This is a genomic window from Arthrobacter sp. 05T444 (assembly GCF_056395905.1).
The window spans coordinates 57,473-101,069 of sequence record NZ_JBFTKK010000015.1; the positions used below are offsets into that span (position 1 = coordinate 57,473).

Annotated in this window: 40 protein-coding genes and 1 pseudogene (1 of these 41 only partly in view); 33 read left to right on the top strand and 8 right to left on the bottom strand. The window is 64.9% G+C overall.

What is annotated here, in order from left to right:
* The 23 genes from dinB to dnaE all read left to right on the top strand — a co-directional run.
* Positions 1-752, top strand: partial view of a DNA polymerase IV gene (gene dinB, locus AC1DD3_RS15155; protein ID WP_230117683.1) — the 3' portion only. The gene continues 496 nt to the left of window position 1, outside the view; 752 of the gene's 1,248 nt are visible here — the last part of the coding sequence; its start codon lies off the left edge, out of view; its stop codon occupies positions 750-752.
* A 301-nt stretch (positions 753-1,053) separates the two neighbouring features.
* On the top strand, positions 1,054-1,425 hold the full coding sequence (locus tag AC1DD3_RS15160; protein WP_230117682.1) for a DUF3040 domain-containing protein: 372 nt from the start codon (positions 1,054-1,056) through the stop codon (positions 1,423-1,425).
* Positions 1,426-1,888: 463 nt separating this feature from the next.
* Positions 1,889-2,317: a division/cell wall cluster transcriptional repressor MraZ gene (mraZ, locus tag AC1DD3_RS15165; RefSeq protein WP_230117681.1), complete on the top strand. Its 429-nt coding sequence runs from the start codon at positions 1,889-1,891 to the stop codon at positions 2,315-2,317.
* 163 nt (positions 2,318-2,480) lie between these two features.
* Entirely contained in the window at positions 2,481-3,476 is a 996-nt protein-coding gene (gene rsmH / locus AC1DD3_RS15170; protein ID WP_230117680.1) for a 16S rRNA (cytosine(1402)-N(4))-methyltransferase RsmH, read from the top strand.
* Positions 3,473-4,117, top strand: a complete 645-nt coding sequence (gene ftsL, locus AC1DD3_RS15175) for a cell division protein FtsL (RefSeq protein WP_230117679.1) — start codon at positions 3,473-3,475, stop codon at positions 4,115-4,117. The genes rsmH and ftsL overlap by 4 nt, the downstream gene beginning before the upstream one ends.
* Before the next feature lie 47 nt (positions 4,118-4,164).
* On the top strand, positions 4,165-5,967 hold the full coding sequence (locus AC1DD3_RS15180) for a peptidoglycan D,D-transpeptidase FtsI family protein (RefSeq protein WP_230117678.1): 1,803 nt from the start codon (positions 4,165-4,167) through the stop codon (positions 5,965-5,967).
* Between the two features lie 84 nt (positions 5,968-6,051).
* Positions 6,052-7,719 carry a UDP-N-acetylmuramoyl-L-alanyl-D-glutamate--2,6-diaminopimelate ligase gene (locus AC1DD3_RS15185; protein ID WP_476882024.1) on the top strand — a complete coding sequence of 556 codons (1,668 nt, stop codon included), beginning with the start codon at positions 6,052-6,054 and terminating at the stop codon, positions 7,717-7,719.
* 6 nt (positions 7,720-7,725) lie between these two features.
* Positions 7,726-9,195: a UDP-N-acetylmuramoyl-tripeptide--D-alanyl-D-alanine ligase gene (locus AC1DD3_RS15190; RefSeq protein ID WP_476882025.1), complete on the top strand. Its 1,470-nt coding sequence runs from the start codon at positions 7,726-7,728 to the stop codon at positions 9,193-9,195.
* On the top strand, positions 9,192-10,301 hold the full coding sequence (mraY, locus tag AC1DD3_RS15195) for a phospho-N-acetylmuramoyl-pentapeptide-transferase (protein WP_230117675.1): 1,110 nt from the start codon (positions 9,192-9,194) through the stop codon (positions 10,299-10,301). Before AC1DD3_RS15190 ends, mraY begins: the two co-directional genes overlap by 4 nt.
* Positions 10,283-11,872, top strand: a complete 1,590-nt coding sequence (gene murD / locus AC1DD3_RS15200) for a UDP-N-acetylmuramoyl-L-alanine--D-glutamate ligase (protein ID WP_230117674.1) — start codon at positions 10,283-10,285, stop codon at positions 11,870-11,872. Before mraY ends, murD begins: the two co-directional genes overlap by 19 nt.
* A 2-nt stretch (positions 11,873-11,874) precedes the next feature.
* Positions 11,875-13,302 carry a putative lipid II flippase FtsW gene (gene ftsW, locus AC1DD3_RS15205; protein ID WP_230117673.1) on the top strand — a complete coding sequence of 476 codons (1,428 nt, stop codon included), beginning with the start codon at positions 11,875-11,877 and terminating at the stop codon, positions 13,300-13,302.
* A gap of 10 nt (positions 13,303-13,312) precedes the next feature.
* On the top strand, positions 13,313-14,413 hold the full coding sequence (gene murG, locus AC1DD3_RS15210; protein WP_230117672.1) for an undecaprenyldiphospho-muramoylpentapeptide beta-N-acetylglucosaminyltransferase: 1,101 nt from the start codon (positions 13,313-13,315) through the stop codon (positions 14,411-14,413).
* The gene (murC, locus tag AC1DD3_RS15215; protein WP_230117671.1) at positions 14,410-15,789 is read left to right on the top strand and encodes a UDP-N-acetylmuramate--L-alanine ligase; all 1,380 of its coding nucleotides are present in this window, start codon (positions 14,410-14,412) and stop codon (positions 15,787-15,789) included. The genes murG and murC overlap by 4 nt, the downstream gene beginning before the upstream one ends.
* Positions 15,782-16,858 carry a cell division protein FtsQ/DivIB gene (locus AC1DD3_RS15220; protein ID WP_476882026.1) on the top strand — a complete coding sequence of 359 codons (1,077 nt, stop codon included), beginning with the start codon at positions 15,782-15,784 and terminating at the stop codon, positions 16,856-16,858. The genes murC and AC1DD3_RS15220 overlap by 8 nt, the downstream gene beginning before the upstream one ends.
* Positions 16,859-17,047: 189 nt before the next feature.
* A complete protein-coding gene (gene ftsZ / locus AC1DD3_RS15225) occupies positions 17,048-18,274 on the top strand; it encodes a cell division protein FtsZ (RefSeq protein ID WP_230117670.1) in 1,227 nt (408 codons plus the stop codon).
* Positions 18,275-18,362: 88 nt separating this feature from the next.
* Positions 18,363-19,055, top strand: coding sequence for a purine nucleoside phosphorylase YfiH/LACC1 family protein (locus AC1DD3_RS15230; RefSeq protein ID WP_476882027.1), 693 nt, complete (start codon positions 18,363-18,365; stop codon positions 19,053-19,055).
* Positions 19,048-19,785: a YggS family pyridoxal phosphate-dependent enzyme gene (locus AC1DD3_RS15235; protein WP_230117668.1), complete on the top strand. Its 738-nt coding sequence runs from the start codon at positions 19,048-19,050 to the stop codon at positions 19,783-19,785. Before AC1DD3_RS15230 ends, AC1DD3_RS15235 begins: the two co-directional genes overlap by 8 nt.
* 89 nt (positions 19,786-19,874) lie before the next feature.
* On the top strand, positions 19,875-20,405 hold the full coding sequence (locus AC1DD3_RS15240; protein WP_230117667.1) for a cell division protein SepF: 531 nt from the start codon (positions 19,875-19,877) through the stop codon (positions 20,403-20,405).
* 145 nt (positions 20,406-20,550) lie between these two features.
* Positions 20,551-20,838, top strand: coding sequence for a YggT family protein (locus tag AC1DD3_RS15245; protein WP_230117666.1), 288 nt, complete (start codon positions 20,551-20,553; stop codon positions 20,836-20,838).
* 171 nt (positions 20,839-21,009) lie between these two features.
* Positions 21,010-21,699 carry a DivIVA domain-containing protein gene (locus AC1DD3_RS15250; RefSeq protein WP_230117665.1) on the top strand — a complete coding sequence of 230 codons (690 nt, stop codon included), beginning with the start codon at positions 21,010-21,012 and terminating at the stop codon, positions 21,697-21,699.
* 81 nt (positions 21,700-21,780) lie between these two features.
* Positions 21,781-22,353, top strand: a complete 573-nt coding sequence (gene lspA / locus AC1DD3_RS15255; protein ID WP_476882028.1) for a signal peptidase II — start codon at positions 21,781-21,783, stop codon at positions 22,351-22,353.
* Entirely contained in the window at positions 22,346-23,272 is a 927-nt protein-coding gene (locus AC1DD3_RS15260) for an RluA family pseudouridine synthase (protein ID WP_230117663.1), read from the top strand. Before lspA ends, AC1DD3_RS15260 begins: the two co-directional genes overlap by 8 nt.
* Positions 23,273-23,346: 74 nt before the next feature.
* A complete protein-coding gene (dnaE, locus tag AC1DD3_RS15265; protein WP_230117662.1) occupies positions 23,347-26,904 on the top strand; it encodes a DNA polymerase III subunit alpha in 3,558 nt (1,185 codons plus the stop codon).
* Positions 26,905-26,940: 36 nt separating this feature from the next.
* Here dnaE and AC1DD3_RS15270 read toward each other — a convergent pair whose 3' ends face one another.
* Positions 26,941-27,399 (bottom strand): flavin reductase family protein, encoded by a 459-nt coding sequence (locus tag AC1DD3_RS15270; RefSeq protein WP_476876610.1) that lies wholly within the window; start codon positions 27,397-27,399, stop codon positions 26,941-26,943.
* A gap of 182 nt (positions 27,400-27,581) precedes the next feature.
* On the opposite strand from AC1DD3_RS15270, the gene AC1DD3_RS15275 reads away from it, so the two are divergent.
* The 3 genes from AC1DD3_RS15275 to nrdR all read left to right on the top strand — a co-directional run bounded on the left by AC1DD3_RS15275 (position 27,582) and on the right by nrdR (position 30,122).
* Positions 27,582-28,133, top strand: a complete 552-nt coding sequence (locus AC1DD3_RS15275) for a hypothetical protein (protein WP_230117660.1) — start codon at positions 27,582-27,584, stop codon at positions 28,131-28,133.
* Positions 28,130-29,506, top strand: coding sequence for a histidinol dehydrogenase (gene hisD, locus AC1DD3_RS15280; RefSeq protein WP_476882029.1), 1,377 nt, complete (start codon positions 28,130-28,132; stop codon positions 29,504-29,506). The genes AC1DD3_RS15275 and hisD overlap by 4 nt, the downstream gene beginning before the upstream one ends.
* 118 nt (positions 29,507-29,624) lie before the next feature.
* Positions 29,625-30,122, top strand: coding sequence for a transcriptional regulator NrdR (gene nrdR, locus AC1DD3_RS15285; RefSeq protein WP_230117658.1), 498 nt, complete (start codon positions 29,625-29,627; stop codon positions 30,120-30,122).
* A 129-nt stretch (positions 30,123-30,251) separates the two neighbouring features.
* On the opposite strand, the gene ppgK is transcribed toward nrdR, so the two are convergent.
* A complete protein-coding gene (ppgK, locus tag AC1DD3_RS15290; protein WP_230117657.1) occupies positions 30,252-31,055 on the bottom strand; it encodes a polyphosphate--glucose phosphotransferase in 804 nt (267 codons plus the stop codon).
* An 84-nt stretch (positions 31,056-31,139) separates the two neighbouring features.
* A complete protein-coding gene (gene map, locus AC1DD3_RS15295; RefSeq protein WP_230117656.1) occupies positions 31,140-32,018 on the bottom strand; it encodes a type I methionyl aminopeptidase in 879 nt (292 codons plus the stop codon).
* A 126-nt stretch (positions 32,019-32,144) separates the two neighbouring features.
* Between map and AC1DD3_RS15300 the strand changes: the two genes are divergently transcribed.
* Complete coding sequence (locus AC1DD3_RS15300; protein ID WP_230117655.1) at positions 32,145-32,309, top strand: SPOR domain-containing protein; 165 nt, start codon at positions 32,145-32,147, stop codon at positions 32,307-32,309.
* Between the two features lie 37 nt (positions 32,310-32,346).
* On the opposite strand, the gene panB is transcribed toward AC1DD3_RS15300, so the two are convergent.
* Positions 32,347-33,252, bottom strand: coding sequence for a 3-methyl-2-oxobutanoate hydroxymethyltransferase (gene panB / locus AC1DD3_RS15305; RefSeq protein ID WP_230117654.1), 906 nt, complete (start codon positions 33,250-33,252; stop codon positions 32,347-32,349).
* 262 nt (positions 33,253-33,514) lie between these two features.
* Between panB and glnA (AC1DD3_RS15310) the strand changes: the two genes are divergently transcribed.
* The 5 genes from glnA (AC1DD3_RS15310) to AC1DD3_RS15330 all read left to right on the top strand — a co-directional run bounded on the left by glnA (AC1DD3_RS15310) (position 33,515) and on the right by AC1DD3_RS15330 (position 39,715).
* Positions 33,515-34,855 carry a type I glutamate--ammonia ligase gene (gene glnA, locus AC1DD3_RS15310; RefSeq protein WP_230117653.1) on the top strand — a complete coding sequence of 447 codons (1,341 nt, stop codon included), beginning with the start codon at positions 33,515-33,517 and terminating at the stop codon, positions 34,853-34,855.
* Between the two features lie 9 nt (positions 34,856-34,864).
* Positions 34,865-37,876 (top strand): bifunctional [glutamine synthetase] adenylyltransferase/[glutamine synthetase]-adenylyl-L-tyrosine phosphorylase, encoded by a 3,012-nt coding sequence (locus AC1DD3_RS15315; protein ID WP_230117652.1) that lies wholly within the window; start codon positions 34,865-34,867, stop codon positions 37,874-37,876.
* Positions 37,877-37,949: 73 nt separating this feature from the next.
* The gene (locus AC1DD3_RS15320) at positions 37,950-38,381 is read left to right on the top strand and encodes a VOC family protein (protein WP_230117651.1); all 432 of its coding nucleotides are present in this window, start codon (positions 37,950-37,952) and stop codon (positions 38,379-38,381) included.
* Between the two features lie 74 nt (positions 38,382-38,455).
* A complete protein-coding gene (locus tag AC1DD3_RS15325; protein WP_230117650.1) occupies positions 38,456-38,971 on the top strand; it encodes a GNAT family N-acetyltransferase in 516 nt (171 codons plus the stop codon).
* A gap of 126 nt (positions 38,972-39,097) precedes the next feature.
* Positions 39,098-39,715, top strand: coding sequence for a hypothetical protein (locus AC1DD3_RS15330; RefSeq protein WP_476882030.1), 618 nt, complete (start codon positions 39,098-39,100; stop codon positions 39,713-39,715).
* A gap of 144 nt (positions 39,716-39,859) precedes the next feature.
* Here the strand turns inward: AC1DD3_RS15330 and glnA (AC1DD3_RS15335) are convergent, their stop codons facing one another.
* Positions 39,860-41,284 carry a type I glutamate--ammonia ligase gene (glnA, locus tag AC1DD3_RS15335; RefSeq protein ID WP_230117648.1) on the bottom strand — a complete coding sequence of 475 codons (1,425 nt, stop codon included), beginning with the start codon at positions 41,282-41,284 and terminating at the stop codon, positions 39,860-39,862.
* Between the two features lie 290 nt (positions 41,285-41,574).
* Here glnA (AC1DD3_RS15335) and AC1DD3_RS15340 point away from each other — a divergent pair, with 290 nt between their 5' ends.
* Positions 41,575-42,012, top strand: a complete 438-nt coding sequence (locus tag AC1DD3_RS15340) for an RDD family protein (RefSeq protein WP_476882031.1) — start codon at positions 41,575-41,577, stop codon at positions 42,010-42,012.
* Positions 42,013-42,027: 15 nt separating this feature from the next.
* On the opposite strand, the gene AC1DD3_RS15345 is transcribed toward AC1DD3_RS15340, so the two are convergent.
* The 3 genes and pseudogenes from AC1DD3_RS15345 to AC1DD3_RS15355 all read right to left on the bottom strand — a co-directional run.
* Positions 42,028-42,408: a DUF3817 domain-containing protein gene (locus AC1DD3_RS15345; RefSeq protein WP_230117646.1), complete on the bottom strand. Its 381-nt coding sequence runs from the start codon at positions 42,406-42,408 to the stop codon at positions 42,028-42,030.
* 99 nt (positions 42,409-42,507) lie between these two features.
* Complete coding sequence (locus AC1DD3_RS15350) at positions 42,508-43,257, bottom strand: DUF4191 domain-containing protein (RefSeq protein ID WP_230117645.1); 750 nt, start codon at positions 43,255-43,257, stop codon at positions 42,508-42,510.
* Positions 43,258-43,345: 88 nt separating this feature from the next.
* Positions 43,346-43,597 (bottom strand): annotated as a pseudogene (locus AC1DD3_RS15355) (lipoyl synthase); the annotation flags it as partial.

Below are 43,597 nucleotides of genomic sequence, written 5' to 3' on the forward strand. Positions count from 1 at the left end.
CAAAGATCGCCTCGACGCGCTGCAAGCCCGATGGCCTGCTGCTGATCCGGCCCGAGCAGACGGTGCCGTACCTCCATAGTCTCCCGGTCAACGCTCTGTGGGGCGTCGGTGCCAAGACCGCGGACGTGCTTGCGCGGATGGGAATCCGGACTGTCGCTGACGTTGCCGCCACTCCTGTCGCGTCGCTCAAGAAAGCGCTGGGCGCCACGGGCGAACACGTCCACCGGCTGTCGTGGGGCATTGACCCGAGGGCCGTGACCCCCGTCCGGCTGGAGAAGAGCATTGGGGCAGAGGAAACATTTGCCGTGGACACCGCAGACGCCGCCCTGCTCCATAGGGAACTGCTGCGGCTCTCCCACCGGACCGCCGAACGCTTGCGGGCGTCCGGCATGGTTGCGCGGACAGTTGCGCTTAAGCTGCGGTACGCCGATTTCTCCACGGTGACCCGGAGCCGAACGGTGCATGCTCCGGTTGACAGCGCCCAGCTGATCTACGCCGTGGCAGTCCAGCTGCTGGAGTCCCTGGGAAACCGCCCCATGACGGTCCGGCTGGTGGGTGTGCGTGCCGAGCAACTGGAGGCCGCAGCACAGACGTCGCTGCAGCTGAGCTTCGACCGGCGTGATGACAACTGGCGGGCCGCAGAGCAGGCGCTGGACAGGGTGACGGAGAAATTCGGCAGCAAATCCGTGCTTCCGGCGAGGCTGCTGGACCCCGGGGGAGCCTCCGCCAAGATGCCTCCCGGCCGGCCCTGAACGCCGGCTGTACACAGCCGGACCGGGTCCGGAGATTTCGCCGGGTTTTCAGGGGTTATCAAGGTTGCGGTCCGTGAATAGCGTCTTTCACAACACCGCTCAACAAACTATCCTTAGAGATACAAAGATTTCGAACGTCTGGACATGTGTGGATCACCTGACCCGCCAGCGTCCGTATGCTTGGATCCTAGGACCTGCCAACGAAGGACGGCCGGGAACCTGTAAAGCATGCCGGTCGTTGACGTGGCAGGAACAGCTGGTCCCGACCAGTCCGGACGTTGGCCTACTTAAGGAGGTCGTGATGCCGCTCTCGGAGCACGAACAGAAGCTGCTCGAGCAACTCGAGAGGCAACTGCATGAGGACGATCCCAAGTTCGCCAATTCCATGGGCTCGGATGCTGGCCGCACATGGTCCACCCGGCACATCGTGATTGGCGTACTGGCGACCCTGGCAGGAGTCCTGCTCCTCTTGGTGGGGGTTTCCCTGCAGAACATCTTCGTTGGTGTCCTCGGATTTATCGTCATGGGCGCGGGGGTGTACTTCGCCACGATGCGCAGCGCCTCGGCCGGCAAAGCAAAAACCGGCGGGCGCGGAAAGAAGTCCAAAGGCAAAAGCTCATTCATGAACAGCCTTGAAGAGCGCTGGGACGAAAGGCGCCGCGGCGAGTCCTGACCTCCGCGTCCTCCACTTCGCACCACCCGAACTTCCAGCGACCTCCACGTCGCACCACACGACCTCCTCGGTGCACTTGAAACGATGACCCGCTCCGGCGGGTCATTGTTGTTTAATGCTCCCACCGCCTGGCCGGGAACTGCTGGGTGAGGCGTTTTCCCCGGAAGACCGCGGATTGGCAGCCCTTCCGCCCACCTCGCTGGGCCCGGCACCGCGGTGGGGAAGCGACCCTCGGATTGTGCTTCCGCATTTCCCGGTGGGTGGCGTGTACCGCCCCCCGATTTCCCCTCCACTTCCCACCCCGGGCCAGACCCCTGAAAAGACGCGGGAAATGTTTATCCAAGCGGCGGAGAATTCTCCGTGTTGCGTTGACTGTGGGGAGAAGTGGAGTAAAGTGGAGGACGTAAGAGGGTAGTGGCAGCGCGGGGTTGTTCGGCTTCTGACGGCAGACGGGCGGTGGGATGTGTTCCTGGGGACACACTCGCCGCGTCTGGACGAAAAGGGGCGGATCATTCTTCCCGCCAAGTTCCGTGAGGAACTTGCCGGCGGACTTGTTCTCACGCGAGGCCAGGAGCGCTGCATCTATGTCTTTAGCGAGCAGGAATTCGCGAAGGTTCATGAGCAGATCCGGGAGGCTCCCATCTCCAACAAGCAGGCTCGTGACTACATTCGTGTTTTTCTCTCCGGAGCCTCGGACGAGGTACCTGACAAGCAAGGGCGGGTGACTATCCCTCCTGCCCTTCGGGAGTACGCAGGCCTTGGCAGGGAGTTGGCAGTGATTGGTGCCGGCACCCGCGCTGAGATTTGGGACGCCGAGGCCTGGAATGTGTACCTGGCGGAAAAGGAAACCTCCTTCTCCGAAACCGACAACCCCATCGCCGGAATTCTCTGAGTGCCGGCACGAAACATCTGACCTGTTTCTTGGACGAGATCTCCAGCCGCCCATCCAACCGTCCTCCTGGCTCACTTCCCCGGAGCCAGGCGGTCACCAGGATAGGCGCGGATGGGGATCTGGCTTAAGAAACAACCCGAGGCAAGCTAGGAAGGACGAAGGTATGAACGAACACGACCCCAAACCGACGTCCGAACGCCATGTGCCGGTCCTGAAGGACCGGTGCATCAATTTGTTGGCCCCGGGATTCGAGGCGGCACGCCTGCGCGGCGAGACTCCGGTGGCAATCGACGCCACTCTGGGAATGGGCGGCCATTCGGAAGCCATGCTCCAGCGCTTCCCCGACCTCCACCTGGTGGGGATCGACCGCGACGAAGAGGCTCTGGCCCTCGCCGGTGAGCGGCTGAAGCCGTTCGCCCAGCGCACCGACCTTGTCCACGCTGTCTACGACGAAATTGCCGAGGTCCTCGAAGACCTGGGCATTTCCGAGGTCCACGGCATCTTGATGGACCTGGGCGTATCTTCCCTGCAGCTGGACGAGCGGGAACGCGGGTTTGCCTACTCGTTTGATGCTCCGTTGGACATGCGGATGGACACCAGCCGCGGACAGACGGCGGCCGACGTCGTGAACAATTACAGCGAAGAAGACCTGGTGAGGATCATCCGCAAGTGGGGTGAGGAGAAGTTCGCAGGCCGCATCGCCAACCGGATTGTCGCGGCCCGCGCCATGAAGCCGTTTGCCACCACCGGCGAACTCGTGGAGCAGATCCGGGCTGTTGTCCCCTCCTCTGCCGCCAAGTCAGGGGGGCACCCGGCCAAGCGGACGTTCCAGGCCCTGCGGATAGAGGTCAATGAGGAACTGGACGTGCTCGAACGTGCCGTCCCCGCGGCGGTGGACGCCGTTGCCCTGGGCGGACGGATTGTCGTGATGTCCTACCACTCGCTTGAGGACAAGATCGTGAAAAGCGTCTTCCAAGCGGGTTCCAAGTCGTCGGCTCCGCTGGGATTCCCGGTTGAACTCGAAGAACACAAGGCCGAACTCAAGACCCTTACCAAAGGCACCGAGGTGCCTACCGCCGTCGAGATCGCGGAGAATCCGCGCGCAGCTTCTGCCCGGCTGCGCGCAGTGGAACGCATCAGAGCCAGGAGAGCCGCATGAGCGCCGCAGCTGTCAAGAACTTCACCGTCTCCTCCGGCCGGACCGCCGGGGACGTGGACACCGGGCTGTCCGGAGCCCGCAAGGCACGTACGCCGCTGTCGGTGGTCCGGTCCCTTCCCAGGAAACGCCGGGCCCCCTTCGTGGTTCTGTGCTTTGGCATGCTGGCCGTCGCCCTGATGGCCGTGCTCGTCCTCAATATCTCTGTGTCCACTGCCCAGTATCAGCTGGTGAAGCTCCGCAGTGAACAGACTGCGCTCACCAAGCAGAACCAGGATCTGACACAGCAGGTCCAAAACTTCGAAGCTCCGCAGAATCTGGCGGCCAAGGCCACACAATTGGGAATGGTTGCTTCCACCGGCAAGGGCCAGATTGATCTGTCCACGTTGACTGTCAGCGGAACGGCCAAGCCGGCCGTCAAGGGCGACTCCGCGGGAGCAGTCATTGCTGCACCTGCCGTCCCCGGCCAGCTCAACGTCGTGCCGCCGGCCAGCACCAACGAACCATTGGAAAGCCGGCGACCTGCAGCAGACGAGGGCGGCGCGGCACCGGCTGCAGCGGCACCCGTGGCCGCGGCGAAACCGGCGGCGGTCCTCAACGGAGGAACCATCCCGGCACCGGCACAAAAGGCGCCGGGGCAGTAACTGGCAGGGCGGACGTGGCTAGCAGCCAGCAAGGCAAGCAGTAAGGGATGATCGTGGCGCAAGGCAAGGCAAGCAGGCAGAAAGTCCCGAACGCTACCAAGCGGCTGCGCCTCGGACTCAGCATCATGCTGGCATTGCTCGTGGTGGTGGGCGGAAAACTCTTCCTGGTCCAGGGACTCGACGTCGGTGGCATGGCAGAGGCTGCACTGGACAACCGCCTGCGGCCGACGGTGCTGCCCGCGGAACGCGGCAGCATTGTGGACGCAAACGGCACGGTGCTGGCCAACAGCGTGATCCGCTACAACATCACGGTTGACCAAGCCGTCAATACCAAGACGGAATCCTTCAAACGGCTTGAGAATGTCAACGGTGAAGAGGAACTCGTCACGATTTCCCGCGACCAGGGGATCTCTGAGCTTGCCGCCGTCCTGGGCATGAATGCCGATGACGTGCGGAACGCCGTCACAGGCAAGAAGACGTACTACATCGTGGCCAAAGACCTTAAGCCCGACGTTGAAGACCGCGTATCCAAGCTGCAGATTCCGGGCATATTCTCGGAGGGAACCAGCAAACGCGTCTACCCGAACGGCTCGGTGGCCGGCGGCATCGTCGGCTTCCTGGAGAACGGCGATAAAGGGCAGGCCGGACTCGAGCAGACCCAGGACGGGATCCTCAGGGGGACTCCCGGCAAGCGCCTGTTCGAGATCGGCGCGGACGGCCTCCGGATCCCCGTGGGCGTGGACCAGCTGACGCCGGCGCAGGACGGCAAGGACGTCAAGCTCACCCTCAATTCCGACATCCAGTACTTCGCGCAGCAGGCCATCCAGAGCCAGGCTGACAAGCTGAGTGCCGAATGGGGCGTCATCATCGTCTCGGACATCAAGACCGGCAACCTCATTGCCATGGCAGACACCAACGCACCCGACCCCAACGATCCTGGCAAAGTGGCGGCCAAGGACCGCGGCGTCCGGGCCGTGACCGCAGCCTACGAGCCCGGATCCGTGGAGAAACCGCTTGTTGCCTCCGCGCTGATCCAGGAAGGCAAGTCCAGCCCGCTGGACACCTTCACGATCCCGCCCTCCCTGGTGATCGACGGCCAGCAGTTCGATGACGCGTTTTCCCATGGCACGGAGCGAAGGACTCTCGCCGGTATCATCGGCTACTCCATGAACACGGGAACCGTGATGGCGGGCAGCCGCATGACCAAGGATCAGCGGCACGACTGGCTGCAGAAGTTCGGCATCGGGGAGACGCCGGAGATCGGACTTCCAGCCGAAGCGAAAGGCATTTTGACTCCGGCGGCGCAATGGGACGATCGGCAGCAATACACTGTGCTATTCGGCCAGGGCGTGTCTCAGTCGACGCTGCAGACCGTGCGTGCCTACCAGACTATTGCAAATGACGGCGTCATGCTGCAGCCCCGGCTGATAGACAGCTACATCAGTCCCGACGGCAGCGAAGAGAAGGTGCCGGCCAAGCCCTCCCGCCAGGTCGTCTCCAAGAACACTGCCAAGCAGGTCCGGGACATGCTGGAAAGCGCCGTCACCGAGGGCGAAATCAAGGAAGCGGCCCTCGACGGTTACCGCGTCGGAGCCAAGACAGGAACATCCGAATCGCCGTGCGATGACGGAACGGCCGGGTTCTGCGGCTACACCGCTTCTATCCTGGGAATGGCGCCGATGGACGATCCGCGGTTTATTGTTGAGGTGGTCCTGCAGCGGCCCAAGGGTTCCATTTACGGCATCACCAACGGGCCTGTGTTCCGTTCGGTCATGAGCCAGGTATTGCGGACGTACAACGTTCCGCCGTCCAAGGGCGCACCGGTCAGACTGCCGCAGTACGCCAAGTAACACGCCGCTTAATCACGACCGCGGTACACGTGAACGCTTCGTTCTGCCGTGTCCGTTGGTCCACTAAAACCAACGGAGATCCACTTGTCAGAGCACAATGCCCCCGGCGCTGCCGATGCCACGGACGGGCAGACGGCCCGCAGCGGTTTCCGGCCCACGGCCGTCGCCGCAGTCGAGCTGGGTGTCATCGGCCAGTCGGTCGGCGTCACGGTGGCCGGAGCCTCGGCCTCCGTCCAGGTCACCGGGATCTCCCTCAATTCGCGTACGGTGGAGCGCGGCGATCTCTACGTGGCGCTGCCGGGTTCCACCCGGCACGGCGCGGACTTCGCCGCGACCGCCATTGAGTCCGGCGCGGTCGCCGTGCTGACGGACGACGCCGGAGCGCGGCTCCTTGCGCTGTCACCCGACGTTTCCGTACCGGTACTTGTGGTGGACGGGCCGCGCGCCGTGGTGGGCCTCCTGTCCGCGCTGATTTACCGGAGCCAGGCCGGGGACGGCTCTCGGCCGTCGCTTTTCGGCGTCACGGGCACCAACGGCAAGACCACCACTACATACTTCGTCAACTCGCTGCTGCAGGCCCTGGGTAAGAAGACCGGCCTGATCGGCACCATCGAGATCTTGGCCGGCGGCGAACCGATTCCCAGCCTTCTGACGACGCCGGAATCCACCGACGTCCATGCCCTGCTCGCACTGATGCGCGAACGGGGACTCGATGCGGCGTCTATGGAAGTGTCCTCACACGCGGTCGAGTTCCGCCGGGTTGATGGTGTGGTGTTCGACGTCGTCGGCTTCACGAACCTCACCCAGGACCACCTTGACCTGCACGGAACCATGGACGAGTACTTCCGCACAAAAGCGGAGCTTTTTACGCCGGAGCGCGCCCGCGCCGCCGTCGTAACGGTCGACGACGATTGGGGGCGCCGCCTCGCCGCGGAGACCAAGCTCCCGGTCACCACGCTTTCCACGCTGCCGCTAGTCGGAACGAAGGATTCCTCCCCTTCCGCTGAGCGCTCCGACTGGACCGTCACCGACCCGCGGCCCCGCGGCCTCGGGACCGAATTTACCCTTCGGGGCCGCACGGGCGTGGAGCTGAGGGTTCACACCGGGCTGCCCGGAAGCTTCAACGTCTCCAATGCCGCGCTTGCGTTGGCCATGGTCCTGTCGGCCGGAGCGGACGCGGCCGACGTGCAGGCTGCCCTCGACGCCGCCGACCCGTTCACCGTCGCGGTGCCCGGCAGGATGCAACTCGTTTCCGCCAAGCCTGCCGCCGTGGTTGACTTTGCGCACAATCCCGATGCGCTGGCCCGTGCGCTGGAGGCCGTCAGGTCAACCGAACCTTCGTCCCGGGTCATTGTCGTCTTCGGCGCCACCGGGCAGCGGGACCAGGGCAAACGGCCTGCCATGGGGGCCATCGCGGCGCGGCTTGCCGACGTTGTGATAATTAGCGACGACGACCCGCATGACGAGGACGCCGCTTCCATCCGGGCTGATGTGCTGGTCGGAGCCACGGACGCGAAGGAGACCGAACAGCTCGACTGCCGGATCCTGGAGGTCTTCCCCCGCGACGAGGCCATCCGCAAGGCTGTTGAACTGGCAGCCCCGGAGGACACAATCCTCGTTGCCGGGCGGGGACACGAAGTGTGGCAGGAGGTCAAGGGAGTGAACCTTGCCCTTGACGACAGGGTGGAGCTCCGGAAAGCCTTGACGGCACAAGGATTCACCGTTCTTGAAGACGACCGGATAGAGTCCTAGACCGACATGATTGCATTTACTGCGGCGGAAATCGCCGAAATCACCAGCGGCCGACTCCTCGCCGAACCCGGCATAACTCCTGGCTCGGTGGTCACCGACTCCCGCGAAGCCATTAACGGTTCGCTGTACGTGGCAAAGCCGGGCGAAAATGCCGACGGGCACAGTTTCATGGGAGCGGCCTTTGACCGCGGCGCCGTGCTGGCACTTGCCGAACGCGACGTCACCGACGCCGCCGGGCGAAGCTATCCGGCCGTGGTGGTCGAAGACGCCGTGCTGGCCATGGGTGCCCTCGCGGCCGAGAGCGTCCGCCGGATCAGGACACGCCGCGAGGCTGCAGGCGAACAGCTCACGGTCATCGGCATTACAGGTTCGGCCGGCAAGACCACCACCAAGGACCTCCTGTCCGGCATCCTTTCCACCGAGGGCAACACCGTGGCGCCCCAGGGGTCCTACAACGGGGAAGTGGGCGTGCCCCTCACGGTATTCCAGGCCGGCTTTGACACCCGGTTCCTCGTCATCGAGATGGGTGCTACGAGCATCGGCCACATCACCTACCTGAGCCAGATGGTCCAACCGGAAATCGGCGTGGTCCTGGGTGTGGGAACGGCCCACGCCGGCGAATTCGGTGGGGTGGACAACATCGCGACCGCCAAGGGGGAACTCGTAGAAGCACTGCCTGCAGCCGGCACCGCCGTCCTGAACCTGGACGATCCCCGCGTGGCGCCCATGTCCGGACGCACACGAGCCGCGGTGTTCGGTTTCTCCTCCCGGAACGCCGCTGCAGACGGACCGGTCGCCAGAGCCCTGAACCTGGACACCAACGCCTCCGGCCATCCCGAGTTTGACCTTGAACTGCCGGGGGAGGAGCCCGTCGGCGTCACCAGCAGGCTCATCGGCGAGCACCATGTCGCCAACCTGCTCGCGGCGGCAGCTGCTGCCCACGCCGCCGGCATCCCCGCGGCCCGCATCGCGGCGTCCCTCAGCTCCCAGTCGGCCGCCAGCCGCTGGCGCATGGAACGGACCGAACGCGCCGACGGAGTGACCGTTATCAACGACGCCTACAACGCCAACCCGGAATCCATGCGGGCAGCACTGCGGACGCTGGCCGACCTTGGCCGCGGCCGCCGCACCTGGGCAGTACTCGGAGCCATGCTCGAACTGGGCGACGAGTCCATTCGTGAACACACCGTCGTCGGCACCCAAGTGGTGCGGCTGAACATCTCACGCCTGCTGGTGGTGGGACGGGAGGCACGGTCGCTGTACGTCTCCGCCATCCAGGAAGGCTCGTGGGGAGAGGAATGCATCTTCGCTGAGACCGTGGATGAGGCCTTTGACGTGCTGCAAGCGCAGCTGGAACCCGGCGACCTGGTGCTGTTCAAGTCCTCGAACAGCGTGGGACTCCGCCATTTGGGCGATCGGATAGCATTACCCCCACAAACCCGCGCAACCGCCAACGAAGGGAGCGAGCAGCTGTGATTGCACTATTGATCGGCGCTGGCCTGGCCCTGCTGATGGCATTGGTGGGAACACCGCTGTTCATCCGCCTGTTGGTCCACAAGAGCTATGGCCAGTTCATCCGGGACGACGGTCCAACCTCGCACCATACCAAGCGCGGCACGCCCACCATGGGCGGAACTGTGGTGGTGGCGGCGGTCCTGCTCAGCTACGGACTGACGCACCTCATCATGTGGATGCTGAATCCGCGGTCCGCGGGCCCATCTGCCTCGGCCCTGCTCCTGCTGTTCCTGATGGTGGGCATGGGCCTGGTGGGTTTCCTGGACGACTTCATCAAGATTTCGCGGCAGCGAAGCCTTGGCCTGGACGCCAAGGCCAAGCTGATTCTGCAGGGCGCAGTGGGCATTATCTTCGCCGTGATGGCACTAAACTTTCCCGACCCGGACGGACTTACCCCGGCGTCCACAAAGATTTCACTGGTCCGTGACATCCCGTGGCTTGACCTCGCCTTCGGCGGGACGGTGATCGGGGCGATTCTCTTCGTTCTGTGGTCAAACCTGATCGTCACCGCTGCCACCAACGGCGTCAACCTGACTGACGGGCTGGACGGCCTGGCGGCGGGTGCTGCGGTGATGGTCTTCGGCGCCTATACACTCATGGGCATCTGGCAGAGTAACCAGGCCTGCGGTTCGCCACGGCAGGCCGGAAGCGGCTGCTATTCCGTCAGGGATCCCCTTGACCTTGCTCTCCTGGCCGCCATCATGAGCGCGGCGCTCGTGGGCTTCCTCTGGTGGAACACCTCACCTGCCAAGATCTTCATGGGTGACACCGGATCCCTCGCGATCGGAGGCGCCATCGCCGGCTTTGCCATCCTGTCGCGGACCGAGCTGCTGCTCGCGTTCATCGGTGGTCTGTTCGTACTCATCACCCTTTCAGTCATTATCCAGGTGGGTTACTTCAAGGTGACCAAGGGAAAGCGGTTCTTCAAGATGGCTCCGCTTCAGCACCACTTCGAGCTGAAAGGCTGGGCCGAAGTCACCGTGGTCGTCCGCTTCTGGATCCTGGCCGGCTTGTTTGTCGCCGCGGGTCTGGGCATCTTCTACGCAGAATGGGTGGTCCTGCTGTGAGCGGCACCGCAACCGGAGCGGACAGGCTGAAGGACCTCGTCAGCTGGGACTCCGACTGGGCCGGGCTTCGCGTCGTGGTCACGGGCATCGGCGTTTCAGGCTTCTCGGCCGCCGACACGCTGATCGAATTGGGGGCCCGCGTTGTCGTGGTGGATGCTGCCACGTCCGAAACGGCCAGTGCAAAGGCGGACACCCTCAGGATCGTCGGGGCCGCCGACGTCCTCCTGGGGGATGACGCCGTCACGTCGGTACCGAAAATCGACGGCATGAAGCCGGACCTGATCGTGACGTCGCCAGGCTGGCGGCCGGACCAGGCCCTGCTCGCCGCTGCCGCCCGCGCGCACATTCCAGTGTGGGGCGACGTCGAACTCGCCTGGCGCCTGCGGATCCGCGAAGGGCGCAAGACGCCGGACTGGCTGACCATCACCGGAACAAACGGGAAGACGACGACGGTCGGCCTGACCGAGTCAATGCTGCGGGCAGCGGGACTCAAGGCAGTCGCTGTCGGCAATGTCGGCACACCAATCCTTGACGCCCTCCGGGATCCCGTGGAGTACGACGTTTTCGCGGTGGAGCTGTCCAGTTTCCAGCTGCACTGGTGCGAGTCAGTTTCGGCAGTCGCGAGCGTTTGCCTCAACGTGGCCGAGGACCACGTGGACTGGCACGGTTCCTACACGTCCTACCTTGCGGACAAAGCCAAGATCTACGAGCACACGCAGAAGGCCTGCATCTACAACGCCGAACAAATCGAAACCGAACGCATGGTGGAGGACGCGGACGTCGTGGAGGGCTGCCGGGCCGTCGGCTTCACCACCGTCACACCAGCCATCAGCATGGTGGGCGTCGTGGAGGGCCTGCTCGTGGACCGCGCGTTCATTGCTGAGCGCAGGGACAGCGCGGCCGAGCTTGCCTCGATGGCTGATCTCGGCCCCGTGGCCCCCCGGCACATGGTGGCCAATGCGCTGGCCGCGGCTGCCCTGGTGCGGGCGTACGGGCTCAGCCCCGAAAACGTGCGGCAGGGGCTGAAATCCTACATTCCCGGGAACCACCGCATCCAGCCCGTGGCCAAGCATAACGGTGTACTCTGGATCAACGACTCCAAAGCCACCAACCCCCATGCTGCCGCCGCATCGCTGTCGGCCTTCGACCCCGTTGTCTGGATCGCCGGCGGCCTCTCCAAGGGCGTCAGCTACGACGAACTGGTCCGCGGCCACTCCCGCCGGCTCAAGGCCGTAGTGCTCATCGGCAGGGACACCGCGGCGCTCGAGGAGTCGCTGCAGCGACACGCTCCGGATGTACCGGTCATCCGGCCGGTCACGGGCGACACTGAAAATGTGCAGTCTGCCGGAACGGGCCATGACGCCGCGCAGCTTTCGTCAGAATCCGGCGAGGCGGTGATGGCACTGGCCGTCGCGTCGGCGGCACAGCTCGCCACCTCAGGCGACACTGTGCTCATGGCCCCGGCGGCTGCCTCCATGGATCAGTTCTCTTCCTACGCTCACCGTGGCGACGCCTTCATTGAAGCAGTCCGCGAGCTCGTGGAAGGGCAGGCTCAGACCGGCAAGGAGTAAGAATGGTCAGCACGCCCACACGTCCCGCGGCAGCCAAGCCGCGGACGGCGGATACAGTCCGCGGGGCTGCCCCCCAGCCCTCCCGCACACCGGCCGCCCGCACCAAACAGCGTTCCGGGCAGACCAAACCTGCCGGACGAAGCAGGCCTGCCGGACAATCGCGGCCCGCCGGCAGCACAGCGCTGCAGCGGCCGCCGGCACTGGCCAGGCTCCTGCGCTGGTACCGCCGCTTCTGGTCCGCCCTGGAGGGAACCGGGAAATCACGGAACGGCTCGACCTACTACCTCATCCTGGGGGCTACCCTCGCACTGACGGCGATCGGCATCATGATGGTGCTCTCCGCGTCCAGCGTGGAGGCCATCGCGGCAGGGGAGTCGCCCTACACGGCGGCCCTGAAGCAGGGGCTGTTCGCGGGGATCGGCATCTTCTTCATGTTCATGCTGTCGCGGATCAACGTGGTCTGGCTGAAGCGGCTGGCGTGGCCGGGCATCATCCTCGCCTACGGCCTCCTGGGGCTGGTGCTGCTAATCGGTACTACTGTTAACGGCAACAAGAACTGGATCGAAGTAGGCTCGTTCTTCACACTGCAGCCGTCCGAGGCGGCCAAGCTAGCCTTGGCCCTGTGGATGGCCACCGTGCTGGCCAAGAAATCCAAACTGATCCACCGCTGGCAGCATGCCGTGGTTCCGGTAGTGCCGCTGGCACTCGGCATCATCGGACTCGTCCTCGCCGGAAACGACCTCGGTACGGGCATGATCATCATGATGATCATGGCCGCAGCGCTGTTTTTCGCGGGGGTGCGCCTCTACCTCTTCGGCTTTGCAGCGGTCGCCGGCATACTGGCCACGGCCGTCATGGCCATGACGAGCTCAAACCGCATGTGCCGCATCACTTCGTGGTGGACGGGACAGTCCTGCGGAGACGGCACGGACGCCAACTACCAGTCAACCAACGGCCTGTACGGGCTGGCCTCCGGCGGCTGGTTCGGTGTCGGGCTGGGCCAGAGCCGGCAAAAGTACAGCTGGATACCAGAAGCGCACAACGACTTCATTTTCGCCATCATCGGTGAGGAACTCGGGCTGGTGGGGACCGTCGTCGTACTGATCCTCTTTGCCATCCTCGGTGCCGCGATCTACCGTGTGGTGGTGGCCCAGGAGGACCTGTTCCACCGGGTCCTCGCGGGCACCATCATGGTCTGGCTTCTGGGCCAGGCCACGGTGAACATGGCAGTGGTCACCGGCCTCGTCCCGGTGATCGGCGTTCCGTTGCCTTTCATTTCCTACGGCGGGTCGGCCCTGCTCATGTCGCTCTGCGCAATCGGCGTAGTGTTGTCCCTGGCCCGGGTCCAGATGGCGCCCAACCTCCGGCCCAGGAAACTGCTGGGCCCGCTCCGCAAGCCCGGACGCAAGAAATCCCGTACGAAAGCGTAAACAGCACCTGATGAAAACCGAGTCTTTGTCCGTGGTCCTCGCCGGCGGTGGAACGGCGGGGCATGTCAATCCGCTGCTCGCCATCGCGTCCGCCATCCGTGAGGCGCGTCCGGACGCCCGGCTGCTCGCTGTCGGAACATCCGCGGGCATGGAGACCAGACTGGTTCCTGCCGCGGGGATCGAGCTTGCCACCATTGACCGCGTTCCGTTCCCGCGCCGGCCCTCTCCGGATTTGCTGCGTCTGCCTGCCCGCCTGGCCGGTGCCGTGAAGCAGGCCGGCCGCATCCTTGATGACGCCCGGGCTGATGTCCTGGTGGGGGTGGGCGGCTACGTCTGCACGCCCATGTACCTCGCGGCCTGGCGGCGCAGCATTCCGATTGTCATCCACGAAGCCAACGCCCGTCCCGGACTGGCAAACAGGGTGGGTGCGCGGCTGAGCAGGCACGTGGCCGTGGCCTTCGCCGGCACGCCGCTGCGGAATGCCCGTCATGTCGGCATGCCCATGCGCCGGGAAGTTTCTGCCCTGGTCAGGGAATCGGCCCGCGGTGCAGCCCTTGCCGCCCTTGGACTGCAGCCCGAAAAGCCCGTGCTCATCGTGACGGGCGGCTCGTCCGGCGCCCAGAGCATCAACCGGACGGTAGCCGCGTCGCTCGGTGCCCTGGCAGAGGCCGGGATCCAGACGCTCCACATCACCGGCCGGGGCAAGTCAATCGAGGACAGCGAAGGCAACGCCCTCCAGGCCGACGGCTACCGGCAGCTCGAATACGTTGACGGCATGGAGTCGGTCTACGCCGCAGCGGACCTTCTGCTGGCCCGTGCGGGTGCAGCCACGGTGAGCGAAGTCGCCGCCGTGGGGGTTCCCGCTGTGTTCGTTCCGCTGCCCATCGGCAACGGCGAGCAAGCCCTCAATGCTGACGGGCTGGTGCAGGCCGGGGGCGCACTGCTGGTGGCGGACCGTGACTTCACGCCGGAATGGGTCCGGAGCCGGCTCATTCCCCTCCTGACCGACCGGGCGAGGCTCGATTCCATGGCAGCGAACTCCGAAAACCTAGGCATCAGGGATGCCGACCGGCTCATGGCCGGTCTTGTACTGGAAGCGGTATCCAAATGACCAGCAACGGCACACTGAGCCAGGACTCGCTTGGCCGCGTGCACTTCATCGGCATCGGCGGCGTCGGCATGTCCGCCGTGGCCCGGATCATGGTGGCCAGGGGCGTGCCGGTGAGCGGTTCGGACGCGAAAGACCTGCCGGTCATGGCAGACCTTGCCGCGGCCGGAGCCAGGATTTCCGTGGGATACGCCGCCGCCAACCTCGGCGACGCCGAGACCGTGGTGGCGGGGTCGGCCATCCGGGCTGACAATCCCGAGCTGGCCGCCGCCCAAGCTGCCGGGTTGCCGGTCCTCCACCGTTCGGAGGCCCTGGCGGCCACGATGGCCGACGACCTCGTGGTCGCCGTGGCCGGCACGCACGGGAAGTCCACCACCACGTCCATGATCGCCGTTCTTCTCCAGGGTGCGGGCCTGGATCCGTCCTTCGCCATCGGGGCCAACGTCCCGTCGCTCGGAGTTAACGCGGCCCACGGCAGCACCAGTGTGTTCGTGGCCGAAGCGGACGAATCCGACGGGTCCTTTCTCAACTACCGCCCGCAGATCGCCGTGGTCACGAACGTCGAACCGGACCACCTGGACCATTACGGCACCGCCGAGGCGGTCTATGAATCGTTCGACCGTTTCACGGAGCTGCTGCCCGCTGACGGCGTGCTCGTGGCATGCGCGGACGACGCCGGGGCGCTGGCTCTGGCGCGGCGCACGAGACAGCGGGGCAACACCCGGGTGGTGCTGTACGGCACCTCCGACGACGCCGACTTGCGCCTCTTCGACGGTGGCCCCGGCAATGTCAGCATCGCGACGGCGGCAGGACAGGTTCCGCTTGCGCTCCAAGTCCCCGGACGCCACAACGCGCTCAATGCCGCCGCGGCAATGGCGGTGGCGCTCGAGCTGGGGGTAGGGGCGGCGAAGGCGGCCTCCGCCCTGGCAGGGTTCTCCGGCGCGTCACGCCGGTTCGAGTTCAAGGGTGAAGGCAGGGGAGTGCGGGTCTACGATGACTACGCCCACCATCCCACCGAGGTCCGCGCGGCCCTGGCCGCGGCGCGCTCCGTCGCCGGGGGCCACAAGGTGCACGTCCTCTTCCAGCCGCACCTGTTCTCCAGGACGAGGGAATTTGCCGAGGAGTTCGCCGATGCCCTCAACGCGGCTGACACCGCCCTGGTGCTGGACATCTATCCCGCGCGGGAGGATCCCATCCCCGGCGTGACCAGCGAACTCATCGCCACACACCTTGGGGCCGGAGGACGCCGGGTCGCAGGCGGTGCAGCAGCAGTCGAAGCCATGGACGCAGCCGCGCAGCCGGGCGACATCATCCTGACAGCGGGCGCCGGAGACGTGACCGCGTACGGGCCCCTCATCGTGGAGTCGCTCAGTGGCTAGCACGCGCCGGCCCACCTACCGGCCCGTCAGCTCCGGAAACCGGGACAAAACGCCGGAAGCCAGTGGGGAGCAGCGGCCGGGCGTCATCTCCGCGTCCAAGAGCGCACCCGCTGACCCGTCGCATGACCACGGCCAGGAACGCCGCCCGGAGCCAGCGAAGCGGCAGCAGGGCACCAAAAAGCAGGGCACTAAACGGCAGGGCACCAAGCCCGGGCATGAGGCGTCCGGGAAGGGCACGGCAGCACCGCTGGCGGCTGCAAAGCGGCCGTGGGGAATGCGCACGCTTAGGCAGGCGGCTCCGGACGGCGCGGCGTCCGCGACAACCGGATCCGGCAGCGCCGAGGCTGACAACGTGCTTGCGTTCCCCGAGCCCAAGGGCAAACGGATCAGGCGGAACATCATTGTGGCCGCCTGCGTGGCGGCTGCACTTGTGGCGGGCCTGCTCCTGGCGGCCGTCTACTCCCCGGTGCTCGCGGTCAAGTCAGTGACGGTGAGCGGCACCAAGCTGCTCAAGGCCAAGCAGGTCCAGGCCGCCCTCAAGCCGCTTGAAGGCAAACCCCTGCCGCAAGTGAGCGATGAGGAAGTCAGCAGACTGCTGAAACCACTCGTCCAGATCAAGTCGGTAACCACGCAGGCGCACCCTCCTTCAGTCCTCGTGGTCCAGGTGCAGGAGCGCGTCCCCGTAGCGCTGGTGAAGCGGGGCCAGGAATACCTCCTGGTGGATGTGGACGGCGTGCGCCTCAGCACCACGGCCGATCCCGAAGCGGTGCAGCTGCCGGTGATTGACGGCGGAGCAGGCACCATCGGCAAGGACCTCTTCCAGGCCACCACAGCGGTCCTCGGTGCCCTGCCGCCAAGCGTGCTGGGCAGGCTGTCCAACGCTTCTGCAAAGTCCGTGGACGCGGTGGAGCTGAAGCTGGTAGACGGCCAGACGATCATCTGGGGCAACGCGGGGGAGCGGGAACTGAAGGCGCGGGTGCTGGAAGCCCTTCTCAAGGTTCCTGCAGACCCGGCCAATCCGGTCAATACTTACGACATCAGTGTGCCGCGGCACCCGGTGACGCGCTGATCCGCTCTATTTCGCGGTGATTAGTACGACACGCGGTGGTGGTCATTGAATGTACGAAGCATAGGAAATAGCGTCACAGACATGAGTTACTTGACATAACTATAACCTTCAACTCGAAGGTTAAGGTTCAAAGCTTCAAGCTCGACTCCATCAGTTTTCGCAATAGGACACGAACAAGGGACACGTAACGTGGCAGCTCCGCAGAATTACTTGGCCGTCATCAAGGTCGTCGGCATCGGCGGCGGTGGCGTGAACGCAGTCAACCGCATGATTGATGTGGGTCTCCGCGGTGTTGAATTCATCGCAATAAACACCGATGCCCAGGCCCTGCTGATGAGCGATGCCGACGTCAAACTCGACGTCGGACGCGAACTGACGCGCGGGCTTGGCGCAGGCGCCAACCCGGAGGTCGGCAAGCAGGCTGCCGAGGACCACGCCGACGAGATCGAGGAAGTGCTCCGTGGGGCCGACATGGTCTTCGTTACTGCGGGCGAAGGCGGCGGCACCGGAACGGGTGGCGCGCCCGTCGTGGCCCGTATCGCCCGCTCCCTCGGTGCACTGACCATCGGCGTCGTGACCCGTCCGTTCACGTTTGAAGGCCGGCGCCGCGCGGGTTCCGCCGAGGCCGGCATTGACGCCCTGCGCGACGAAGTCGACACCTTGATCGTCATCCCGAACGACCGCCTGCTGTCCATCAGTGACCGCAACGTCTCGGTGCTGGATGCGTTCCGCTCCGCCGACCAGGTCCTGCTGTCCGGTGTCCAGGGCATCACCGACCTGATCACCACCCCCGGCCTGATCAACCTGGACTTCGCCGACGTGAAGTCTGTCATGCAGGGTGCCGGATCCGCCCTCATGGGTATCGGCTCGGCGCGCGGCGAGGACAGGGCCGTCAAGGCCGCCGAACTGGCCATTGCGTCGCCACTCCTTGAGGCCTCCATTGACGGCGCCCACGGCGTTCTGCTCTCGATCCAGGGCGGTTCGGACCTCGGCCTGTTCGAGATCAACGAGGCTGCCCGCCTGGTCCAGGAAGTGGCGCACCCCGAAGCCAACATCATCTTCGGCGCGGTGATCGACGACGCCCTCGGCGACGAAGCCCGCGTCACGGTGATTGCCGCCGGCTTCGACGACGTCAAGGCCACCTCTCCTTCCATGGACCAGCCGCAGTCCGCGCCCCAGCGCCCGGCGGTTCCGGCCACCGCGCCGTCGAACCAGGCGCCGTCGAACAACCATCAGGTCCACGTCCAGCCGGTGCACGCCGGAGTCGGAGCAGCAGGTCTGAGCAACTGGGGCCAGCAGCGTCCCTCTGCCGTTCCCGCTGACTCGGGGTTCGACGTCGACCTTCCGTCGGTTGTTGAGCCGGACCTCTCGGGCAGCCGCTCAGACGACCTGGATGTTCCGGACTTCCTGAAGTAGGCGCTGCCCGGACGGCAGTGCCGTCCGGGAGGTTCCTTGCTGTCGCTCTCCTGATTGTCGGTGTTTTTGATTGTTGTCGGTGTTCTGATTGTTTCTGTGGCGTGCTGAAGTCTTCCCCGGTGTGTCGGTGGCATTCACTGACACAGGTGCGGGCAACCTCGCACTGCATGTTGGCGATCATGGACCGTCGGTGATGCGGCGCCGGGAGGAACTGGATAAGGCGGCGGGCATCGCGCCCCGCCGGTTCCAGTACATGAACCAGGTTCATGGAAACGACGTGGCCGTCCTGGAGTCCGCCACCGCGGCACCCACGGCGGATGCCATGGTTTCCCGCAGGCTGCCGATGGCGGTCATGGTAGCCGACTGCATTCCCTTGGTGCTGGTTGGCGACTCCGGCGGCGCCGGCCCTGTGCTTGGCGTGGTTCACGCCGGGCGCCCGGGGCTGGCCTCGGGGGTCATTCCCGCTGCCGTGGACCAGCTTCGCGCCGCGGGGGCCAGGAACATCCGCGCCTGGCTCGGACCGTCAATCTGCGGGCGGTGCTACGAAGTGCCGGCCGAACTGCGCGAGGAGGTCGCCGCCGTCGCGCCTGCCGCCTGGTCGGCCACCACGTGGGGAACTCCCGCTCTGGATTTGCCCGCCGGCGCGGTGAGCCAACTCGAATCAGAGGGTGTGCTGGTTGAATACCGGGGACCCTGCACCTTGGAAACCGAAACGCTTTACTCCTATCGGAGGGACAGGAACTCGGGACGGTTCGCCGGCCTGGTGTGGACCCATGAGTGAGATGACGCCGGAAACGGACCCTCGGACAGCCCAGCTGGGGCAACGACTGACAGCCGTCAGGCAGCGGATCGCGGCGGCGGTGGCCGCCGCAGAGCGCACCGACGACCCGCCACGCCTCATTGTGGTCTCCAAATTCCACCCCGCCGAGGACATCGCCCGGCTGGCCGGGCTTGGCGTGGCGGACTTCGGGGAGAACCGCGACCAGGAAGCGTCGGAAAAGGCGGCGTTGCTGAGCGGACTCGATGTCAGGTGGCATTTCGTGGGCCAGCTCCAAAGCAAAAAAGCCAAAACCGTGGTCCGGTACGCGCACGCCGTGCATTCCGTGGACCGTTCCCAGCTGGTGGAAGCGCTTGGCCGTGCGATGGCCGTGGAACAGGAGCGTTCAGGCCGGGGCAGCCTTGACTGCTTCATCCAGGTCAGCCTCGACGACGACGCCGAGGCGCACAGGGGCGGCGCCGCCCCCGCCGACGTGCCCCTCCTGGCCGATCAGCTGGAGGGAGCCGCCGGACTCCGGCTGGCAGGTGTGATGGCCGTGGCGCCGCTGGGGGCCGACCCGGACCGGGCCTTCGCGAAACTGTCCGGGATTTCAGCCCGGCTGAGGGCCGACCACCCGCATGCCACCGGGGTTTCTGCAGGCATGAGCCAGGACCTCGAAGCCGCCATCAGGTGCGGAGCGACACACCTCAGAATTGGTTCGGATATTCTCGGTTCGCGCCCGGCGGTGCGGTAGCGTCTGAGTATTGGAAGTGAATGGCGGGGATTCCAATGCTGTCGAGACTTTTTGGGCGGCCCGCTTACGGACACGATTAGGAGTCGACCATGGCCGGCGCTCTGCGCAAGACAATGATCTATCTTGGGCTCGCCGATGGCGAAGAACACTACGAGTCTGAGCTTTCCACCCAGCAAAAGGATGAGGACCACTCAATGGAGCCTGACCGCGAGGAACGCCGTGCTCCGGCACCCGTCCGCGAGGTCGTCCGTGAGGCGCCACCCGCCGCCGAAGAGGAATACCGCGCACCCGTGACACCTATTAAACGTGCGGCGTCGAGCCGCGAAGAGACCACCGGACTGCGGCAGATCACCACGATCCACCCGCGGTCCTACAATGACGCCAAGCTGATTGGTGAAAGCTTCCGGGACGGCATCCCCGTCATCATGAATGTCACCGACATGGGTGAGGCCGACGCGAAGCGCCTGGTGGATTTCTCTGCAGGACTCGTGTTTGGCCTGCGCGGAAGCATTGAGCGGGTCACCAACAAGGTCTTCCTGCTCTCGCCGTCATACATTGAGGTCATCGGCGATGACAAGAAGGCCAGCGAGACCACCGCCAGCTTCTTCAACCAAAGCTAAGCAGGCTATCCGGATGCCAGGCAGGGACACCTGCCTGGCATCCGTGCTGAAGTAGTATTTGTGCTGGAATAGCGGACAGCATCAACAGCCAAGACCTACAGGACGCCACGGCATCCGGAACGAACATGGAGATATGGGTTAGCTCATGGGATTAGTTTTCGGGCTTGTCTATATTGTCCTGCTGTTCGTCTTCGTCGCCCTGATCGTGCGGCTGGTGTTTGACTGGGTCCAGATGTTCGCGCGGGACTGGCGCCCGCGGGGCATGGCCCTCGTGGCGGCCCACGCCGTGTACTCGGTCACGGACCCTCCGCTGAAAGTCCTCCGCCGCGTCATCCCGCCTCTGAGGCTCGGCGGAGTCTCGCTTGACCTTGGCTTTCTGGTTTTGTTCATTGCCCTCAGCGTGGCAATGGCGATCACCAGGGGCCTCGCATAATTTCACAATAGCTTGCAGCGCAGCGGCGGTTCCTGACCCGATCGCCGTCCGCGCGGAAGAATCTCCGGTTTGACATCACAGTGTTGAATTAGAGGAACCAGACCATATTTAGGTACCGTAGTTTTGACGGCCGGAAGGCCTACTGACTAACTAGACCAACGAGGTGACCAGATGGCTTTGACGCCAGAAGACGTTGTCAACAAGCGCTTTCAGCCGACCAAGTTCCGCGAAGGCTACGACCAGGATGAAGTTGATGACTTCCTGGACGAAATCGTCGTTGAACTGCGCCGCCTGAACCAGGAAAACGACGAACTTCGCAAGAAGCTGTCCGAGGGCGGCACTGGAACTCCTGCCGCTTCCGCAGCTGTGGCACCTGTCGTCGAAAAGGTTCCCGCCCCCGCGAAGTCCGACAAGGACGAATCGCGTGCGAAGGCCGAGGCGGAAGCCAAGGCTGCCGAAGCTGCCAAGAAGAAGGAAGCCGAGCAGCCTGCAACCGTTGCGGCACAGGCTCCGGCCGCTGGTGGCAACGTCTCCGAATCGGCCGCAGGCCTGCTCGCCATGGCGCAGCAGATGCACGACCGCCACATTGCTGACGGCCAGGACCAGCGCGACAAGATCATTGCCGAAGCGCAGATCGAGGCCAGCAGCCTCGTCAACGATGCCCAGGAGAAGTCCCGCAAGATTCTCGGTGCCCTGGAGCAGCAGCGGTCGGTCCTCGAGCGCAAGGTGGAGCAGCTCCGCGGCTTCGAGCGCGACTACCGCTCACGCCTGAAGTCCTACATCGAAGGCCAGCTTCGTGACCTGGATGCCCGCGGCTCGGTCGCTGCGCCTGAGGTCGGCGAAAGCAGCGCTGCCGTTTAGCACGTATTCTGAAAGCCGGTGGCTGAGGATTCCTCGGCCACCGGCTTTTGTGATTAACAACGGTTCCCGAATGAAAGCACCATGACTGACGAACTTGCCGCTGACGCAGCGCACCCAGCCTCATTGCCACCGCGGCCCCGGCGCGCCGTGCTGCTCGCCCTGTTCGCCGGGCTTGCCCTCTTCGCGTACTTCTTCGATCAGCTCACCAAGCTGTGGGTCACCAGCACCATGGTCGAAGGCGAACGGATCCCGGTGCTGCCTCCGTTGCTGCACTGGTACTACATCCGGAATTCCGGTGCCGCCTTCTCCATCGGGGAGAACGTGACGTGGGTCTTCACCATCGTCATGGTGAGCGTCGCCGTCGCCATTTTGGTCCAGCTGCGCAGGCTCGGTTCGGCGTGGTGGGCCGTGGCACTTGGCCTCCTGTTCGGCGGGGCCCTGGGCAACCTGACGGACCGTCTGTTCCGCGAGCCGTCCTTCGCCATGGGCCACGTGGTCGACTTCATCCAGCTGCCTAATTTCGCGATCTTCAACATTGCCGACTCGGCCGTTGTGTCGTCGGTGGTCATCATCTGCCTGCTCACGCTGCGGGGCATCGCCCTGGACGGATCGCGCCACACTGCCGCTAAGCGGGACGGGGGCACGGATGTCTGAACGCGTGGTGGTGCCCGAAGAGCTTGACGGCAGCCGGGTGGACGCCGGACTGGCCAAGCTGATCGGTGTATCACGGTCGCTCGCGGCCACATTGATCGCCGAGGGCAACGTCCTCAGCGGCGGCAAACCGGTGGGAAAGTCCGCCAAACTCGCGTCCGGCACCGTGCTGCACGTGACGGTCCCGGAGCGGCGGGATCCCCTGGAAGTCGTGGAGGAAGTTGTGGAAGGCCTGAAGATTCTGCTGGACGACGACGACTTTGTGGTCGTCGACAAGCCGGTAGGGGTCGCCGCCCACCCGTCTCCCGGCTGGGTGGGACCGACCGTCGTCGGTGGCCTGGCCGGTGCCGGCTACCGCATCTCCACCTCCGGTTCCGCCGAACGGGCCGGCATCGTCCACCGTCTCGACGTCGGAACGTCCGGCGTGATGGTGGTGGCCAAGACGGAGCCCGCCTACACCGCCCTCAAACGGGCTTTTAAGGAACGCACGGTGGACAAGGTCTACCATGCCGTGGTCCAGGGCCTTCCGGACCCGCTGCAGGGCACCATCGACGCGCCGATCGGCCGCCACCCCGGCCATGACTGGCGGTTCGCCGTCATCGAGGACGGCAGGCCGTCTGTCACGCACTACGAGGTCCTTGAGGCCTACGGGAAAGCCACCCTCGTGGAGGTGCACCTGGAAACGGGCAGGACGCACCAGATCCGGGTCCATTTCGCCGCGCTTCGGCACCCGTGCGCGGGCGACCTCACCTACGGCGCAGACCCGCGGCTTGCCGCGACGCTTGGGCTGACCCGGCAGTGGCTCCACGCCCGGCAGCTTGGCTTCGACCACCCCCGGACCGGGGAGCGCGTGACCGTGACCAGCGAATACCCCGAAGACCTGACCTATGCACTGCAGGTGCTGGAGTCCGGCGACGCCTGAGCCTTACCTCACAGCCACCGGCCGGCGCGGCCGGTCCGCGCGATTGTGTCGCTGCTCGGCACTAGAATGGTCCGGTGACTTCCAGCAACGACTCGTTTGTCCATCTCCACAACCACACCGAGTACTCGATGCTGGACGGTGCCGCCCGGCTCGGAGAGCTCTTTGATGAAACCGAGCGGCTTGGCATGCCCGCCCTGGCCACCACTGACCATGGCTATCTCTTCGGCGCCTTCGATTTCTGGAAGAGGGCCACGGACAAGGGCATTAGGCCCATTATCGGTGTCGAAGCTTATGTGACGCCCGGGACCGCCCGCGGTGACAAGAGCCGGGTCCGCTGGGGCGAGGAAAGCCAGCGCAAGGACGACGTCTCCGGCGGTGGTTCCTACACCCACATGACCCTGCTGAGCTACAACAACGTGGGCATGCGGAACCTGTTCCGTGCCTCGTCGATCGCCTCATTGGACTCGGTCTTCGGCAAATGGCCCCGGCTCGACCGTGAGTTGCTGAACACCTACTCGGAAGGGCTCATCGCCACCACCGGCTGCCCGTCCGGTGAGGTCCAGACAAGGCTCCGGCTGGGCCAGTACCGTGAAGCGCTTGAGGCTGCTGCAGAGTTCCGCGACATCTTCGGCGCGGAGAATTACTTCTGCGAGCTCATGGACCACGGCCTGGACATCGAACGGCGCGTCACCGGAGACCTCCTGCGCCTGGCCAAGGACCTGAACCTTCCGCTGGTGGCCACCAACGATCTGCACTACACGCACGAACATGATGCCAAAGCGCACGAGGCCCTGCTGGCCATCCAGTCAGGTTCCACCCTCCTGGAGCCGACCTACGACAACGGTGGCTCGCGCTTCGCCTTCTCGGGCAGCGGCTACTACCTGAAGTCACCGCAGGAAATGCGCGAACTGTTCCGCGACCACCCCGACGCGTGCGACAACACGCTCCTGATCGCCGAGCGCTGCGAAGTCTCGTTCAACACCGGCGCCAACTACATGCCCCGGTTCCCCTGCCCGGAGGGTGAGGACGAAACGTCCTGGCTGGTCAAGGAAGTCGACAAGGGACTCCAATACCGTTACCCCCAGGGCATCCCGGACAAGGTCCGCAAGCAGGCCGACTATGAACTGGAGGTCATCACCTCCATGGGCTTCCCGGGCTACTTCCTGGTGGTGGCCGACTTCATCAACTGGGCCAAGAACAACGGCATCCGGGTCGGTCCGGGACGTGGTTCGGGTGCCGGCTCCATGGTGGCGTACGCCATGCGAATCACCGACCTTGATCCGCTGCACCACGGCCTGATCTTCGAGCGCTTCCTCAACCCGGACCGCGTCTCCATGCCTGACTTCGACGTCGACTTCGATGACCGGCGCCGCTCCGAGGTGATCGACTACGTCACGCGGAAATACGGCGACGAACGTGTGGCGATGATCGTCACCTACGGCACCATCAAGACCAAACAGGCCCTCAAGGACTCCTCGCGCGTGCTGGGCTACCCGTTCAGCATGGGCGAGCAGCTGACCAAGGCGCTGCCGCCGGCCGTGATGGCCAAGGATATTCCGCTGGCCGACATCCAAAACAAGGACGCCAAGCGCTACAGCGAAGCCGGTGACTTCCGCCAACTGATCAGCACCGACCCCGAGGCCGCCAAGGTCTTTGAGACGGCACTGGGCATCGAGGGCCTGAAACGGCAATGGGGCGTGCACGCCGCCGGCGTCATCATGTCCTCGGACCCCATCATCGACGTGATTCCGGTCATGCGCCGCTTCCAGGACGGCCAGGTCATCACACAGTTCGACTATCCGACGTCCGAGGGCCTGGGCCTGATCAAGATGGACTTCCTCGGGCTGCGAAACCTGACGATCATTTCGGATGCCCTGGAAAACATCAAGATGAACCGCGGCATCGATCTGGACCTCGAGACCCTGGAGCTTGACGACACCGAGTCCTACGAGCTGCTCGCCCGGGGTGACACGCTGGGCGTGTTCCAGCTCGATGGCGGCCCCATGCGGTCGCTGCTCAAGCTCATGAAGCCTGACAACTTCGAAGACATCTCCGCCGTGCTGGCCCTCTACCGGCCAGGCCCCATGGGCGCCAACGCGCACACCGACTACGCCCTGCGCAAGAACAAAATCCAGGAGGTCATCCCGATCCACCCGGAGCTCGAGGAACCGCTCTCCGAAATCCTCGGTGGCACGTACGGCCTGATCGTGTACCAGGAGCAGGTCATGGCCGTGGCGCAGAAGCTCGCGGGCTACACCCTGGGCCAGGCCGACATCCTGCGCCGCGCCATGGGCAAGAAGAAGAAATCGGAACTGGACAAGCAGTTCGCCGGCTTCTCGCAGGGCATGCAGGACAACGGCTACTCCATGGCCGCAGTAAAGACGCTTTGGGACATCCTGCTGCCGTTCTCCGATTACGCCTTCAACAAGGCCCACTCGGCCGCCTATGGCGTGATCTCCTACTGGACGGCGTACCTGAAGGCGCACTATGCGCCGGAGTACATGGCAGCCCTGCTGACCAGCGTCGGCGACGACAAGGACAAGTCGGCGATCTACCTCAACGAATGCCGGCGCATGGGCATCACCGTGCTGCCGCCCGACGTCAATGAGTCAGCGCTGAACTTCACCCCTGTGGGCAATGACATCCGCTTCGGCATGGGCGCCATCCGCAACGTCGGCGTGAACGCCGTCGAAGCCATGGTGGCGGCGCGCGAAAAGGAAGGCGCCTACACGTCCTTCAAGGACTACCTCATGAAGGTCCCCGCGGTGGTCTGCAACAAGCGCACCATTGAATCCCTGATCAAAGCAGGCGCGTTCGACTCGCTGAACCACCACCGGCGTGCCCTGGCCATGATCCATGAGGAGGCCATCGACTCCGTCATCACGCTCAAGCGCAACGAGGCGATCGGTCAGTTCGACCTCTTCGCCGGTTTTGACGAAGCCGAGTCCGAGGCGTCTCTGAGCATTGAGATCCCCGACCTTCCCGAGTGGGAAAAGAAGGACAAGCTCTCCTTCGAACGCGACATGCTCGGCCTGTACGTCTCCGACCACCCGCTGCAGGGCCTCGAAGGGCTCCTGAGCCAGCACGCCGACCAGTCCATCACCTCGATCATCGCCGAAGACGGGCCGCATGACGGCGCGATCGTCACCATTTCGGGCATGATCACCTCGCTCAGCCGCAGGATCGCCAAGGCCAGCGGCAACGCCTACGCCAGGGCGGAGATTGAGGACCTCGGCGGTTCCATCGAAGTGATGTTCTTCGGCCAGGTGTACGGGCCCATCGCGTCGGTCCTCGCCGAGGACCTGATCGTGGTGGTCAAGGGCCGACTTCAACGGCGCGACGACGGCGCCGTCACCTTGAACTGCATGGAACTTTCCGTGCCGGACCTCAGCGAGGGCACTAACGGGCCCGTCGTGATCACGATGCCCACGCACAAGGCCACGGAAGCCGTGGTCACCGAACTGGGGGACGTGCTGCGCAACCACCGGGGAAACTCCGAGGTGCGGATCAACCTGCAGGGCGACGCCCGCGTAGAAGTCATGGGCTTGCCCGTGCACCTGCGGGTCAACCCCAACCCGTCCCTCTTCGGAGACCTCAAAGTGCTGCTCGGTCCTGCCTGCCTGGACGCCTAGGAGCTGCGTCCGGTCTCCCGGGCCCGGCGGCCGGGGCTAGATCTCGTAGTCCAGCGGCACGGGCTGCCCGTACGTTCCGGAATGGTAGAGCAGGGGTGAGCCGTCTTCGCCCACCTGGCCTTCCACCACTTCCACCACGACCACCGCGTTGTTCTCGAAGGAGAGCCGCATCTGGATCTTCCCGATCAGCCAGCCGGCGACGTCCTTGAGGATGGGCACCTCGTGGGGGCCCAGTGCCCAGTGATCGCCGGCGAAGCGCTCTTTGGTGCGGGCAAAACGGTCAGCCAGTTCCTGGTTTTCCAAGCCAAGCATGTGCACGCCGATGTACGTGGTGTTGGCGACCGCCGGCCATGAACTCGAACTGCGTGCCATGTTGAACGTGAAGCGCGGCGGCTTGGCCGACAGCGACGCCACGGAGGTGGCGGTGAAGCCGTACGGTACGCCGTTGAAGTTCACCGTGATGATGGCCACGCCAGCTGCATGACGGCGGAACATTTCCTTGAACGTGCCCTCGAAGGCGGCGTCATCTGAGGCCACTGTTATCGATCTCCCTGCTGCTGATCTGTTGGTTGTTGGGTTCCCACTACAAGAGTATTGGGCTTCCGGCGGGTTGCGTGATCCGCGTGCAATGAGGGCCTCTTTCCGCAATGCGGGCGAACATTTGTTAACGTTTGTTCATGACCCAGCCAGCAGCCGCACCTCCGGCCCGCCACCAGGAACAGGCGGACCACGCCCAGGAAAGCAGCTTCAGGGGCCGGAAACGCAACCGACGCAGTTGGCCGTGGGCGGCGGGAATCGCAGCGTCGGGAATACCTGCCGGCATCCTGTGGTGGCTGCTGGCGCCCGGCGGCCTGAACCTCGTTTCCGGGAATGCCGCGCTGGCATCCGGAACCAACACCGAGGTTTGGCTCCCGCGGGACCTTGTGCTGGCTGGACTCTTTCTCTTCGCCGGCTGCCTCGTCGCCGTGCTGCTGACCGGCCGGAAGGATGCAGGATCGCGCCGCATGCTGGCGGCGTCGGTGGCTGCCAGCGGCGCGGCTGCCCTCCTCGCCTGGCAGAGCGGGGTGCTTGCCGGTCTCTGGTTCGGAGGACCACAGGACACGTCAGCCAGCGCAAGCGTTGCATTTTCCTTGAGGTCCTACCCGGTTCTGCTCCTTTGGCCGGCGGCCGTTGCCGCCGGCTACTTCGCCATCGGCCTGCTCGGTTTCCTGCGTAAAATGGACCGGTGACCACTTCTCCGGACAGCTCCGTACGCCCGAATTACCCCGCCGTCGATTTCCGCACCGTTGACCTGCGGGGCCGCCAGCTCAGCCTCGCGGAGCTGAGGGAGGCTGTGCCGCGTGCCCGGCACCAGACGGTGGCAGATGCCGAGCAGAAGGTAACGGACATCATTTCAGCGGTCCGGCAGCGCGGCTTCGCTGCCCTGGCAGACTTTGCCCGGCGCTTTGACGGCGTGGAGCAGGCGCACCCGCGTGTTCCGGCAGAGGCGCTGAAATCCGCGCTGGACGGCCTGGAGCCGGCTGTTCGCTCGGCGCTGGAGGAATCCATCAGCCGTGCCCGGCGCTTTGCCGACGGACAGCGACCTGCCGACGTCGACGTTGCCCTCGGGGATGGTGCCGTCGTGAGCCAGAAATGGGTGCCGGTAGCACGGGTGGGACTGTACGTTCCGGGCGGCCTGGCCGTTTATCCGTCATCGGTCATCATGAACGTGGTTCCCGCGCAGGCAGCTGGTGTGGAATCCATCGCACTGGCTTCCCCGCCCCAGAAGGACTTCGGCGGTCTTCCACACCCCACGATCCTGGCGGCCGCGGCGCTGCTGGGCATCAGCGAGGTGTACGCGATTGGCGGGGCCCAGGCCATCGCCGCTTTTGCCTACGGAGTCCCGGGCGCCGAGGGTGAAGCAGCCTTGGAACCGGTGGACGTCGTCACCGGACCGGGAAACATTTTCGTTGCCACGGCCAAGCGTCTGGTCAAGGGGGTCGTGGGGATCGATTCCGAGGCGGGCACCACGGAGATCGCCATCCTGGCCGATGCGACGGCCCGGCCGGCGTTCGTTGCCGCGGACCTGATCAGCCAAGCTGAACACGATCCGAAGGCGGCCTCGGTCCTAATTACGGACTCCGAGCAGCTCGCCGCCGACGTGCGGGAGGAGCTTGAGCTCCAGGCCGCCACCACCAAGCACGGCGAGCGGGTACGTGAAGCACTGTCCGGCCCGCAGTCCGGCGTCGTCCTGGTGGACGACCTCGACCAGGGGATCGCCGCGTGCGATGCCTACGCGGCCGAGCACCTCGAAATCATGACGGCGGACGCTCCCGCCGTTGCCGCCCGGATCAGGAACGCCGGTGCCATTTTCGTTGGCGACTACAGTCCCGTGAGCCTCGGTGATTACTGCGCGGGGTCAAACCACGTCCTGCCCACCAGTGGAACGGCCGCTTTCTCATCGGGCCTGAACGTCACAACTTTCCTGCGCGCAATACAGGTCATCAATTACACCGAAGCCGCGCTGGAGCAGGTCAGCGGGCACATCGTCAGCCTGTCCGGGGCGGAGGACCTGCCTGCCCACGGCGACGCGGTCACCGCCCGGTTCAAATCAGGCAACTGACCACTACATGTAGTAATTACAGGCTTGTTATTCAGCTACATCTAGCCGTAAACTGGTTCGGGAGAAGCGTCGGGTGTCAGGCCCGGACCGCCACCGCGCGCCAGGGGAAGGAACGAACATGTACTGTCCGTTTTGCCGCAACCCCGATTCCCGCGTGGTGGACAGCCGCATGGCTGATGACGGTTCCGCGATCAGACGGCGGCGGCAATGCCCTGAGTGCGGCCGCCGGTTCACCACGGTCGAAACCACCAGCCTTTCCGTGATCAAGCGTTCCGGCGTCGGCGAACCCTTCAGCCGCAGCAAGGTTATTAACGGTGTCCGCAAAGCCTGCCAGGGCCGCCCCGTCAGCGAGGACGACCTCGCCTTGCTGGCGCAGGAGGTCGAGGAGAACATCAGGGCTTCCGGGGCCGCGGAAATCGATGCCCACGAGGTCGGCCTGATAATTCTTGGTCCGCTGCAGAAGCTGGACAAGGTGGCGTACCTTCGCTTCGCCAGCGTGTACCAGGCCTTTGAATCGCTGGAGGACTTCGAATCCGCCATCGCGCTGCTGCGCCACGAGGGCGAAGTCGAAGCCAAGCGCTCCGAAGGCAAGAGCTCCGAAAAGAGCCCGCTCTAGACTCCGGTGGCGGCAGCGGAGGGGAAGCCGCAGCCGCCACCGGCTCCAGTGAAACGCAGAAGGCGGCAGACATTGTGTCTGCCGCCTTCTGCGTGCCTTGGCCGGAGTGGGTCCCTCCGCCACAGCTAATTATTTTGCCAGCTCGTGCTTCACTGCAATTTCAAGGGCCGCGCCCACAATGCCGGCCTCGTTCTTCAGCTCGGCGGGAACGATCGGGGTGCGCAGCCGCATGTGCGGCAGGTACTCGTCCGCGCGCTTGGAGATGCCGCCGCCGACGATAAACAGTTCGGGGGAGAAAAGGAACTCCACGTGCGAGAAATATCGCTGCAGGAGGACGCTGTACTCCTCCCAGCTGAGGCCGTCACGCTCACGCGCCACGGCTGACGCCTTGCTTTCGGCGTCATAGCCATCGATCTCCAGGTGGCCCAGTTCGGCGTTGGGAACCAGGTGTCCGTTGAAGATGAAGGCGGATCCGATGCCCGTACCGAGCGTGATCACGAGGACCGTGCCGCCGATTCCCGCACCGGCACCATAGCGGGCCTCCGCCAGGCCGGCGGCGTCGGCGTCGTTAATAACCTCCACCGGACGGCCAAGCCGCGCGGTGAGCAGCGCATCGATGTCGGTATTGATCCAGCTCTTGTCCACGTTGGCGGCGGAATGAACCACACCGTGCTGGATGATGCCGGGGAAGGTCACTCCTACTGGGCTGTCTGCCTCCGGTGCGTCAGGGCGCGCGGACAATTCCTCGACCACCTGCGCCACCACCTCCACTACCGCTGCGGGCGTCGCCGGCTGGGGCGTTGCCAGGCGGAAGCGGTCGCCGATCAGCTTGCCCTTCTTCAGGTCGACGATGCCGCCCTTGATTCCGGTGCCGCCGATGTCGATGCCGATCAGCGGGGCGTGCTTGCGGGTCTTTTCGTCCTTCTTGGCCAATGGGATTCCGTTCGTGGCTGGGTTTGGGCTCGGGCAGGGCAAGGGTCGCTTGCCGGGAGAGTCAGGGGGACGCTACAGGCGGCGTCAGGGAAGGGTGAGGATTTCGGCGCCGGTTTCGGTGACAAGGAGCGTATGTTCGAATTGTGCGGTGCGCTTGTGGTCCCGCGTCACTACTGTCCAATCGTCGGGCCACATGTCCCATTCAATGGTGCCCAGCGTGAGCATGGGCTCAATGGTGAAGACCATGCCTGTTTCAATGACCGTGTTGTAGGCGGGCGCGGCGTCGTAGTGCGGAATGATCAGGCCGGTGTGGAAGGCCTCGCCCACGCCGTGGCCGGTGAAGTCACGGACCACACCATAGCCGAAGCGCTTGGCGTAAGACTCGATGGCGCGGCCGATCACATTGATCTGGCGCCCGGGAGCGACTGCCTTGATGGCGCGGTTCAGCGATTCCCTGGTCCGCTCCACGAGCAGGCGGGATTCCTCGTCCACGTCCCCGACGAGGAAGGTGTGGTTCGTGTCGCCGTGCACGCCGCCAATAAAGGCCGTGATGTCGATGTTGAGGATGTCGCCGTCCTGGACCACGGTGCTGTCCGGAATGCCGTGGCAGATCACTTCGTTCAGTGACGAGCAGAGGGATTTCGGGAAGCCGCGGTACCCGAGCGTGGACGGGTAGGCGTCATGGTCGAGCAGGAATTCGTGGCCGATGCGGTCCAGTTCATCCGTGGTGACGCCAGGCACGATGTGCTTTCCCACCTCCACGATGGCCTGCGCTGCTATCCTGCCCGCAACGCGGATCTTCTCGATGGTTTCAGCGGACTTCACTTCGGAGCCGGTGAATTTGGCCGGAGCGGGCTTGCCGACATACTCGGGCCGCGGGATGGACGCGGGGACTGGCCGCTGCGGGCTGATCGATCCCGGGGTGAGCGTGCCGGTGGGTGCGGTCGAGGCTAAGGAAGGCATAGATTGATCATATAAGGCAGCGCAGATTGCCATGTAAATTTTGTGCGGCCACCGGCCCCGGTTGCGGTTTACGTTACGTGGATCACGCCGGCGGGGCCGGCTGTCAACCGGAAGCGAGGAACGTCGATGCCCGAGTACTGGTACAACGTGAAGACCCATGAGGTGGAAGAGGACGCGATGTCGGACTGGACCCAGCTCATCGGCCCCTACAAGACCAGGGAAGAGGCCGAACACGCGATGGAGAAGGTCCACGCCCGCAACGAGGCCTGGGAAAAAGGCGACGAGGACTGATGCCCGCGAGGACTGAACCTCCGGAGGGACAGATCCTTTAGAACGAGTGCTCCGGGCCCGGGAAATGGCCTGACCGGACGTCGTCGCCGTAAGCCTTGGCCGCATCGCCGAGGGTGGTGCGCAGGTCGGCATACTGCTTGACGAACTTGGCCATTTTGCCGCCGCGGAGTCCTGCCATGTCCTGCCAGACGAGGACCTGGCCGGTGGTGACGTTCCCGGCGCCGATTCCGATTGTTGGCACCTGGACCGCCGCGTCCACTGCTGCCGCTGTCTCCGCCGGGACCATTTCCATGAGCACGCAGAACGCCCCGGCGTCGGCCAAGGCCACGGCATCGTCGATCAGCCGCTGCGCATCGTCGCCGCGGCCCTGCACGCGGTAGCCGCCCAGGGAGTGCTCACTCTGCGGCGTGAAGCCGATGTGGGCCATCACCGGGATGCCGGCCTGGACCATGGCCCGGACAGTTTCGGCGTAGAACTTGCCGCCTTCGATCTTGACGGCGTGCGCCAGGCCCTCCTTCAGAAACCGGACGCCGGTGGCCACTCCCTGCTGGGGGGAAACCTCATAACTGCCGAAAGGCAGGTCCGCCACCACCAGGGCCCGCTTTGCCGAACGCGCGACGGCGCGGCACAGCGGCAGCAGCTCATCAACGGTCACCGGGAGGCTGGTCTCGTTGCCGAAAACGTTGTTCGACGCTGAATCGCCCACGAGCAGGACCTCGATACCTGCCTGGTCGAAGATCTCCGCCGTGTACTGCTCGTAAGCCGTGAGCATTGCGAAGCGCTCCCCTTTAACCTTCGCCTGCTGTAGGTGGTGCGTGCGGATTCTTGGCACAGCCTTTTTGGTGGATTCCGACGACGGCGCTGCGGCCGCCGCGGGACCGTTGCCGTACGGGGCGGGTACTTCAGCGGACATGCTTGCGTCGGGACTGCTGCTTGGGGCCATATGCTAGAGCGTAAACCGAGACCCAACGTCCTAGCTACCGGGCAGCGACGGCCTCCGGGTGATTCCCGTCACAAGCTGTCGCTTGGCGGTGCCCGGCCGGCCCCTTTCAGGCGCTTCAGGCCACCCCTTGTGTTAACGCTGTGTTACGCGGAGCACCTGCGCCAACATCAGGCGTGAATGCTTAGTAAAGTGATTCGTGAGCTGCCGGCGGCTTGGTTAGTGATGGGCCGCGGCGTGAACGTTGACCCGGAGAAGAGGCCTCATGGACCGCCAGCAAGAGTTTGTCCTGCGCACGATCGAAGAGCGTGACGTGCGGTTCGTACGTCTCTGGTTCACCGACGTCGTGGGTTCACTCAAATCGGTGGCACTGGCGCCGGCCGAAGTTGAGGGTGCTTTCGAAGAGGGCCTGGGCTTCGACGGTTCGTCGATCGAAGGCCTGGCCCGGGTATTCGAATCCGACATGCTGGCCCAGCCGGACCCCGCCACCTTCCAGATCCTGCCGTGGCGCGGCGAAACCGAGCAGACGTCCAGGATGTTCTGCGACATCCTGACCCCTGACGGCGAACCCTCCGCTGCGGACCCCCGCAACGTCCTCAAGCGCACCCTGGCCAAGGCCGCCGATATGGGGTTCACGTGCTACACGCACCCGGAAATTGAGTTCTACCTCCTGAAGTCCCAGGAGCCGGGTCCGGACGGCTCCCCGGTGCCTGTGGATGAAGGCGGATACTTCGACCACGTGCCCGGGGGCGTGGCACAGGACTTCCGGCGCACGGCCGTGACCATGCTCGAATCGGTGGGCATCTCCGTGGAGTTCAGCCATCACGAGGCCGGACCGGGACAGAACGAAATCGATCTCCGTTACGCGGATGCCCTCCAGACGGCGGACAACATCATGACGTTCCGCACCGTCATCAAGGAAGTGGCGCTCCAGCAGGGCACCTACGCCACGTTCATGCCCAAGCCGTTCACGGCGCACCCGGGCTCGGGCATGCACACTCACTTTTCGCTGTTTGAGGGTGACGCGAACGCCTTCTACGAGGCGGGCTCCGAGTTCCAGCTCTCCGAAACGGCCCGCCAGTTCATCGCCGGCATCCTCAAGCACGCCCCGGAACTCACGGCGGTAACCAATCAGTTCGTGAACTCCTACAAGCGTCTTTGGGGCGGGGGAGAGGCGCCCAGCTACTTGAGCTGGGGCCACAACAACCGCTCCGCCCTGGTGCGTGTTCCCCTGTACAAGCCGGGCAAGGGCCAGTCGGCCAGGATCGAATACCGCGGCATCGACTCGGCGGCCAACCCGTACCTCGCGTACGCGGTCCTGCTGGGCGCGGGGCTTAAGGGAATCGAGGAGGGCTACCAGCTCCCCGCGGCGGCCGAAGACGACATCTGGTCGCTGAGTTCGGCCGAGCGCCGGGCCATGGGCCACGACCCCCTGCCTGCCAGCCTGCACGACGCCATCCGCACCATGGAAGACTCCGAACTCATGCCCCTGATCCTTGGCGAGCAGGTGTTCGAGCACTTCCTGCGCAACAAGCGGGCCGAATGGCAGGACTACCGGCTGCAGGTGACGCCCTATGAGCTGCAGCGCAACCTGGGCATCCTTTAGGACTGCGCGGTGAGCCTGGCCCGCCGCCTCATTTCGGCCGGCTTCAGCGACCTGGAGAAGGGCGAGAGGTTCCTCGCTGCCCCTGAACTGGAGGGCATCGACCAGGACGTGCTGTTCGCCGGCCTGCAGCTGGCCGCGAGTCCGGACGCCGCGCTGCAGTCGCTGGTCCGGCTGATCGAAAAACACCCAGACCTGAAGAAGCTGGCAGCGGCGGACACCGACACGAGCGAGCCGCTGTACCGCGTCCTGGGTGCCAGCGAGGCGCTCGGTGAGTTCCTCATCCGCCATCCCGAACATCTCGATGCCTTCAATGTGACTGCGAGCCCCGAGCCGGTCCAGGCGGAGCCAGCCGAATTGCGCAACCACTTGCTGAGGTCGGTGCGCGCCGACCCGAAGGCCGCCCGTCCGGTCGCGGGAATCACTGGCCCGGAGGCCTACGAGGCCCTGCGAGCCGCATACCGGCGGGGCGTGGTTGACCTGGCAGTCAAAGACCTCTGCGCCGCTGATCCGCTCGACTTCATGCCGGCCGTGGGCGCCGAACTTGCCGATCTGGCCGGCGCCGCCATCGAAGCGGCCCTGGCTGTCGCCAGGGCTGAAGCGGCGTCGCAGTTCGATCCTGAGGAGGTCGCCGACGTCGCCCTTGCCGTGATCGGCATGGGCAAGTGCGGAGCCCGCGAACTGAACTACATCTCCGACGTCGATGTCATCTACGTGGTCGAGGCCGGGCAACCGGATGACGCCAGGGCCAACACCATCGGCACGGCACTGGCCGCTGGCATCTCCCGCGCCATTTCGTCTCCCGCGCGCGAGCCCGGCCTGTGGGAAGTGGACGCCAACCTCCGCCCCGAGGGCAAGTCGGGACCCCTGGTCCGCACGCTTGACTCGCACCGGAGCTACTACGCGCGGTGGGCCGAGAGCTGGGAATTCCAGGCGCTCCTCAAGGCCCGGACGATCGCCGGTGACGCCGATCTGGGCACGCGGTACGAAGACGCAGTTTCACCCCTCGTGTGGACCTCCGCGAACCGGGAAGGGTTCGTCGAATCGGTGCAGGCCATGCGGCGCCGGGTGACGGAGCATATTCCCGCGGCGGAGGAGCAGCGCCAGATCAAGCTCGGCAGGGGCGGGCTGAGGGACGTCGAATTCACGGTGCAGCTCCTGCAGCTCGTGCACGGCAAAGCCGATGAAACGCTGCGGCGCCGCGACACGACGTCGGCAATCGCGGCCTTGTCCGCGGGCGGCTATATCGGCCGGGCTGACGCGGCCGCGTTTGACCACGCCTACCGCTACCTGCGGCTGCTCGAACACCGCATCCAGCTGTTCCAGCTCCGCCGGACGCATCTGATGCCCGTCAAGGAATCCTCGCAGCGCGCCCTCGCCAAGGCTGTGCTGGGCCCGTTCTCCACCGACCGGCCGCACCCGGACGCGCTCATGGCGGCCTGGCAGAAGACCAAACGCTCCGTCCGGGAGCTTCACGACCGGATCTTCTACCGCCCGCTGCTGAACACGGCAGCCAAGTTGAGCAGTGAAGATGCCCGCCTGACCCCGGAAGCAGCACAGGGCCGGCTCGCGGCGCTCGGCTACCGCGATCCGCAGGGCGCCATGCGGCATATTGAGGCCCTGACGGCGGGCGTCAGCCGGCGGGCCGCCCTGCAGCGGCAGCTGCTCCCCATCCTTTTGGGCTGGCTCGCGGAAGGCGTGGATCCCGACGCCGGACTGCTCGCCTTCCGCAGGGTCAGCGAGGCCCTTGGCACCACTCACTGGTATCTCGGCATGTTGCGGGACTCCGCCGCGGCAGCCGAACGGCTCTGCCACATGCTGTCCAACTCGCGGCTCATCGCCGACCTGCTGGAAGTGTCACCGGAGTCCGTTGCCTGGCTGGGGACGGACAAGGAGCTGGCACCGCTCAGCTTTGAGGCCCAGTGGCAGGAAATCACGTCCAAAATGTCCCGGCACGCGGAGCCGGAGAGCGCCATGCGGCTCATCCGGCTGATCCGCCGCCGGGAGATACTGCGCATCGCGGTGGCCGACAGCTCCGGGCTGCTCGCACAGGACCAGGTGGGTGAAGCCCTCGCCGAAACGGACAGGGCGGCCATCCTCGGGGCCCTGCGGGTGGCCGAAAACATCGTGTCCGCGTCCGGTCCCCTGAAGACCTCGGTCCTGGTGGTAGCCATGGGCAGACAGGGCGGCCGGGAGATCGGCTACGGCTCCGACGCGGATGTCATGTATGTGCACCGGGCGCTGCCTGGGGCCGCGGATGATGAAGCGCAGCAGCAGGCAGCGAAGATTGTGGGCCACCTCTCGAGCCTGCTGACGCAGCCCCTCAGACCCGCCATCATGGCTGAACGTGTACTGGCGGTCGACGCCGACCTGCGCCCGGAGGGCAAAAGCGGCGCGATGGTGAGGTCGCTGGACTCTTACGCCGAGTACTACCGCAGATGGTCCCTGGTCTGGGAAGCCCAGGCCCTCCTGCGCGCCCGGCCCATCGCGGGGGACGACCAGCTCGCGGATGATTTCCTTAAGCTGATCAATCCGATCCGGTACCCGGCGGCGCTGTCCGAGGCCGACGTCCGGGAGATCAGGCGGGTCAAGGCCAGGGTGGAATCAGAGCGGCTGCCGCGTGGCGCCGACCCTGCCCGTCACCTCAAGCTCGGCAGGGGCGGACTCAGCGACGTCGAATGGCTGGTGCAACTGCTCCAGCTCGAGCATGCCGGCCGGCATCCCGAGCTGCGCACCACGTCCACGCTCAGGGCGCTGGAGGTAGCGGCTTCGCTGGAACTCCTCGACGCCGAAGACGCCGGGCTGCTCGCGGAGGCTTGGCGGCTTGCCAGCCGAATCCGCTCCGCCAACGTGATCTGGACCGGCCGCGCTTCGGACCTTTTGCCCTCGTCCCGGCGTGACTTGGAAGCGGTGGCCCGCTGGTGCGGTTATGAGGAGGGGATGGCCACCGCCTTTGAGGAGGACTACCTTCGGGTCAGCCGGCGCGCGAGGGGCGTCTTCGAGAAGGTCTTCTACGGTCAATAGGACGCCAAAGGACGCCGGGAGCCCGAGCCGGCCAAGGGCTGACACGGAGGGGGCCAACTGCTAGCTTGGGCCCATGGCTACCCAAATCTATGTAAATCTTCCCGTCAAAAATCTCGATAAAGCGGTGGAGTTTTTTACGGCGCTCGGGTTCTCCTTCAACCCGGACTTCACCGACGAGAACGCCACGTGCATGATCATCAACGACGACGCCTACGTCATGCTCCTCGTGGAGGGTTTCTTCAAGACCTTCACCTCCAAGGACATCGTGGACTCGACCGGCAGCACCGAAGCGATCATGGCCTTCTCTGTCGACAGCCGCGAGGGCGTGGATGACATGTACCGGAAGGCAATCGCCGCCGGCGGCAAGGAGTCCCAGCCGGTCCAGGACTACGGCTTCATGTACAGCCACAGCTTCCAGGACCTCGACGGCCACCTGTGGGAGGTCATGTGGATGGACCCCGCGGGCCCGCCCGCCGACTCCGGCGAGACTGCCGCGCCGCAATAAGGGCAGCAGGCCGACGACGGCGGCGGTTCCGTCGCGCGTCCCGCCTGCCGTCAGTTCGTGGGTAGGCTCGGACTATGCTTCCCGACGTTTGGCTGATATCCCTCAGGGACCTTGATGAAGATGCCCGTTCCATCCACCTTGGCGAAGTGGCCGGGATGGAACTGGGCCCCGGCCAGGATGACTTTGTCGGCGATCCGCTGCGGATGATGCTCGTTGGCCTGGAGGAAGACTCGCGCCGTCCCTATGTCATCGAAGCAGGCGGCGAGGCTGTGGGCGTGCTGACACTCCAGTCCGGTGCCGCGCGGCTGGCGGGGTGGCCGGACGACGAGTCCGTGTGGCTGCTCCGGGGATTCCTGATAGACCGGCGACGGCAGGGCGGGGGACTGGGCCCGTCAGCCGCTGCCGCAGCCGTGGCGGCTGCCGCTAAACTGACGGCCAGGCTGGGGGGCGGCCAGACCGGCGTCGTGCTTTCAGTCAATGAGCGCAACGGTGCAGGCCTCGCCGCCTATCTGAAGGCAGGCTTCGAGGACCGGGGCCGTTACCTGGGCGGCGAGGCCGGTCCGCAGCGGACCATGTTCGCGGCCTTCTGATTCAGCACCCGGCTTTGAGTCTCGTCGGGCCGTTGCGCTGGCCCGAGTGCGTGCTTACGCTGTGTCTTGGCAGCGCTCTTCAACCTTGTTGGGGGGAAGGCAGTGTGACCATCACGGAGTGCGGAAATGGAACTCGGCGACCCGGAAGGCGAACCAGGCAGGCAGGGCCCGGCCGCATCCCCGGAAGAACCGGGCAGCGGCCTGCGAAGCACGGTGGGCCAGGACACGGAGCATGCCCGGGCGCAGGTGAAAAGCAGCCGCGCCAGGAAGCACAGAAGGGTCGAGCTGCTGCTCATCGGGGCCGGTGTGGCTGCCACCCTCATCGCAGCGGCGTACCAGTACTTCGGCATCAGGAGCACACTGGAAAGCAGTACGGCCGCGTCTTTGTATGCCCAGCAGCAGGAGATCGACAAGATTTTCGTGGAGAATGTGGACCTTCAGCCGTACTTTTGGCGCCGCCAGGAACTGCCTGATCCTGCGGCCAGGCGGGAGGCACAGCAACTGGCCGCCAGGTCTGAAGCCACGGCCCACCGGATACTGGATCACTTTGCCCACTTGAAGTACCAGATGGGAACGCAGGCCTTCACCTCTGAAAGGGCAGACTGGGAGGCTTATATCAGGCGAAGTTTCGCGGAATCGCTCATCCTGTGCCGCGCCCTGTCCGCAGACAAGGAGGCGTTCGGGGGTGCCGGACCCGATTCACTCTGGGGACTTTACGCGGAGGAGCCCTGCCGGGGAATGTGATACTCGGGGGCCCGAACACACCGCGGGAGTACAGCCGGCAACGGCAAGGGCGGCCACCGGTTTCGTAACCGATGGCCGCCCTTGCGGTGCCAGGAGTCCCGTGGACTCACTGCTCACTGCACCCGGCATGTCCCGGGGGTGGGATTAGACGCCGTAGTAGAGCTCGAACTCGTAGGGGTTCGGGCGCAGCGACAGCGGACGGATCTCGTTCTCGTACTTGTACTCGATCCAGGTGTCGATCAGGTCCTGGGTGAACACGCCGCCGGCCTGCAGGAACTCGTTGTCCTCGGCCAGTGCGTCCAGGGCCTCTTCAAGCGTGCCCGGAGCCTTGGGGATGTCCTTGGCCTCCTCGGCGGGGAGCTCGTAGAGGTCCTTGTCGATCGGAGCCGGGGGCTCGATGCGGTTGCGGATGCCGTCAATGCCGGCCATCAGCTGGGCAGCGAAGGCCAGGTACGGGTTGGAGGAGGGGTCCGGAGCGCGGAACTCGATGCGCTTGGCCTTCGGGTTGGAGCCCGTGATCGGGATACGGATACCTGCGGAGCGGTTGCCCTGCGAGTAAACCATGTTGACCGGAGCCTCGAAGCCCTTGACCAGGCGGCGGTAGGAGTTGACCGTCGGGTTGGTGAATGCCAGGACAGCCGAGGAGTGCTTCAGCAGGCCGCCGATGTACCAGCGGGCCATGTCAGACAGGCCGGCGTAGCCCTTTTCGTCGTAGAAGAGCGGCTCGCTGCCGTTCCACAGCGACTGGTGGCAGTGCATGCCCGAGCCGTTGTCACCGAAGACGGGCTTCGGCATGAAGGTGACCGACTTGCCCCAGGCATCGGCGGTGTTCTTGATGACGTACTTGAACTTCTGCAGGTCATCAGCCGCGTGGGTCAGCGTGGTGAACTTGTAGTTGATTTCAGCCTGGCCGGCGGAACCCACCTCGTGGTGGCTGCGCTCGACCTCAAGGCCGGCTTCGTCCAGGGCAACGCACATGGCGTCGCGCAGGTCGGCCTGCTTGTCGGTGGGGGAAACCGGGAAGTAGCCGCCCTTGACGGGGGTCTTGTAGCCGAGGTTTCCGCCTTCTTCTTCGCGGCCGGTGTTCCAGTGCGCTTCTTCGGAGTCGATCTTGTAGAAGCTGCCCTGCGGGGAGGACTGGTACTGGACGTTGTCGAAGACGAAGAACTCGGCTTCGGGGGCGAAGAACGCGGTGTCTGCAATGCCGGTAGACGCGAGGTAGGCCTCAGCCTTCTCGGCTACGCCACGGGGGTCGCGGTGGTATGGGTCACCGGTGCGGGGGTTCACGATGGAGAAGTTCAGCGCCAGGGTCTTCTCCATGCGGAACGTGTCCAGGAACGCAGTGGTGACATCCGGGATGAGCTGCATGTCGGACTCTGCAATGCCCTGGAAACCGCGGATGGAGGATCCGTCGAAGAGCTGGCCGTTGACGAAGAAATCAGCGTCCACGCTCTTGGCCGGCACGTTGAAGTGCTGCTGTACGCCAGGAAGATCGGTGAAGCGGATATCGACGAATTTAATATCTTCGTCCTTGATGAACTTGAGGACTTCGTCCGCAGTCTTGAACATCTATGCTCCTTACGCATATTTAATAACTGGCTGGAAATCCAATGTGGTCCAGCGCAATCGTGGTCCAGCGCAGTCCGACAGCGCGAAAACACAAAAGTGCCCCCGCTCCCAGATCGCTAGCAACTGTTACCACCCTAGGGACACGGGATTTCCCGGCCGTGTCCGCTTTGTTTCCGGCAGGTTACAGAACCGCCTGATATGTAAACGCTATACGGTGTCCACACTGTGGTCTATCCGCATCCACACTCTGGGCGGTTATTGGCCGGGCGACACCCCGGTAAACTTGGACAGTGGTAGATCGAAGAGACATTGGCTCCTGGCTCAGCGGGCCGGACACATCCGGCATTTCCAAGTACCCGGGGGAGCGCCTCGGGCTGCCGGAGTCGGGTCCGGGGTCCGTCGCGCGGGCCGGGCGGAGAATCCTGGCAATCACCATTGACTGGACCATCGCGCTGCTGATCAGCAACTTCTTTTTTGCCGGCAACTCATGGGCCACACTGGCCGTCTTTGCCGCGGAACAGATCCTGCTGATCGGAACCCTTGGCTACAGCATTGGCCACCGCGCACTGGGAATCCAGGTGGTACGGCTCGGCGGCTCGCCCGCAGGACCGCTGGCGGCCCTTGTCCGTACCTTGCTGCTTTGCCTGGTGGTTCCCGCGGTCATCTTCGATCCGGACCAGCGCGGCCTCCACGACAAGGCCATGGGGACTGTGCTCCTCCGCATGTAGACGGTCCGAAGCCAGCTAGACGTCCGCGGTTTCTTCTGCAGCCGGCTCCCGGAGCCGGCTGCCCTGGGCCGTCGCCCTCGCGGCCGTCGCAAGGTAACCTCGGCGACCCGCCCATTGTTCAAAAAGAACCGTGGTGAAAGGCAAGACGGCCGAAAAGCCGGCGAAAAGCGCTACGAAGAATGGCCAGCGCTGCATGCGCCACAGGAAGAGGGCGCAAACGCCGTAGGCGATAAAAAGTCCGCCGTGAACCGGCCCGGCAATTTCCACGCCCAGTTCGCTGCTTTTGGCGATCCACTTGAGGTACATGCCTGTCAGCAGGGCCGCCCAGCTGAATGCCTCGGCGACGGCCAGTATCCGAAAGATGCGGATGACGGTGTTTCTTGACGGTGGATTCACAAGCTCTCCGGCCTCACGTGGTATCTCGGTATTTCGGACAAATGAAAACGCCCCGGCTGCCGGAGGGAAGTCCGGCCGCCGGGGCGGATCAGGAAAATGCTAGCGGCCGCGCTGGGGGCGGGCCTTGTAGGGATCGATGCCCTTGGGAATGGGGAGCCTCGTGCCCAGGGACGAGATGCGCTTTGAAACGGCGCTGACCTCGATCTTGGTCAGTTCGTTGTTCAGTTTGTTCATCTTCTTCGCGACCTGGCTGATGGGGACCTGGCCCTCGCCGCGGCCGCTCTCGATCACATGGATGGTGACGTTGGGCAGAATCCGGGCCAGCTTCTTGCGCTCCGCATCCAGGAGTGGCTTCACCCGGTGGGTCGGGCCTTCGCTGACGAGCACGACGCCGGGTCGGCCGATGGCGCGGAAGACGGCGTCCTGGGTCCGCGGGTTAACGGCCACGGGCTGCTCCTCGGTGATCCAGCCGCGCTTCAGCGTGCTGAGTGCAGCGCCGGATGCACCGGGCTGATTCTCGATCTGGGCGAAAGCCGCACGTTCGGCGCGCCGCGACAGGATGAAGGTAGCCGCGAGCAGACCCAGCGGGATGCCGATAATCAGGCCGGTAACCCAGTTTTCCAGCACCAGGCCAATGATGAGGCTGATGGCGACAACGCCCAGGAACGCCAGCAGCATGAGCCACGGAACCATCGGATCGTGGCGGCGGGTCATGTTGAAGACTTCGCTTATCTGCTTGAGCCGGTTGGGCTTCTGGGCCTTCGCCTCTTTCGGCTTGCGCGCGAAGAGGGCACGCTTGCGGGCAACAGGAGCCGGAGTGTCGTTACTGGAATCAGGGGATTTCGCCATAGTGCCTTAATTCTACGTGATTTACGACAAAGGGCCGGACGCCGGAAGCTCCGGTGTCCGGCCCTTTGCCGCAGGGAGACGGCTGGTGCTAGGAGTGCGCTGCGAGCAGCGAGCTGGCTTCCTGGCGGGTGCTGCCGGAGCTTTCGATGTGTGCCAGTTCGGCGGGGATTTCCCAGCCTTTCTTGCGCATGGCGGTGGCCCAGAGCCGGCCGGCACGGTAGGAGGACCGGACGAGGGGTCCGGACATGACGCCGAGGAAGCCGATCTCGTCCGCTTCCTGCTGGAGGTCCACGAATTCCTGTGGCTTGACCCAGCGGTCCACCGGGAGGTGCCGCTCGGA

Bases quoted from the DNA above. Each gene is read 5' to 3' on its own strand.
- AC1DD3_RS15160 (WP_230117682.1), top strand. From the start codon at position 1,054: ATGCCGCTCTCGGAGCACGAACAGAAGCTGCTCGAGCAACTCGAGAGG.
- rsmH (WP_230117680.1), top strand. From the start codon at position 2,481: ATGAACGAACACGACCCCAAACCGACGTCCGAACGCCATGTGCCGGTC.
- ftsL (WP_230117679.1), top strand. From the start codon at position 3,473: ATGAGCGCCGCAGCTGTCAAGAACTTCACCGTCTCCTCCGGCCGGACC.
- AC1DD3_RS15180 (WP_230117678.1), top strand. From the start codon at position 4,165: ATGATCGTGGCGCAAGGCAAGGCAAGCAGGCAGAAAGTCCCGAACGCT.
- AC1DD3_RS15190 (WP_476882025.1), top strand. From the start codon at position 7,726: ATGATTGCATTTACTGCGGCGGAAATCGCCGAAATCACCAGCGGCCGA.
- murD (WP_230117674.1), top strand. From the start codon at position 10,283: ATGGGTGGTCCTGCTGTGAGCGGCACCGCAACCGGAGCGGACAGGCTG.
- ftsW (WP_230117673.1), top strand. From the start codon at position 11,875: ATGGTCAGCACGCCCACACGTCCCGCGGCAGCCAAGCCGCGGACGGCG.
- murG (WP_230117672.1), top strand. From the start codon at position 13,313: ATGAAAACCGAGTCTTTGTCCGTGGTCCTCGCCGGCGGTGGAACGGCG.
- murC (WP_230117671.1), top strand. From the start codon at position 14,410: ATGACCAGCAACGGCACACTGAGCCAGGACTCGCTTGGCCGCGTGCAC.
- AC1DD3_RS15235 (WP_230117668.1), top strand. From the start codon at position 19,048: ATGAGTGAGATGACGCCGGAAACGGACCCTCGGACAGCCCAGCTGGGG.
- AC1DD3_RS15240 (WP_230117667.1), top strand. From the start codon at position 19,875: ATGGCCGGCGCTCTGCGCAAGACAATGATCTATCTTGGGCTCGCCGAT.
- AC1DD3_RS15245 (WP_230117666.1), top strand. From the start codon at position 20,551: ATGGGATTAGTTTTCGGGCTTGTCTATATTGTCCTGCTGTTCGTCTTC.
- AC1DD3_RS15250 (WP_230117665.1), top strand. From the start codon at position 21,010: ATGGCTTTGACGCCAGAAGACGTTGTCAACAAGCGCTTTCAGCCGACC.
- lspA (WP_476882028.1), top strand. From the start codon at position 21,781: ATGACTGACGAACTTGCCGCTGACGCAGCGCACCCAGCCTCATTGCCA.
- AC1DD3_RS15260 (WP_230117663.1), top strand. From the start codon at position 22,346: ATGTCTGAACGCGTGGTGGTGCCCGAAGAGCTTGACGGCAGCCGGGTG.
- AC1DD3_RS15270 (WP_476876610.1), bottom strand. From the start codon at position 27,399: ATGTTCCGCCGTCATGCAGCTGGCGTGGCCATCATCACGGTGAACTTC.
- AC1DD3_RS15275 (WP_230117660.1), top strand. From the start codon at position 27,582: ATGACCCAGCCAGCAGCCGCACCTCCGGCCCGCCACCAGGAACAGGCG.
- nrdR (WP_230117658.1), top strand. From the start codon at position 29,625: ATGTACTGTCCGTTTTGCCGCAACCCCGATTCCCGCGTGGTGGACAGC.
- map (WP_230117656.1), bottom strand. From the start codon at position 32,018: ATGCCTTCCTTAGCCTCGACCGCACCCACCGGCACGCTCACCCCGGGA.
- AC1DD3_RS15300 (WP_230117655.1), top strand. From the start codon at position 32,145: ATGCCCGAGTACTGGTACAACGTGAAGACCCATGAGGTGGAAGAGGAC.
- panB (WP_230117654.1), bottom strand. From the start codon at position 33,252: ATGGCCCCAAGCAGCAGTCCCGACGCAAGCATGTCCGCTGAAGTACCC.
- glnA (WP_230117653.1), top strand. From the start codon at position 33,515: ATGGACCGCCAGCAAGAGTTTGTCCTGCGCACGATCGAAGAGCGTGAC.
- AC1DD3_RS15320 (WP_230117651.1), top strand. From the start codon at position 37,950: ATGGCTACCCAAATCTATGTAAATCTTCCCGTCAAAAATCTCGATAAA.
- AC1DD3_RS15325 (WP_230117650.1), top strand. From the start codon at position 38,456: ATGCTTCCCGACGTTTGGCTGATATCCCTCAGGGACCTTGATGAAGAT.
- AC1DD3_RS15330 (WP_476882030.1), top strand. From the start codon at position 39,098: ATGGAACTCGGCGACCCGGAAGGCGAACCAGGCAGGCAGGGCCCGGCC.
- glnA (WP_230117648.1), bottom strand. From the start codon at position 41,284: ATGTTCAAGACTGCGGACGAAGTCCTCAAGTTCATCAAGGACGAAGAT.
- AC1DD3_RS15350 (WP_230117645.1), bottom strand. From the start codon at position 43,257: ATGGCGAAATCCCCTGATTCCAGTAACGACACTCCGGCTCCTGTTGCC.